Raw genomic sequence first — 57,671 nt, forward strand, 5'->3', positions numbered from 1 at the left:
CTTCCGATCTTGTAAAGGTTTTGAAGAATTTTAAGATTTCGATGGTATTCCATAGATGTTAATTCTGCACCTACACCATTGACGTCATTATCCATCCATGCCAGTACGTTAAAATATTGAAGAGCCCTTAAGCTTTCCTCTTCATTCATTTTAATCAAATGTTCATTAAGAGATAATTTCTTCCAAGAATCGTGTTCTTCAAGAAAGCCATGGAACGTAGCGGAAGCCAAAGTATTTGACTTGAAGAATTCCTCAAACTCTGGTTTTTTTAGGTTGACTTGGTTAGCATACTCCTTCCATTTACGCTCTACCATATCTGATGGCCACTGACCCAAAGCATCTGGATTAATGTAATTTATACAAATAACCCCATGTTCATTCTTTAATAAACTGGCGGTTCTTATACCAATTTGAAAAATCTCATTTTGAAGTATTGAAAGGCTTGAAGGAAAAACTTTCCGCTGATAATCCGTATAGACCTTATCCCAAAAATCTTGTGCCTCCGGAGTATTTTCAACAAAAATCTTGTCCGGTCTATAATCCGCTAACTTTTTCACCAAAGCTTTTAATTCCCGCTGCCGTTTGGGTTTTAGAATGTCATCATACTCACTGCTTTTAAAATCTGGGGTTTCTCCAAAGTGAAAGGTACCTAGTATCACAGCATCAATCTTGTTATGAGACTGAGCGTTCATGAAGTTAGGCACTGTCATTAAAAGAATAAAAATAATTCTTGTCATGGACATGAATTAACGTAAAAAAGCTGCCAAATGACAGCTTTTTTAAAATTTATGATTTGAATTTTTTAACCTACCGAACCTTCTAAAGAAATCTCAAGAAGTTTTTGAGCTTCCACAGCAAATTCCATTGGTAACTGGTTCAATACTTCTTTGGCATAACCATTGACAATTAATGCCACAGCAGCCTCTGTATCAATACCTCTTTGGTTACAGTAAAAAAGCTGGTCTTCACCAATCTTAGATGTGGTAGCCTCATGCTCTACAGATGCCGTTGAGTTTTTAACCTCAATATATGGGAAGGTATGTGCTCCACACTGATCTCCGAGCAACATAGAATCACATTGAGAGTAATTTCTAGAATTGATAGCTCGTTTTGATATTTCTACCAAACCTCTATATGAATTTTGGCTTTTTCCAGCTGATATTCCTTTAGATACAATCCTACTCTTGGTATTTTTTCCTAGGTGAATCATTTTCGTCCCAGTATCCGCTTGCTGATAATTATTGGTAACGGCTACGGAATAAAATTCTCCAATAGAGTTATCACCTTTTAATATAACAGAAGGGTATTTCCAAGTAATAGCGGAACCCGTCTCTACTTGAGTCCATGAGATTTTGGAATTATTCCCAAAACACAGCCCTCTCTTCGTTACAAAATTAAAGACACCGCCAAGACCATTTTTATCTCCAGGATACCAGTTCTGAACCGTAGAATATTTCACTTCTGCGTTCTCTCCCGTGAAAATTTCTACCACAGCTGCATGAAGCTGATTTTCGTCTCTTTGAGGAGCAGTACAGCCTTCCAGATAACTAACATAAGAATTGTCATCTGCCACTATAAGCGTTCTCTCAAACTGACCCGTTCCTGCCGCATTTATCCTAAAATAAGTAGATAGCTCCATAGGGCATCTCACACCTTTAGGTATGTAACAGAAGGAACCGTCAGAAAAAACAGCCGCATTTAAAGCTGCATAAAAATTATCTTTAACAGGAACCACAGATCCTAAGTACTTCTTTACCAATTCAGGGTGATCTTGGATCGCCTCTGACATGGAACAGAAAATAATACCTTTCTCTCCTAACTCTTTTTTGAAAGTTGTGGCTACAGAAACTGAGTCTATAACAGCATCCACCGCTACACCAGAAAGTCTCTTCTGCTCGTTTAAAGAAATCCCTAATCTTTCAAAAGTTTTTCTTAATTCAGGATCTACCTCATCCAAGCTATCAAGCGTCTTTATCTGCTTAGGAGCGGAATAGTACTTTATGGCCTGAAAATCAGGTTTTGTATAAGTTACATTAGCCCAATTAGGCTCAGTCATTTGTTTCCAAATTTCAAAGGCCTTCAAACGCCAATCTAACATCCATTCTGGCTCGTTTTTCTTCGCAGAAATAAACCTCACAATACTCTCATCAAGCCCTGGAGGAGCTTCATCTGCCTCTATATCCGTATAAAAACCGTACTTATAATCCGTGCCGGTAATCTCTTCCAGTAACTCTAAATCTTTTCTCATTCTTACTTGCTTAATGATATCACTCAGCAACTTAACATAAGCTTCGAGTAATATGTTCTCTAAATTAGAATTATTCTAACTAGAAATTTAAATTACTTGTCCAAATATCACATTGAGGTTAAATACCTCTCCTTCAAAGGTAATGGTAGTGGTTCCAGAAAAAGTTGCTTCTGTAACTTCCGTCAACACAAAAGATGGCTTATCAATAGTTCTACCTAGAAATATGAACTTATCAATCGTGATACTAGAATTATCTTGTGATAAGCTCCAAGTTGCTGCCAATATCTGATCAGGGTCACTTGGGTTACACTTTGTGGCTCCTTCCAAAAATTTATACGAAAAATCAGCCGATAAAACGATAACATTGTCCGTTATACAAGGGTTTTGGGAGGCTATAAGGTTTACTTCCAAACCATTTTGAGATTTCGCCGTCCCATCCTTTACCTTCCAAGATTTAGAACTATTATTGGTTAATAATTCAATTGTAGGTCTAGTCTCGGCAGGAACATCCGAATCTTTTTTACAACCCAAAATGAAAAGACCAACTAACAATAAAGCAAAAAATGTAGTTCTCATTATTTTAATTTAAGATATTCTAAAATATTATTGACAGCCACTTTTGAAGCATTTTCATCTCCAATAAGCAGCTTAAGTTTCTGATAATACTCCAACTGTTTTTCTTTCTTTTTAGTATCAAAAAGCAGCTCTTTTAAGTGACTTTTTATCATTCCAGAATTAAAGTTATCCTGAATTAATTCCGGCACAGCTGGCTTATCCAAAATAAGATTCACCAATGATATATACTTTATTTTTACCATCCTGCTTCCTATAAAATAAGTCAGTTTGTCAGCTTTATACACCACTATTTGAGGCACTCCAAACAATGCGGTTTCTAGTGTTGCCGTTCCAGATGTGACTATGGCAGCATCCGCATTTTGAAGAATCGAATATGTTTTATCGTAAACCAAAATTGAATTTGGGATGCAATCAAAGCATTTATAAAGCTCTTCATCAATCTCAGAAATAGCGGCCACCACAAAAAGCGTATGCTTAAACTGCCTTGCCACTTTCTTCAGTTCTGCGGATACCCTTTCAATCTCCTTTCTTCTACTCCCTGGCAAAAGTGCAACAATAGAATTATAACCTTCAGGAAGCTCATTTTTGAAATTCTCCTCAGGCACAAAAGCATTTATTCTTTCAATCAAAGGGTTTCCTACATACTTTGTATTGATTTCCCTTTCTCTAAAATAGGTCTCTTCAAATGGCAAAATCACCAAAAGCCTATCCACATATTTCTTTATAGACTTATTTCTAGAAGCATTCCAAGCCCAGGTCTTAGGAGCAATATAATATATGACTTTAAAACCTTGTTTCTTAGCCCATTTAGCTATTCTAAGATTAAATCCACTATAATCTATGAGTATCAAAACATCCGGAGAAAAATCTAATATTTGCTCTTTGCAACCCTTAAATAGATTTCTAATCCGTCCAAAATGCATTAAGAAATCAAGTCCCATATAGGCTAGTTCGGCGTAGTTTTGGGTAACCTCTACCCCGGCATCTTGCATATCTGAGCCACCCCACCCTCTTATTAAAGCAGTGGCATCCTTACGCTTAAGCTCCTTTGCCAAATTGCCGCCATGGAGGTCTCCAGATTTTTCTCCCGCAATTATGAAATATTTCATAATACTACTCGCCAAAATATTGAGCGTAGTGATTTTCTGTTTCGTGAAGCTTAACTTCAAAAAGTTTCACACCATACTTTTCTGAGAGTATGGGTTCTAATTGAGCCCAAATTTCTCTCGAAAATATTTCTGTGCTCGGCAGCTTGCCTTTTAAGAAATCGACATCCTCATTGAGATAGCTGTGATCTACCTTGTCTATAACCACTTCCCTCACAAGATCTTTTAGTTTCTTGAGATCCATTACGAAACCAGTATCTTCATCAATTTCACCAGTAACGGTTACATAAAGCGTCCAGTTATGACCATGAAGTCTACTACAAGGTCCAAAGACCTCGAAATTCTTCTCTTCCGACCACTTAGGATTAAAAAGCCTATGTGCCGCATTAAAATTCTCACGTCTTGTAATTCGAATCATTTCCACCTGAATTTCTGCAAAAGTAGCACTATTTTCCTATAACCCTTTTCACTATCGTATGTCAAAAAGACATTTTTATTCCAGCACTTGCCCATCTCCCCGGCTGTTCCACAAAACCAAACTCATAGTATTGATAATTGAGAATGTTATTTATGTCCATAAAAGCACTAAACCATTTCCTTTTATAATCAATTCTTGTATCCAAAAGATGTACTGGTTTGTAGCTCTGCACCTCTGATTTAGCATCCAAAGCAAAATCCCCCTCTCTCATTTTATAGGTATAATAAAGAGAAACATTTATGGATTTTGAAATACGATAAAAGGTACCAACTCCAAACTTATGTTTAAGAAAATTCAAGGTATAAAAAGATTGAAAGTTATCCTCTTTTCTATCCGCCACAAGATAAGCATAGTTTAATTGAACCTTCTGGAACCAGTTATTAGTATCCCCAAGCCTTTTAGCCACATTAAATTGACTTACCAATTCCAAACCGGCCATATTGATATTATCGATATTCTCCATGGTTGGCACATCTACATTTGGCCTTTTTATTTTATCAATAGCGTCCGTGGTTTTTTTATAAAAAACGGAAGCTGTCAAATTACTCCAACTATTAAACCTTTTAAATCCTAGTTCATAGTTAATCGCTTTTTCTGGAAGTAAATCTGGATCTGCTTTAACGGTAGATGTATTCAAGTAAAGCTCCGTAAACGTGGGGAAGCGTAACGATTTATTTGCCGTTCCATAAATGGAGACATTATCGAAAAGGGCGTAAGAAACATCAATTCCCGGATATATTTCAGTACCAAACTGCGAGTTGAAATTTATCAATGCACCACCCGAAACCAATAATTTATCCCAAGACTTTTGTTGCTCAAAATAACCACTGACATTTCGACGTGTCTTGGATTTAGAATAGAATATACCCGAATAATTTTTCACTTCTTTTGGGTTGGATAATTCATCGCCTAATCTATTACTTAAAATACCTTCCTCTCTCCATTCTACCCCTACTGAAGTGGCTCCAAAGTCAGACAAGTACCTCATTTTCCATTCCAAATCTATAACATTAGATTTATGAAAATTTACACTGTTTAGGGTCGTTGGGTCATCTAAATAATTATTGAAATCATATAGATCCTTCAGGTTTCTAATGGACGCTATCAATGTCCCTGCTAAATTGTTTGAGAAATTATGTGTTTTGGTCAAGGCCAAAAATTTCGTATTGGTCTCTTCATATTGATCGTAAAACTTAGGGTGATAAAAGTTAGAAGCTCCAAACTCATTACCCATTATACCACCTTGTAAGGTCAAAAACCCATATTTATCCTGAATACTCGTTTTTGCATAAAGCGTGTTTCGGTTAAAAGCGGTATTATGTATAAATCCATCCGAATGAATTTTGGAAACAGAAATGAAGCTATCCATCCTCTTGCCTGAAAACCCTAAATTAGCATCCAATTTATACAATCCATTTTCGCCTCCAGCAATACCGACGCTAGAGACATTTTTCGCTGATTCTTTGGTAATGATATTTATAAGACCAGAAAAAGCGTTGGGTCCATAAACCCTAGAAGCCCCACCTTGAACCACCTCTATTCTTTCAATCAACTCTATTGGGATTGGCAAATTAAGTGCATGATGGCCCGTTTGCGGGTCATTCATTTTAACGCCATCTATCAAAACCAAAGTTTGATCAAAGTGACCACCTCTGATACTTACATCGGACTGAACCCCAAAAGGAGACCTAGATCTTACATCTACATTAAGAGCATATTGTAGAATGCCATCTATCGTTTTCACAGGTGAATGTGATATTTCTTCAGCTGAAATGATAGAAACATTCCTAGCCGTTTTAATTATTTCAGACTGATTTATATTGGCAGAAACTTTTATTTCGGATAGATCAAGTGTTAAACTATCCTGACTAAAAGCATATTGACTCAAGAGAGTCATAAAAAGTATTTTACGAATCATAAAAATGTATTAAGTGAAATTTTAAAATCAAGAAACAACGTCTCGATTCCTTTCTTCACTACACATTTTACTCAATGCACGAAAATCAACCTTACCCGCCTCTGAATGCGGGATTTCATCCAACTCTTTAACAAAATTTGGAACCTTTGAACTTGGCAAGCATTCCCTAAGAAAAGCCGTCAATTCCTCCTCATTATTCCCTAAAGCAAATTTATTGGTCGTAAAATATAAGCTGAGCCTTCTATTTATCTCATCCTCCACCAATACCGCTCTCTCTACAGAACTAAACGATAGGGCTATATTTTCAATCTCTTGGGCATAAATATTTAGAGCCCGCCTATTGAACATTCTACCAGCTCTACCTTTTAATATTAGTCTATCTCCCTCGTCAAAATATCCTAAATCATCTACAGTACCTTTGTTTTTATATTCTCCAGATACATAAGGACTTTCTACTGTAACCTTTTCATCCTTAACGCTCACTTTCACTTGAGGAAATGGCTTACCTACCGAATGAGGATAATTATAAATATCACTACCTTGATGATAAGTAATATGACCTAACTCGGCAGCACCATAATATTCCGTCAATTTGGCATTTGGAAAAATATCTACTAGTTCCAAAGCGGTTGTAGAATTCAGTTTTTCGCCAGCGGTAACAATAGATTTTATACCATTATTTGCTCCGCTATCTTTTACCAATAGCCTGCAGTGAGAAGGAACAAGAAAACAGGAAGTAACGCCCTCATTTAAAAATTGGTTACGCCATTTTTTTGCACATTTTAACTGGCCCAAAACCAGCGTACCCCCCAACCACAAAATATGCAAAGCAGCGTTAAGATTAGCAGAATATGACAAAGCATCCAACACAAATACTTTATCTGAAGCTGATATCCCAAATACCGAACTTTGATATTCAAATGCCTTCTCCCAATTATCGTTGGTCTTCCAAACTCCTTTTGATTTACCTGTACTACCTGAAGTTAGTATTCCTATAAAGGATTTTTCGGGGATATCTTGGTCTCTAATTTCCGAAACTCTGCTTTCTGGAAAATCGTAAGGCATGACTAAAACTGGTTCATTAGAAAGGTTTTTAGCCAATACCTGAACTATCGTTTCAACTGGATTATCATTAAAAATAAAAGTGGCGTTTTCTGAGCCACTTTCATTACTCCTTCTTCTTATGGCCATCGCAAGTTCCCGATAAGACAGAGCTATCCCATTAAAGATGATCGCATCTTTTTCTGGGAATAAATCTGAAACTTTTAATACCTTGTCTACTATCACATTACATTCTCTATCAAAACTGCGGCACCGTATCCTCCGGCTATTCCAGCAGAAACTAAACCATATTTCTTTCCTGTAAGTTTCAAACTGCCTATTAAATTAATGATATTCAATGCACCTGAAGCTGCAAAAGGGTGTCCCATTGCTAAATTCCCACCCATAATATTTACTCGATTAGGATCCAAACCAAAATGGCTTATTAAAGATAATGGCTTACATGCAAAAGACTCATTAATTTCAAAGAGGTCTATATCGCTGGAACTCAAAGCATTTTCATTCATTAAATTTTCTGCCGCTAAGATACATCCTTCTGGTGCCATATTAGGATCAAGTCCTATGATATGAACGTCCATAACTTTTGCCAAAGGTTTCTTTCCTGTGCTTTGGTCTATTCCCCCTAAAAGTAATATGCCAGCCCCGTCATGATAATCTGCGGTATTTGTTCTGTCTATTAACTTATGGGTTTCCAAAGTCTTAAAAAAGGACAAATCCAATCCCTTCTTTATGGTTTGATCTATTTCCAAACATTCTTTAAAGGGAAGAACATGTGCTTTATAAAAATTTGATTCACTAAACTTAAGGCTCTTTAAATGACTCTCTACGGTCCATTTCGTCATGTCATCCTTACCAATATGGTATTTTCTCGCCAGGTTCTCAGCTGCCTTTCTAAGCCCTATTTCGTTTCTTGGAGAAAAATTAGCCGTACCTATATGCTTTTCTTCTATGAATCGAGGATCTCTATGATGATATGTTCTAAATGGCATAAGAGAATTGCTCTCTATTCCGCCCACTAAAACCATGCTATCTGAAGAACTTAACATAATCTTTCCCAAACCCTGTTTAAGGGCTTGATATGAACCGCCACATTGTAAGTCCACTGTAGAGGCTAGCACGGAGTCTGGCAACAAACTTTCCAATGCCGCGTATCTGGCCATATTACCCATGGTACCAATACTGTTCCCCAAAATCAGTTCTAATTCTATATTCCTAAGACTATTTCTTTCAATCAAGTTGTCAATTAGAAAAGCAGCCAAACTTTCACTTAAAACATTTTTATACATCCCCCCCATTTTTCCAGAGGGGACTCTTACTGCATCATAAATGAAAAAATCTCTTTGCATATTTCAAGCGAATATAGGGCATAAAAAAAGGCCGACCATTTGGTCGACCTTGATTTTCTTTAAGTACAATTAATACTTGTAAATCTTTTTAGATATTTTTTGGTCCCCCGTAAATATCACTACTTGGTAAGCACCAGGTGCAAATCCAGACACATCTAAAGTTAATTCTCCATTTTGGAAATCAACACTTTTGCTAAGGATTCTTCTGTTGCTCTGGTTATAAATAGAAACTGTTCCCTGCTTAGCGTTATCTACTCTTAAATTAATAGCGTCAACAGTAGGGTTAGGATAAACATTAACCACACCTACAGTACCACCATCAGTTGCTGCAGCTATTTTGAAAGAAGCCTTAGCTAAATCTGAGTTTCCAGCACTATTTACAGATCTTACTCCGTACCAATACGTTTTACCTGCTACCACACTAGCGTCAGTAAACATAGTTACATTCATTCCTGTCTCACCTATTTTAACCCAAGTAACACCTGCGTCTTCAGATTTTTGAACCTCAAAACCACTCTCGTTATTAGAATCATCTAACCATGTTAAATACGCTGCTCCATCTTTATTTACAGCATTTAGGTTAGAGGGTGCATTAGGTTCAGAAGTAAAACCTGGAGTTACCGTAGCAGACTCAGAATAATCAGAATCACCATAAACATTAAAAGCTTTTACTCTGAAAACATACGTTACACCAGCTTGAGTGGGCTTGTAATAAAATATAGCAATGTTTGGTTTTATTTTACCAATAATTTTATAATCACCAGCACCTACTTTCACTTCTACTATACTTCCATCTTCGTCATTAGCATACTCATTCCAAGTCACTAAGATTTCATCCAATCCTAAATGGTCTTTCTGTGCTTTAGCTCCTAAGTCTACAGGTGTAATAGGAGGTCCTAAAGTGGTTGCTGAAACTTGTCTTTCACCATAACCACGAAGCTTATGAAAATCATTATAAGCCGACAGTGTAATCGTCACTTTGGCCTTCATAGGAAGTCCAGTAATGGTGTAAGAAGTGGCATCTTTATAAGTAGCGAATATTTTATTCTCAACGGTACCGTCTCTTTTCTCGATTTGAACGAAAAGATTAATTTCATTACGAATCTTATTCAAACAAGGATAATCTTCTTGACCATTCAGCCATGACACCGTCATAGAGCTAGAAGTAATATCGTAAGGATCTGTAATATTATAAGGACCATCAGGAGCTAGATAAGCAGGTGTTCTGATGTTTAATGCCTCAGAATTTCTTATTCCAGTCTCATTTCTAGTAAGAATTACGAAACTATAATTTACGCCTGGATTTAATCCAGTTATTGTAAAAGTTCCTGTACCTGGTAATCCTGTTCTTATTATAACACCGTTCATCTTTAACTCTAATTCGTCAAATTGACTTATATCAGCAAAAGTAAAATCGACAGTCACTTTTTCAGGACAAAGATCTCTGTAAGTAAAACTTGTTGGTTGTGGCGGTAAAGCTCTATTCGTTTTAACGGTAATCGTATTACTTACTTTGTTATTATCTCCTTTATATGCTTGTACGTAAATCTGATAAAATGAATTAGCATCCAGACCTAAAATATTAACCACTTGTTCTGGAGACGACAATGTCAACGTTCTATTAAGAGTGAAAGAACTAGCTCCAACTTTTTTAATGTAAATTTTATATCCATCCTCTCCTGTTACTCCATCAACAATATTAATGGTAATAGAACCTTGAGTCTTATTTTGCTCTGAAATTGAAGTGGATCCTGTTAATGCAGTATAAGTATAAGTAGAACTCTCTGCAAATGGCGACTCTTCTAAAGTAGATATAATCTTGACCCTATACTTATAGGTAGAGCCATCAACTAAACCCGTAACAGGTAAAATATAATCCGTTTGAGGGGTTGTAGCATAAGCCACGTCAGCACCCGCTGACACCCAGCCACCTCCATTAACACTTACCTCTATAACAAATTTGGCAGTCCCTTCACTAACCAAAAAGGACGATTTACTATACACCCACATTACTTTTCCATCCACACCAGTTCCATTTGTCTGGAAACCAATCTGCGTTGGGGCATCAGCAGGTAAAAGTGGAGCGGCCAAGGCAAGTGAGCTTGACCAAGCAAAAAGAGCAAGGAAAACCAAGGTTATTCTCTTGGTTAACACGTAAGTATAATTTTTCATTTAAGAGCTTTTTATTTTATGGATATTGTAAAGATATATGTTTTAAATGGGCTTGTAAAAGCTTTTCTCACTAAAAGTACGGAAAATTATTTTACGGTTTAAACCGCAACTTCAAATCATCCACCCATCAGTAGTTTACGTGACTCTACGGCGGCTCTTACATCATGCACCCTAAGTATACTAGTACCACTTAATAACGCAACTGTATTTAGAATGGTGGTACCATTTAAGGCTTCTTCTTGAGTTATGCCTAACTTCTTCCAAATCATACTTTTTCTTGACAAGCCGATTAAAATTGGAAGTTCTAGTACTTTAAAAATATCTAATTCATCCAATAAATCATAATTCTGACGTACTGTTTTTGCAAAACCAAGGCCAGGGTCTATAATAATATCTTTAATGCCTAAACGGTTTAATTGAACGCACTTCTTTTGCAATTCTAAAAGAACCTCCTTGGTGAGGTTGTGGTATTGGGTTAAATTATTCATGGTTTGTGGGGTTCCTCTCATATGCATTAATATGTAGGGCACATTTAAAGCGACCACTGTTTCAAACATATTTTCGTCCAAGTTCCCTCCCGAAACATCATTAATAATGTGAGCACCTGCCTTGACCGCCACCTTCGCCACTTCAGCCCTAAATGTATCTATTGAGATAATAATGTTTGGGGCAACGGATCTTATGTTTTCAATAACAGGTAATACCCTATCAATTTCTTCCTGAACACTCACTTCTAAAGCTCCTGGACGAGTAGAATACCCCCCAACATCCAGCATGTCGGCCCCTTCTTCATACATTTTAGAAATTAAGTGGTCTAAAGCATCCTTAGAAGACACCCTGCTCTTTTCATAAAAAGAATCTGGCGTTGCATTTATTATCCCCATTATTTTAGGAATACTAAGGTCTATGATACGATCTCCCGCATTTATCCAGTTTTTCATTTTGATAAAGAAAATGGCTTCGCAATATTCAATTTAGAGAGATTTATTTGCCTTATTTTTATAGCTTTGCAAAGCAACAAAAAAACGCTCCAATACCAAAACATGCAAGAAACTCAGAAAGAATACAAAAGCATTATTACCAAATGCCAAGATATATTTTCAAAGAAAAACCTTGATTATGGTACTTCATGGAGAATACTCCGACTGCCTTCCATAACCGACCAGATTTTCATTAAAGCACAAAGAATTAGGACGCTTCAAGAAAATGGGTTCTCAAAAGTAGACGAAGACCAGGTTTCTGAGTTTATCGGAATCATAAACTACTGCGTTATGGCTTTAATTTTGATAGAAGAAAATGGGACTAGCTCTTCGGACTTGCCATCTGCCTATCAGAAGGAGATAGATCAAGTTATGGAGCTTTTATTTAACAAGAATCATGACTACGGCGAAGCTTGGAGAGATATGCGTGTAAGTAGTATGACCGACATCATTTTGATGAAACTTTTAAGAATAAAGCAAATTGAAGACAATGAAGGCAAAACCTTGATTTCTGAGGGCGTTAAAGCCGGCTATCAAGATATTATCAACTATGCCGTTTTCTGTTTAATACACTTACAGAACAAAACAAACAAAGCATGAAATTAATTGCAAACATTGCAAGAGTCCTTGTGGGCTTAGAATTTATATTTTCCGGATTCGTAAAGGTGGTAGACCCCTATGGCACCGGCCTTAAATTTCAAGAGTATTTTGAAGTATTTGCTGCAGATTTACCGGCATTCTCTGGTTTGTTTGAAATCTTAGCCAGTCAAAGTCAAATACTATCCCTTATTTTCTGTGCATCAGAGTTGATTCTTGGGGTTGCACTTTTATTTTCATTCAAAATGAGGAAAACAGCTTGGATAGTGTTGGCACTCATGGCATTCTTCACATTCCTTACATTCTATTCTGCTTTTTTCAATAAAGTAACCGACTGTGGTTGTTTCGGAGATTTCCTAAAACTGAAACCATGGCATTCTTTCTATAAGGATATTATAAGCTTAGTGGTTATTTTGGTTATATTTTTTAATCGTAAGCGTTATAGAACAGCACCTTTTGCCAAAACCGCTACGATAGTTGCCACAGTTGTGGCCTTTGGAATAGGACTTTATGCCAAAAGATATCTTCCGCTCTTAGATTTCCTTCCTTATGCTAAAGGCTTAAGCCTTCCTGAGCAAATGAAACCTACTGGAGTAAAACCAATCATTTCCTACAAGTTTTATGACAAGGTAAATGACGAAAAAGTGGAATCTCTTGAATATATTATGGATACCACTCGGTATAAATATGTCTCTTCTGATGTTCTTAATGAAGATCAATTGAGGCCCAAAATCACAGATTTTGGCGTTACCGATATGGATGGAAATGAGTTTACTGAAGATGCTTTTATGGGTAAAAAGCTTTTTATTATCATTAAGAAATTTGACAAAATCAGTACCGAAGAACTTAAGGAAGCCAAAATGTTGAGTGAAAAACTCAAAGAAAATGACATCCAAAGCATGCTGTTAACTTCAGCAATTATATCCGACATAAAAAGTAGCTTTAAGGAAAACCTCCTTCCTGCTAAACTTTTTAATACGGATGAGAAGGTTTTAAAAGCTATGGCCAGAACAAATTCCGTTTTGATTTTGTTGGAAGATGGCATGGTAAAAGGAAAGTGGAGCAGCCACAATATTCCTAACCAAAACAAGGTTTTAGAATTATTAAACCATTAATCAAGTACAACGACAAAGATTTAAAGAATGACCACTAATATTTATATGTTAGGAATGCCTTCGTCAGGCAAAAGTACCTTAGGAAGAAATTTAGCGAAAGAACTCGATTACGATTTTGTAGATTTAGATCGAAAGATAGAGGTAAGTGAAGGAAAACTAATTGAAGAAATCTTCAGACTAGAAAGTGAGGAGTATTTCAGAAAAAAGGAATCGGAGCAGCTAAAAAAAATTCCCCGAGATAGCAAATTAGTTATAGCCTTAGGAGGTGGCACTCCTTGTTACTTCGACAACATGGCTTATATAAAAGAAAGTGGTATAAGCATATTTCTTAATGTATCTCCTGACAAACTAGAGGAAAGAATACGTACTTCCAGAAGAAATAACAGACCCATGTTTAAGCTGGAGAATGAGAATCTTCTGGATACTTTAACAGCAACCTATAACGACCGGATAGACATCTATAAGTCTGCTTCCATCATCATAGAAGGCGATACAGATGCCCATACTATTCTCTGGATACTGGAAGCCCAGTTTCCAAGAAATCAAAACTAGATCGGGTTTCAAAAAAAGAGCCGTTTTCATTGAATGAAAACGGCTCTTTTGCTTTTATATTCTATTGAACTCACTGACGACCTTTATTTAACTCGTCTTGCCAATTTTTCAATTCATCCCATTTTCCATCCCGAGCCAAAGCTGCTTGAGCTGGCCAAGTAGTAGGATCATGCATCTGAAACCTAGAACCTGCTTCTGAAAGGATATTTCTCAAAGTATCTGACGAGGCCGCAGCCAGATCCGCAAACGTATAAATGCCTGCATTATGACACAAGCCTTCTATTTTAGGGCCAATACCTTCAACCACTTTAAGATCATCTTTCTTAGTAGGCTTAGGAGCCATTGAGGCCACTGGCGTGCTTACACCCACCGCTGCCGCGGCACCTGCCGCAACTCCAGCAGTAGCCGCTGCAATTTTAGCTTTTTTGCAGTCTGCCAAATCTGTTTCTAACTTTGCTATCGTAGTTTTATAACCATCTACATTAGCACTTCCAGAAACCTTGCTTTTCCTGCATGCTTCAAGCTCTCCTTCCAAGAAGTTTATTCTATCTTGAAGTTCTGAGGCATGTGATTTATATCTGTTTATCTGATTCTGAAGCCACCACCATAATAACAATAATGGTATTATACAAAGTAAAAATATATCCCAAGGGAAATTTGTAATTAAACATTCAATATTTTCCATCTCTTTATTCTGATTTTTAATTCGTGATTATTCTGCCAATCTGATGGTGGCTCTTCTATTTTGTGCTCTACCCTCAGGAGAATCATTAGAGGCTATTGGGCTTTTCTCTCCCATTCCAGAGGTAATGATCTGCGATGCCTTAAAGCCTTCTGAGACCAACATTGTCTTTAGTAGTTCTGCTCTTTGTACAGAAACACGTTGATTGGTTTCATCGCTACCTTCACTGTCGCTATGCCCAACAATACTCAGGCGTTTATCGGGGTAAGATGCCAAATACTTTTTAGACGTGGCTAGAAAATTATCAATTTCCGCCGTTCGAGAAATGCTTGATTTTGCAGTTTCGAAATAAACGTCTAGCGGAGTAAAAAGAAGTTTTTCTTCTTCTGCTATCTTCATCTGTACAGTATCTTCTGCCATTTGGGCAGTATCATCATCAGTCAAGCCATCGGATGATTCCATGGGAATCGCTATCGCGGTACTATGACCGTCATAATCTCCTACAGAACAATGGGGTTTACGCTGACAATTCCAAAACCAACTATACAGAAGAGCCCACAACAAAATAAGAAGTGGAATCAAGAATCTGTTCATGATTGTCAAGGGGTTTAAGGTTTTAAAAAAAAGCCAATGGTGAAAGCTTCACTATCAGGCTTATAAATATACAATTATCACGGACAAAATGACACCCACCTAAAAAAAAACAGGTCAAATTCTCGTGAATGGAGAATTCGACCTATAAATTTTATGAATAAGATAATACTTATCTATTCATTGTCAACAAAAACTCTTCGTTGCTCCTTGTTCCTCTCATTTTACCTAAGAGAAACTCCATAGCCTCCATAGCGTTCATGTCTGCAACATATTTTCTTAGCAACCAAACCTTATTCATTTCATCTTTATGCATCAGAAGGTCTTCTCTTCTAGTACCAGATGTCATAATATCAATAGATGGGAAAACACGCTTATTAGCCAATCTCCTATCTAACTGAAGCTCCATATTACCAGTACCTTTAAATTCTTCAAAGATAACTTCATCCATTTTTGACCCAGTATCTATAAGAGCCGTAGCTATAATAGTTAATGAACCTCCATTTTCAATATTTCTGGCAGCACCAAAAAATCGTTTCGGCTTGTGAAGTGCTTTAGCATCTACCCCTCCAGATAATATTTTTCCAGAAGATGGCACCACTGTATTATGGGCTCTAGCCAGTCTTGTGATAGAGTCAAGAAGAATAACCACATCATGACCTGACTCTGTCAATCTTTTGGCTTTTTCGAGCACCATTCCTGAGACTTTAACGTGCTTATCCGCAGTTTCGTCAAAAGTAGAAGAAATAACCTCCGCTCTTACGCTTCTAGCCATATCTGTTACCTCTTCAGGACGCTCATCTATTAATAAAATAATAAGATATATCTCTGGATGGTTTCTTGTTATGGCATTGGCTATCTCTTTTAAAAGTACCGTTTTACCAGTCTTAGGCTGTGCCACAATCATTCCTCTTTGTCCTTTTCCAATTGGAGCAAAAAGATCCAACACCCTCGTAGACATAATATCTGGCTTGGTGCTCAACTTAATTTGTTCCTCAGGAAACAAAGGTGTTAAATACTCAAAAGGAACTCTATCTCTTATTTCTTCAGAAGTTTTTCCGTTTACAGAAATGACTTTCAACAGAGCAAAATACTTCTCACCATCTTTCGGAGGTCTTACGGTTCCATTAATGGTGTCTCCAGTTTTAAGGCCAAACAATTTTATCTGAGATGGAGAGACATAAATATCATCTGGGCTAGCCAAATAATCGTAGTCTGGAGATCTTAAGAAACCGTAGCTCCCTTCAGACATTATTTCTAATACCCCTTCATTATCTATAAGACCGTCAAATTCTTTAATAAGATTATTGAACTGACGTTTTATTCCTTTAGAATAGTCATCTCTCTTTTTCTTTTCTACAGGATCTATTTCTTCCTCTTCCTCATCGTCGTTAGATAACCCTAGATCCTCATCTGTAATATCTGGAATTTCTTCCTCTAAATCCGAAAGGTCTATATCATCATAATCATCGTTAGAGCTCGAGTTAGAAATATCAGACTGGTGGTCTCTTGAGTCTTTCTCTGAGGGAGCAGAAACAGGAGCTTTTCTATCCGAAACGGGTCTATCTGAAACAGGATTCTTATCTGGGGTTGGCCCATCACTCCCCCCTCTCTGAATTCTTTTTCTAGTTCGTGGCCTCTTTTCAGATGTAGCTTCTTCACTAGATCCATCGTTAGACGCTGGAGTAGCTTTTGAATCCGAGGAATTGCTTTCTAGAATTTTATCAACTAAACTTTTTTTATTTAAGCCCTTGATATCTATTTTCAACTCCGTGGCAATAGTCTTAAGCTCTGGCAAAAGCTTCACCTTTAATTCCGATTCTTGGTACATGTAAATGATTTTAAAATAAGACGGGATGGTATATCAGTACAAACTGACCCAAACACATTCTTTGAAACTTAAGTTAAATTTGATTTCAAATTAATTTGATGATATCGGTTATTGCTGAAATTGATTTTAAGAAAAAATAGCAACTCCCTAATTCTTGAGACGAAACCTCCGAGGTCTTTTGGATTCCGTTGCAATGTTAAAACGAAAAAAAATAGAAGTCAATATATTTCTATAAAGATTTTCATTAATATCCATAAAAATCATAAAATTCCCTCAAAAACTCTTTTTGCAGGACCTTTTAAGAAAATCTCACTGAAGCTCTCATCATCATTAATGCTAAAAGATACATTTAGCTCCCCTCCTAGAGTAAGGATATTAATAGGTGAAGAACACCCATCTTTCACATATCTGTCTAACGCACATGCCGTAACTCCAGTACCGCAGGAGTAAGTTTCTGCCTCTACTCCTCTTTCGTATGTACGTACTTTGATACTATTCTCGTCCAGCACTTCCACAAAATTCACGTTAGTGCCTCCTTCCGAAGTCCAAAAAGTATTATTCCTTATGGCCGCACCTTCCATGTCTACATTATAAGCATCTAGCTGGTCTATATATTTTACGACATGCGGAGAGCCGGTATTATAAAAACGAAGTCCATCCTTTAAAGTAACCTTCATGGTATCGGTCATTTTTAATGATACCACTTCCTCCTCCACAGAAGCTTCATGCACACCATCCACTGCCATAAAAGTAGTTTGTTCCTCAAAAACACCTAAATCATGAGCAAATTTAACAATGCACCTTCCGCCATTACCACACATACTTCCTTCTCCTCCATCTGCATTATAATAGACCATTTTGAAGTCATAGCCTTCTTGGCTCTGTAACAAAATCAAACCGTCTGCTCCAATACCGAACCTTCTATGGCAAAACTTTTCAATTTCCGCTTTAGAGAAGTTAAATGTCTGCTCTCTATCATCTATTAAAATGAAGTCATTTCCAGTACCCTGATATTTATAAAATTTCATAATGCTAAATTACGATTCTCCCCTAAATAAATTACAAAAAAAGCCGCCTTATCAAGGCGGCATTTTCCAACACAAATTATGAAAAAGCTATTACTTATATTCTTAAATATTTTATTTCTGTTCTCTAATTTTAGCCGCTTTACCATGCTTACCTCTTAGGTAATAAAGCTTAGCTCTTCTCACTTTACCTCTTCTTAGTACCTCAACTTTCTCGATACTAGGTGACAAGATAGGGAAAATTCTTTCAACACCAATGCCGTTAGAAATTTTTCTAACAGTAAAAGTTTCACCATTTGTTCCGTAATTCTTTCTCTGAATTACAGCACCTTGGAATACCTGAATACGCTCCTTGTTACCTTCTGTGATACGTACGTGAACATTAACTGTATCTCCTGCTTTGAATTTTGGGTGCTCAGTTTGTTCTCCGGCGAGCTCCTGCTCAACCATTTTAATTAAATCGCTCATTGTAATCTTTTATTATTAAATTTTTACATCTAAAGAAAGAGGCTGTTGATCAGGAATAATTACAGCGTAACTAGAAATAGGCTGCAAAGGTAATCTTATTTTCGATATTTTCAAACGCCTAACTCAAAGAATATTAAGCTTTTCACGATGAACAAGGGAAGAATTACTTCAATTATCTAATAACATCAAACTATCCTTAATTTTACGGCTTCATAAACCATAAAGTATGATAAGTTTCCCGAATGCCAAAATCAACATCGGACTGCATATAACCGAAAAAAGAGATGATGGCTTTCATAATATTGAATCTATTTTTTATCCTATCGACTGGCAAGACGCCCTAGAGGCCACTCCTGCCCCAAGTATAAAACTTGACAGTTCAGGTTTAGCTATTCCCGGAGCTGAAGAAAACAACCTTATCATCAAGGCTTTTCATATACTAAAACCATTGATAAAGACGGGTGCCGAGGTTCACTTTCATCTGCACAAGGTCATTCCTATGGGGGCTGGCCTAGGTGGTGGTTCGGCCGATGGAGCATTCGCTTTGAAGTTATTAAATAACATTTTTGAATTAGGTCTAAGCGTTGAAGAGCTAGAGCATAAAGCAAGTCTATTGGGCAGCGACTGCCCATTTTTCATAAAAAACAAACCTGTTTATTGCTACGACCGGGGTATAAAATTCAAAGACATTGATCTTAAACTTTCCGATTACCACATTTACGTAATCAACCCAAACATACATATTAGTACTGCCGAAGCCTATAGCTGCATCACCCCTTCTAAGCCTAAACATCATTTGATGGATACCATAAACCTACCCGTATTGGAGTGGAAGCATATCATTCAAAATGACTTTGAAATCCCATTGGCGAAAAAATATCCTAAAATAAAGGATATAAAAAAAGAACTTTACGAGATGGGAGCTGCTTATGCCGCTATGACCGGGAGTGGTTCTACCGTTTATGGGATTTTCAAAAACGAAATAATAGCCAACTCTTCTTTCAAAAACTTTAATACCTGGCAGGGTAAAATGCTCTAATGCTTCATAAAACCAAAGGTATTGTTATAGGTTATATTCCTTATCGGGAGACCTCCATCATTGTCAAGCTTTATACAGAACTGTTTGGTATACAGAGCTATATTGAAAACGGTGTAAGAACCGCAAAGGGAAAAAACAAGGTAGCCTTATTTCAACCCATGACTTTGCTAGACTTGGTGGTTTACCATAACGACAAAAAAGACCTTCATAGAATTTCTGAAATCAAATGCCACACCCCCTTACTCTCCATCCCATATGACATCAGGAAGTCCAGTATTGCTATATTTTTGAATGAAGTGCTGCATAAAACACTCAAAGAACATATTGACAATGAGTCTATGTTCTTCTTCTTGTATCAGGCCATTTTAACACTAGATTCCCTTGAAAAAGGCATAGATTCCTTTCACCTCACTTTCTTAGCAAAGTACTCGTATCATTTAGGGTTTGCTCCGCAAGATTCCGCCGAAATAGAAAGGCAGTTTAAAGAGTTTGATATTCACATTCCGGTGGAAACGGAGACAAAAAAGTATTTGAATCAGCTTTTCAAGTCCGAATTAACTGACCCTATTTTTGTCAATAAAGCATTTAGAAACCATCTATTAGATGTGCTTTTGGCATTCTACAGGATTCACCAAGAGGAATTTGGAGAACTTAAATCACTCCAAGTTTTAAGGCAACTGGTAAGTTAAAGCCTTTGTTTTAAAAGAAGAGAAACGTATTTCTTGGTATTTCTTACCTTTTCACCTGACTCGTAAAAGGAAATATACCCTGAGCCAGCTTCCTTCAAACACCCCACTTGCTCTAATACTCTTTTTACCTGACTTGCTGTTCCTTTATTCCCGTCAATCGTTTTGAGGTACCCAAACATCTTTTCAATGAGGCTCTCATAAAAAGTAAAATGGGTACAACCCAAAACCATGAAATGAAATTCTGGTGTATTAAAAGGACCTATCTTCTCCTTTAGATAAGCTTCTACCTCCACCCCTTCGAAAACGCCACGCTCGGCAAATTCTACAAGCTTTGGAAGAGCTACATTAGTTATCCTGTCTCCAATCCCCAATTGATTAATCAGCCTTTTATATCTATCGGCTGCTAAAGTTATGGGGGTGGCTGCCGCCAAAATTCGTTTTGTATTTTCACTGAAATCAGCAGCCACTTTCACAGCAGGCTGGATGGCCACTATTGGGAAATCATATTTTTCTCTAAGATATTCCACAGCCACATTGGTAGCGGTATTGCAAGCCAAAACTATCATTTTGGCTCCTTTTTCCCTTAAAAAGAGTACGGCATTTTCTACAAAAACTAGGATTTCCTCAGGCGTTTTATACGAATAAGGCACATTTTTAACATCTGCATAATATGCAAAATCTTCATTGGGCAACTTTTTAGTCAGCTCATGAAGTAATGTTAATCCGCCAATTCCTGAATCAAAAACACCTATCAATTTTTATGGGTTTAGACAATTTTAAAATGATATGAATCGGCTCAAAAATAAACCATCAATTTTCATCTTCCAATTGATGGCTTAAATTTGAAAAAAATTATCCCATTTTAGCCAAGGCTTCTTCTAAGGCTTTAATCTTAGATTCGGCATCTGCCAATTTATCCCTTTCTCTTTGAACCACGTCTGCTTGGGCATTATTCACAAATCGCTCATTGCTCAATTTCTTTTCTACTGACATTTTGAAACCACGGGCATATTCCAGCTCTTTAAGCATGTTTTCCTTCTCCGCTTCTTCGTCTAGGTTATCTCCTAGGTCTAAACCATACTCATCTGCCTTTAGCACCATGGTTAGTCCTGTGGCTTCTGTGACGTAACTAATCTCTGAAAGGTTACCCAACTTTATCAAAAGGCCTGCTAACAATTCAAATTTTGCTTTGTCTTCCGTTTTAATATTTAAATCCAAAACTTCTTTAGGCGATATCTGCTTCGATTGGCGGGTGTTTCTAATCCAAGAAACCACTTCAAAAAGTTCTTCAAATTGACCCAACAAAGTTTGGTTTACATCGCCACCTTCTGGGAAGCTCGCTAAACATATTGATTCCTTTTCTCCCCTTTCCTGTAAGTTCTGCCAAATTTCCTCTGAAATAAAAGGCGTCCAAGGGTGAACCAAACGCATCAATTCATCAAAGAAAGTAATGGTAGCCTCAAAGGTACCTTTGTCTATTGGCAAGCTTTTACCATCTACATATGCTGGCTTAGCCATCTCTAGATACTGCGAACAGAAGTCGTTCCAGATAAGATTATAAGTACTTAAAAGAGCATCAGACATACGATATTTATCGTAATGGTCTTTCACTTCAGCGACAGTTTGATTGAGTTTTGACCTAAACCATTTAATAGCTGGATTTTCAACTGCTGTAGCAGTATCTGTCACCTCCCAACCCTTCACCAACCTAAATGCATTCCACATTTTGTTAGAGAAATTACGGCCTTGTTCACAAAGTTTTTCGTCAAATGGTAAATCGTTTCCGGCTGGCGAACTGAAAAGCATTCCTGTTCTTACGCCATCGGCACCATATTTTTCCATCAACTCAATAGGGTCTGGAGAGTTCCCTAAAGATTTTGACATTTTACGCCCTTGCTTATCTCTTACAATACCTGTCAAATAAACATTCTCAAAGGGTTTGTCTCCTCTATATTCATAACCTGCTATAATCATTCTAGCTACCCAAAAGAATAATATTTCAGGGGCTGTAACCAGATCATTGGTTGGATAATAGTAATTAACGTCTTCATTTTCTGGGTTTCTAATGCCGTCAAAAACGCTGATAGGCCATAGCCAAGAGCTAAACCATGTATCTAAAACATCCTCGTCTTGCGTCAAATCTTTCTCGCTAAGAGCAAACAGCTGATACTTATCTCTGGCTATCCTTAAAGCTTCTGTTTTGGTTTTGGCTACAATACACGTTCCATCTTCCATGTAGAAAGCTGGGATTCGGTGTCCCCACCAAAGCTGGCGACTGATACACCAGTCACGCACATTCTCCATCCAGTGACTGTAAGTGTTTTTAAACTTACCAGGAATAAGTTTGATGGTATCGTCCATCACGTTTTTCAAAGCAGGGTCACTTAATCGCTCCATTTTCAGGAACCATTGAAGAGATATTTTAGGTTCTATCACCGCACCCGTTCTTTCAGAAGTACCCACATTAGAAGTGTATTCTTCTACTTTTACCAAATGCCCAGATTCCTCAAGCATCTTCATGATCTTCTTTCTCGCCACAAACCTATCCTCCCCTACTAAAATCTGAGCATTCTCATTGAGTTTAGCGTCATCCGTCAGTAAGTCTATAACTTCTAAGTCATGCTTTTTCCCTAGTTCAAAATCATTTTGATCATGAGCTGGCGTTACTTTTAAGCAACCCGTTCCAAACTCCATCTCTACGTATTCGTCGGCTATTACTTTTATCTCTCTATTGATAAGCGGAATCTTAACCGTTTTCCCAATCAGTTTTTGGTAACGTTCATCTTCAGGATGAACACAGATAGCAGCATCTGCCATGATGGTTTCTGGTCTTGTGGTTGCTATTACCACATCGCCATCAGCACCTTCATATCTAATATAGACCAGCTTCTGCGGTTTTTCTACCGTGATTACCTCCTCGTCCGAAACCGTAGTTTGAGCTTGTGGGTCCCAGTTTACCATTCGGTAGCCTCTGTAAATATCTCCTTTTTGATGAAGGTCCACGAAAACGTCCATCACAGACTCATACAGAGCCTCTTCCATGGTGAAACGGGTTCTATCCCAGTCGCATGAAGCTCCTAGTTTTCTCAACTGACTAAGAATGATTCCGCCATATTTCTCGGTCCACTCCCAACAATACCCTATAAACTCTTCTCTGCTAAGGTCTGCTTTGTTTATGCCTTTTTCTTTAAGCATGGCCACCACTTTGGCTTCTGTAGCTATAGAGGCATGGTCTGTTCCAGGTACCCAGCAGGCTTCTTTCCCTTCCATTCTGGCCTTACGAATAAGCACATCTTGAATGGTGTTATTCAGCATATGTCCCATATGAAGCACTCCTGTGACGTTTGGCGGAGGAATTACAATGCTGTAAGGTTCCTTGTCCGGATTAGGTTTTGAAGAGAAAAACTTGTTTTCAATCCAATACTCATACCACTTGTCCTCAATTTCTTTGGGATTATACGTCTTTGAAATTTCCATTCCTGCTGCTTATTTATAAGACCGATTAAAGGGTCGTTAAATGAAGCCGCAAAATTAGGGAATTTGGATTGCTTAGGAAGCAGAATTTTCAATGTGTATGAATTTTTCTACTTTTGGTGTATAGATTATCATATTATGAGAACCAACATAGAAATAGACGAGAAAAAAATAGATGCCTTGAGAGAGCTCACCCATTTAAAAACAAAGAAAGAGATTGTTGACGTCGCTTTGGAATCCTATATCGCCAAAATGTCAAAAATGGCTTTATTAGACATGAAAGGAAAGATAGATTGGGAAGGAGACCTAGCGGAATGGCGAACGCCAAAACAAGAACGAGAGCTAAATGACTGAGCCAATTTTAGTAGACACATCTGTTTGGATAAATTTCTTCCAGGGTAAAGAAAATGCATCCACCAAGACGCTGGAACATTATTTAGCCCATGATGGTGTAATATGCTACTGCCCTACTACACTTCAAGAAATACTACAAGGCTGTAAAAACCAGAAACAAATGGCAGCTATTTATGAACAATTCGTGAGATTAACTTGTCTTGAATGCCGCCATTATGAAGCTAGCGTGGGAGCTGCTCAAATGTACTTTAAGCTAAAGAAAAAAGGAATTAGCATTAGAAAACCAAACGACTGCCTGATAGCGTGGTATGCCATTAAAAACAATGTCACCTTAATTCATAACGACAAAGACTTTGAGATGATTAAGCGAGAAGAACCTTTGAAAACGTCAATTGGAATAAAATAATCATTTGTCACAATTTCGGTTTCAATGGCCAAAATCTCACAAATGCACCCATGACACTACTTCTGTTTCACTAATTCTACCAATATTTCGTCCCAAAAGGGACTTTTCTTAATGGAAATAGCCAAAAAACTTTTTCAACCCACTTCCACAGCCCAGTTTCTTTCAAAATTTTGGCCTGCTGCTAATTCATTTATGCCCTCTTTATCGGAAAGCTCTTGGTTATGGCTCACGCTGTCTGCAATACCGCACCATGGTTCCAAGCAAACGAATTTGGCATTCTTTGCCGCCCAAATACCAAAGAAAGGGAAATCGCTAAAAGTAAACCTAAGGTAATGCTCCGACCTGTCGGATTTTAGCAGAATGGCCTCCGATTTAAGATTTTTAAAAACCAAAGCGTCTTCATTAAAAAGCTCTTTAGTGAGCGGCAGTTTGTTGTCCTCAAGCGGTAAATTTGCAGGTTCTGTTTTTATTAAACCCTCAGGGCTCAGTGGCCAGCGTTTCAAATCTTCTTGCGTATCAAATTGCAGTGCGTAATTTTGATAAGACTCTCCCTCTATAAACGGAACCGCAAAAGCCGGATGAGCCCCTAATGAAAATAGCATCTTCTTTTCTCCCTTATTTGACACCTTATAATTAACGCTTAAAGACGCTCCTTTTAAAACGTAGGTGATGAAGAAATCAAAATGAAAAGGATATACCGCTAAAGTATCTGCCGATGAAGAAAACCTAAAAGTAACCTTCTCCTTATCTTTACTTACCGCCTCAAACATATAATCTCTAGCAAAACCATGCCGTGGCAAAGTGTAAGACGTTCCCTCATATAGATAGGTATTATCCTTTAAACCACCCACTATCGGAAAAAGAACAGGAGAACTTTTTGCCCAGTAGGCTGGGTCCGAATCCCACATATGATCAATCCCTGTTTTTTTATTAACAAGACTTTTCAACTCTGCACCTTTAGGTTTTATCCAAACTTTGAGGTAGTCGTTTTCTAGTGAAATCATCTTTGGGATTTTATTTTGACTCGAAATAACCTGATAATTGTTCATTTAACCATAACAATTTTTGCTTTTCATCATCATAATATCAAAACTTCAAAGAGTCACATTGTTTAATTATAATTTTAGAAGTACTTTTGCAGCCCAATTATACCGAGCTGGAGTGAATGGTTCTTTCGGCGGCGGCATTTGTAACAAACAAAAAAGCAGAACCTGATGGCACAAAAAATCAGAATTAAACTTAAGTCATTCGACCACAATTTGTTGGACGGATCGGCTGAGAAGATTGTAAAGGCAGTTAAATCAACTGGAGCAGTTGTTAGCGGTCCTATTCCTTTACCAACACGTAAAGAAAAATTCACAGTACTTCGTTCTCCACACGTTTCTAAGAAATCTAGAGAGCAGTTCCAATTATGTACTTACAAGAGATTGATTGATATCTTCTCTGCAAGTCCAAAAACTGTAGATGCTCTAATGAAACTTGAACTTCCTTCTGGAGTTGATGTTGAGATCAAAGTATAATCTTCTTTAAGAAAGATATTGAAAAGCCTTTTAGAGAAATCTGAAAGGCTTTTTCATTTTATACCTTTTTACTTTCCACCAATTCTCTAAACGATTTCTTATACGAATCGCTTATTGGAAAATACTGATCTTGAATTTTTACTTTATCTCGCTCTATTTCTTCTATCGCATCAAAAGCAATGATGGTAGAGTTATGGATTCTTATAAACATATTGGAGGGTAAAGACTCCTCCAAAGACTTCATGGTTTGAAGACTCACTATCTGTTTAGTATCCGTTTTTATTTTGACGTAGTCTTTTAAGCTCTGGATATATAGAATATCCTTTAATCTAAGTTTCAGCAGCTTGGTTCCGTCTTTTATGAAAATAAACTCATTAACAGGAGGAACTGGAGCTTGCTCTATTTTCGTCGTTATTATTTGTTCTTTTTCTTTAAATCGCTGACTCACCTTTTCTACCGCCTTTAAAAAACGTTCAAACGTGATGGGTTTTAGCAGATAGTCTGTTACATCTAAATCAAAACCCTCTAAAGCATACTCCGAATAAGCCGTAGTAAGCACTACCATCGGTTTTACTTGTAGAAGTTTTAGAAGCGTTAATCCGGTAATTTCTTTCATCTGAATATCAGAAAAGAGCAAATCCACTTTTTCTTCCCTCAGAAACTCCAAAGCCAAAAGAGGGTTACCAAAAGATTTTAGCAACTGAAGAGATGGCGTACTACTCACGTAATCTTCCATTAACTTTCTAGCAAGAGGCTCATCCTCTACAATGACGCATTTGATTTTCATAAATCAATCTCTAGTTTGACTTGATAGGTATTATCATCTTCCAAAATATCTAAACTATGTTGATTTTCATAACTAAGACTTAATCTCCTCCTAGTATTTCTAAGTCCAATACCAGATTTCTCGTTGTCTATCAACTTATCGCTCTTACTATTGGTCACTTCATAATAACAATGGTTACCCTCAAATTTAAAAACAACCTTCACCCAAGACTTATCAACGGAATGATTGGTGCCATGCTTAAATGCATTCTCTAGGAAAGTTATGAAAATAAGAGGGGCAATCTGTAGCCTGCTATAATCCCCTTCAATGCTTATTTCTAAAGGGAAATTATCTTCTAATCTTAATTTTTCTAAATCTATATAATTTTGAATGTATTCAATTTCCTTCTCAACAGGAACTTTCTCATGATTGGCTTCATAAATCATGTACCGCATCATTTGTGACAGTTTGGCTATCACCTCTTTGGTATTGGGCGAATTACTATGAGCCAAGTAATACAGATTATTAAGGGTATTAAAAAGAAAATGTGGGTTAATCTGTTCTTTCAAAAACCTGAGCTCGGTGGTCAGTTTTTCATTCTCAATTTCCTTCCTTTTCGCTTCCAGCTCAAACCAATCTTTAAGAAAACGCAATAAAGACACGAAGGAAACAATAACCAAGGTGCTGAAAATATGCTGAATGATAAACCTATTGGATTGTAAGAATGAATAGCTTTTTTCGTAGCTGTCTTTGTAAATTGCTCTTTTAAACAAGATTTGAATAGATACAACTAGGGCCAAACTTAAAACCAATGCCAGAATATATCTCGTTACTTTTTTCTCCTTTAGCAATCGCGGTAAAAGGATAAAATAATTAAAATAACTAATAATGGCCATGGTAGACACCTGCATGATGGCATCTATAAAAGCTCTGGCATAGTTAGGCTCAGTTCCCCTTTTAGGCCAGGAAATAACATAAAAAAAGAAAGAAAAATATACACACCAAAACACTAAGTGTAATAGGAATAATCTGTTCTTTCTGAATACTTGCCCTGTCATAGTCTATTAATATTAGAATGCAATGTAAACTAGTTTTTAAATACCAAACCCCTTAACTCTACTTCTCCTTTCTAATTAACGATAGATCCCTACATATTTTCGATAAGTGCAATAAGTTCATAAAATGCCCGATTGTCGATTTTTTAAGCCTAAGTATATAATTAAAAATATGAAGTGATAAATGTGCTATTGTTTTGTATAGTCAAAAACAAATAAAACATGAAACAGCAAGTATTACTTTTGAGTTTTTTAACGCTATTAGGTTTGAATAGTGCTTATGCACAGTTTTCGGGTGGTAGGCCACAGGGAGACGGTAATGGTAGAGCCTCGCGAACCACAGAGCAAACACAATCTTTCGACCTAGAAGACGGTCCAAAGGGAAATTCAAAAATCTTTGGTTACGTGATAGACTCCACGGTAACACTGGCTGTAGAATATGCTAACATCGCTCTTATAAATGAGCTTACTTCAAAAGTAGTAGATGGCACCATGGCGGACGAAAACGGCAAATTCCAATTCAATAAAATTGCCCCTGGTACATACTCGCTTAAAGTTAGTTTCATCGGTTATACTGAAAGCTTGATTGAAAAAGTTAAAGTAAAAAAAGGCGATGATGTCGATTTAGGTATTATTAAGCTGGCCATTTCTTCAAAAGTACTTGATGAGGTTACCGTTACAGGTTTAAAATCACTCATTGAAGAAAAGGTTGATAGATTGATTTATAACGCAGAAAATGACCTTACTTCAAAAGGTGGTGACGGTGCAGATATTCTAAGAAAAGTACCAATGCTTTCAGTTGACCTTGACGGAAACGTATCTTTAAGAGGAAGTACGAATATCAAAGTTTTGATTAACAATAGACCTTCTACGATTGTCGCTAGTTCTGTAGCTGATGCCCTGAAGATGATTCCAGCAGAACTCATAAAAAGTGTAGAAGTTATTACTTCTCCCTCTGCCAAATACGATGCGGAAGGGACTTCTGGAATTATAAACATTATTACCAAAAAATCTAGTATTCAAGGATTCAACTTAAGCTTAAACTCTGGCGTAGGTGTTAGAGGTTCTAACCTAGGTTTGAACGGAAACTTACGTGTTGGTAAAGTAGGGTTTTCTCTTGGTGGTTTTGGAAGATCATTTTATAACAAAGCAAGTAACACGCTAGACCAAACTACAATTGCGGGCCTAAATACCTTTAAAACAACGCAAACAGGTGACTCTAAAGACTTCGGAATGTTTGGAAGGTATAATTTAGGTATGGATGTAGAATTGAGCAAATCTGAGTTCCTTAATGGTTCTGTGTCCTTTGGTACAAGGAATTTCAACAAAGATCAAGATATGATTATCTCTTCGTTTCAAAATTCTAGTTTAATTTCTGAACAGAATAGATTAGTAAACACCATTGACAGATCAAACAACGTGGATGTAAACCTTGACTATATCAAGATATTTAAACCAAGCCATGAATTATCTGTTTCTACCCAGTACTCTCAAAACAACTTGACCAATAACTTTGATGCCGACATTTATTCATCTTTAAATGAAATCATTAATGGTCAAAAAAACATAAACGAAAACGTTAATAGAGAAGTCACTTTACAAACCGACTACATGGTTCCTATTAGTACCAACCAGCTTTTTGAGGTTGGTGTAAAGGGTATCTTTAGAGCAGTTAATAGCGATTATCAGTACCTATTCGGAACATCTGGAAATTTAGCTGAAAGTGCCAATCAGCCATCTGGATTTCTTAACTACGACCAAAACATAAAAGCAGGTTACCTTTCTTATACCTACTCTACCAAGAGCAAGTGGTCTGTTAAAGCTGGTGTAAGATATGAGCATACCAGTATAGATGCCATTGACAATAATTTACCACTAGAAATCTCTAGTTACCAGAATTTTGTTCCAAGTATAAACATCTCCAAAATATTAGGAAATGGTTTAACCATGAAGGTGGCTTATAATAATAGAATTCAGCGTCCTGGGTTGCAACAGCTTAACCCAAATTATAATGCTGCTAACCCTCAAAGTATTACCATTGGTAACCCTAACTTAGAGCCAGAGGTTTCCAATAATGTAGAATTCAGCTTAAGTAAAGCTATCAAAAAGAGTTATGTAAACGTTTCGTTCTTTGCCAGACAGACCAATAATTCTATCTTGAAATTAACTTCGCCTTCTGACACCGTTGCAGGTGCCTTGATTACGACTTATCAGAATATTGGTAAGCAGCAGGTTTCTGGAATAAACTTCTTTGGAAATCTTTTCCTAACACAGAAATGGAGCTTGAATGGTGGATTTGATGCCTATCTTAATTACCTAGAAGGTCAGGTTCAGACCACAGAAGGTTTTGCCTTGACAAGCAATAGTGGTATAGTAATAGGTGGTAGAATGATGTCACAATTATCTCTAAACAAAGGTTGGGGCTTACAAGCTTTCGCTGGTTTTAGAGGAAACGACGTTTCTTTACAAGGAAACACCTCGGGCATGGGCTTCTACTCTTTGGGTGTTAAGAAAGACATCAATGACAAAAAAGGTAGTGTAGGTATCGCCTTTGACAACTTCGTAAACGGGATGACCAGAACGTCTACAACCAGCTCTGAGCTCTTCAACCAAAGAAGTGTAAACTATATCTACAATCAGAACGTCAAATTGACCTTCTCTTATAAATTAGGAAACATGAGGTTGGTAGAGAAAAAGAAAACGAAATCTGTCAATAACACGGACCAAAAAAGTGGTGGTGGAGACGCTCAACAAACGGGATTTAATTAAGAACTGAATGAAGAAAAAAGCAAAAGGAACCCAAATGCGAATTATCCATAGGTATTTGGGTTTCTTCTTAGCTGGAATAATGGCCATGTACGCTTTAAGCGGCGTGGTACTTATTTTTAGAAATACAGACTTCCTGAAAAAGGAAACGAAGGTGGAAGCCGTTATAAAGCCAGGTCTATCTGAAGATGCCCTTGGGAAGGAATTGCATATAAAAGGTCTAAAAGTAACATCCACAGAAGGTGCTGTTTTGAGCTTTAAAGAAGGAACCTACGACTCGGTAAGTGGAAAAACGTCGTATACCAAGACAGACCTTCCAATGATTATAGGCAAAATGACTAAGATACATAAAGCAACCTCCAATGACCCGCTGTATTTCTTAAATATTTTCTTTGGCGTATCGCTTTTGTTTTTTGTCATTTCCACTTTTTGGATGTTTAGACCCGAAACCAAAACCTTTAAAAAGGGCTTATATTTTACTTTGGCCGGTCTTGTTCTTACTTTCTTATTACTATTTATTTAACAACTAAATTTCTAAAAAAATGACTTTTAAAATAGCTTCGATTGCTCTTTTGTTTTTTGCTTCTTTCGCCAGCTTTGCACAATCAGGGTCTCCGGAAAGAATGGGTGCTGGAATGGCAGAAAGACCATCACCAGAACAAAAGGCAAAGTTTGATACCAAGAAGATGACTAAAAAGCTTGAATTGGATAAAAATCAAGCCACGGCATTTTATGAAATCACACTAGAATATGCTCTTCAACAAGAAGAACTGATAAAAAAAATGCCTCAAGGTCAATTTCCCCCTTCCCAAGAAACCAGAAAGATGATGAAAGACGGGATGACCAATATCAACGTGAATAAAGATAAAGAAATGAAGGCCCTATTGTCTGAAAGTCAATTTCAGATTTATGCCGACATCAGAAAAAAAGAAATGGAAGAATTTAGAGGTCGAAGAGCTAGGGAATAAGCCCCACTTTTTAAAAATACAATAAGTTAATGGTTTAACTAAGTTTGAGACCTCTCTGAAATTTCAGGGAGGTTCTTTTTTTGGTAAATATCGGAAAAGCTATTCCTAATTTATACCAGATCTATAGGACACAAATAACCAACGTCCATGAATGAAGCGTTTCGCACGATTTTGGTGCAAAATCATACGAAACAAATTTCTGTGCTGCGTCATTTGCCAGATGGCTTCTATTAACATGTCGCTCCGTTGGAGCTGGGAAGACCGTTCTTATACCCATTAGTCCTACAAATAATCCTCGATAACCAACCTCCATCAACGAAGCGTTTCGCACGATTTTGGTGTAAAATCTCGCCAAACAAATTTTTATTCTGTGTCGTCTGAGATGGTTTTTCTATGCACATATCGCTCCTCTGGAGCTGGTAAGACCGTTCTTATTTTACAATCTAAATCCTTTAAGCATTTAGAGATACCTTCAAAATGCCTTGCTTAAACAAGCATTATAATGCTCAAATACATCATTAGAATTAAAAAAAATGGCCGTGGCTTCACGTTTTAGAGCTATTACTTAAATAATGTTAAAAACCTTATTTCTTAAGCCGCGTTTGCATCACGCCTAGCGTACAGAAAAGTAAAGAAATATAACGTAAATAATGCAAAACAAACTTTCAATTTTATCTCTACTTCTACTTTCCATTTTTGGCTTACAAAGCTGCGACACCTCCGATGTGGATGCTGCAAACGGCGACTGGTTTAAGCTTTCTGATCTTGACGGCTTAGCACGTTATTCTGCAGTAGGTTTCTCTATAGGTGAGTATGGGTATTTAGGCATGGGAGCAGATGAAGACAACTACAAACTAAGCGACTTTTGGAAATTCGATCCTATTAAAAACACTTGGACACAGGTGGCAGACTTTCCTGGAGCAGCTAGAACTGCGGCGGTAGGACTAAACATTGGTTCTAAAGGTTACATAGGAACGGGTTTAGATATAGAAGACAATAAACTGAACGACTTCTGGGCTTATGACCCTGCTTCTAACACATGGGAACAAAAAACAGATTTCCCAGGCTCGGCAAGAAGAAACGCGGTGGCTTTTACACTTGCAGACAAAGGATATCTAGGTACTGGACACGACGGAAGCTATACCAAAGACTTTTATGCTTATGACCCATCAAACGATTCTTGGTCGAAAATCACAAGTATTGGAGGTTCTAAAAGAGTGGGAGCTGCTTCTTTCGTTATTAATAACAAAGCATACGTAGGCACCGGAAACAATAACGGTCTTAACCTCTCTGACCTTTGGGAATATGACCCTGCGGGAGATATCTGGACAGAAATGTTGGATTTTGACGAAACCACCGTGGCAAGGTCTTATGGATTTGGCTTTTCGCTAAAAAACAAAGGTTATTTTTTCGGTGGCTCCTCTAGCAATACCGTTTGGGAGTTTACTACAGGTGGTGAGGATGGCATTGGCGAATGGAACGAAGTAACGAGTTTTGAAGGAAGTGCTAGAAACTATCCAGTGGCATGGTCTATAAACGACGAAGGTTATATAGCCACAGGCTCAAATGGCCTATCAAGATACGATGACCTTTGGAAGTTTACCCCAGATATTGTTCAGAATGAAGACTAAAACATTTATCAACAGCTTAAAAATCCTACTTCTTGGAGTAGGATTTTTAAGCTGTAAAACGCCTTCTTCAACATACACCTACGATGTGTTTGAACCCACTGAAACACAGTTTGGGTTTAGAATATTAAAAGACGGAAATGCTCTTATAGAACAGACATTTATCCCTGGCGTAGCCGGGAACAAAAGCTTTTCAAGTCCAGAGCAAGCTAAAATGACAGCGGAGATAATGGTCAGTAAACTAGAAAAAGGGATTTTCCCACCTACCGTTTCTCAACAAGAACTGAGTTTAGACCAGTTATCTGGCGAACAATAATAGACACAAAAAATGAAAAAAGTAATTGCCATATTAATGGCTCTCGGAGCTATAACTATGTCTTGTACAGAGGGTAGTATGGACATAGGTTTAGACCTAAGCGGTGCTATAAATCAGGGTACCGTTATGGTGGATACCCTGCGGTTAGATACCTACACCGTTAAAGAAGACAGCACCATAACCTCTTTATCAAACGAGCTTCAAGTGGGTGCTTACCGCATGAACAATATGCTTAACATTAGCTCTGAAGCCTATTTTCAGGTAACACTACCCAGCATAAATTACGGGGCTTATAACATTACGCAGAGCATCGTTTTAGACTCGGCAAAACTAGAGTTAAGACTGTCGGACTATATTGGAGACACCACAGACTATCAAACCATTACATTGCACGAAATGCTGACCGAGCTTCCGACCAATGATGATCAGTCTAGCAGTTTTTATTACCCTTATCAAGAAAACAGCATAGCAGAGAAAACATGGAAATTAAGACCCAACAAAGATTCATTAATAGAGCTAAGTCTTAACCAGGATCTAGCGGCTCGTTTATGGGAATATTATAAAATAAGCTATAGAACCGACAACCCAAACCTCTTAAAAGTACTGAAAGGATTAGTGCTAAAAGGAGGGGCAAATAACAAAGCCATTGCTATTTTCAATTCTGCCAACAGTAATATTAGGTTATATACCCATTTAGAAAACACGTATACTCAATACAGTTTCAGCTTTCCTTTATCCATTAACAAAGCACAGTTTAACCATTATACCCACAGCTCTATTTATGAGGGTATAAATAATCTCACCACTGCTGGACAGCAAATAAAGGCAACGGAGACAGGGAACGAATTTGTTTTAAACAACGCTCTCGGCTTGTCGGGAAAAGTGATTATCCCGGGTATAGCCAACTTGAAAGAAATATCCGATTTAACGGGCATACACAAAGTAGAAATGATACTTTTTTCTACCCGTAAAAACTTAAAGCAAATACCCATCCCGCCTAGTTCTCTGGGTCTTTTTGTGATTAATAGAAATAACGAAATAGAATCAGCACTCACAGATCTATATGGAACGCAAGTATCGGGCGTCTATTCTTACCACCCCGAAGACCTTGTTTTTAATAGCTATTATAGCTTTGACCTGACTGCCTATTTCAAAAATATCCTTTTTAGTAGTTCCGAAAATAAAGGTTTCAAAATTATCCCAACGGATGATGGCACCGCCAATGGCTCTTTTGGTGGGGTAAATTTAGGCAATTACGACAACAGCTCTTTCAAAGCCATTTTACGCGTTTACTACGGCAAATAATATAATTCCCATTGGGTCCCCTAAAAGGCTTAATGGGATTCGCTTTTCTCAAGCTTGAAAAGTCAATTGATTAATTTATTTACCCTAAGAATATACATCCAACCATGCTATTAAAACTTAAGCTTCTTATATTGCTTTCGCTTTTTTAGTCAACGCTCATTTTTTATCATTTAGCTCCATGTATATTCTTGCCGAAACCAGTTCTGTTGCCAATAACTTCTTAGCTCAAATAAGAGATGTCAATATTCAGAAAGACCGACAGAAATTCAGACGAAACATAGAACGCATAGGAGAAATATTGGCCTATGAAATTTCAAAGAATCTACATTTTGAAAACAATAAAATTACTACACCTTTAGGGGTAAAAGAAACCAAAACCTTAAAAGACCAACCTGTTTTGGTCACCATATTAAGAGCAGGTTTGCCACTACATAATGGCATGTTAAACTATTTTGACGAAGCCGACAATGCTTTCATTGGAGCCTACAGGGGCGTTCATAATGCCAAAGATGATTTTGATATTGAAATGGATTATATCACCAGTCCTGATATACAAGGCCGTACTTTAATTATTTGTGACCCCATGATAGCCACTGGGAAATCTATAGAAAAAGCTTACCACGCCATGTTACGTTACGGCATCCCGAAAAAAACCTATATAGTAGCCGCCATAGCTTCTGACAGAGGAGCCAGATTTGTACAAGCCAGAATGCCAGAATGCAGGCTCTACTTGGGCGATTTGGACAAAGACATGAACAGTAAATCTTATATAATCCCAGGTTTAGGAGATGCAGGAGATTTAGCCTATGGCGATAAAAGCTAATAGATAAATTATCTATTTTTATGCCCAAATAAACCATAACCCTATTTTATGTTTCTAAAACTATCTGCCGCCGACTGGAAAAAGCTATTCAGTCTGCCAGTAATTGTAGCTGCCCTTGGGTATTTTGTCGATATCTATGACATGCAGCTTTTTGGTATTGTGAGAATACCCAGTTTGCAAAGTTTGGGGCTTTCAGAAGAAGAAGTTTCCTCCGTCGGTAGCTCCATTTTGAGTTATCAGATGTACGGCCTACTTCTTGGTGGCATTTTATGGGGTGTTTTGGGCGATAAAAAAGGAAGGCTATCCGTTTTATTTGGTTCTATTATCACGTATTCATTGGCAAACATAGCCTGTGGACTAATTCCTCAAATCGAATTTATGAATCAAGCCGAAGCTTATAAATGGCTAAGGTTTATAGCGGGTGTGGGGCTTGCAGGTGAACTAGGTGCTGGCATAACACTAGTATCAGAAAGTTTACCAACAAGGCTGAGAGCCATAGGTACCTCATTGGTAGCAGGTATAGGCCTGATGGGTGCTGTAGTAGGTAATTTCACTGTTCGTCTTTCTGGCGACTGGACCATCGCCTACTTTATAGGCGGAGCCATGGGATTTGCCCTTTTGCTACTGAGGGTAGGTGTCATAGAATCTGGGATGTACACCAATATAACCACAGACAAAAAAATAATCAAAGGAGATTTCTTCTCTTTTTTCACCAACAAAGAACGGTTTATCAAATATTTAAAATGCATTGGAATAGGTATACCAACCTGGTTTTGTATAGGAATTTTGGCCTATTTCAGCAATGAATTTGGAGTGGCATTAGGCATAACAGAAAAAGTGGAACCAGGTATGGCCATCATGTGGGCCTATGTCGGAATTTCGGCAGGTGACTTTTTAAGCGGGTTTTTAAGTCACAAATTAGCTTCCAGAAAGAAAGCGATTTTCTATATGATGCTGTTTTCTTTGGTAGGTGTAATTCTTTTCCTTTTTGCAGGCATAAAATCTGCAAACGGCATCTATGCGGTTTCCTGCATGTTGGGGCTTGGAACAGGCTACTGGGCCATGTTTGTCACCGTTGGTGCAGAGCAGTTTGGCACAAATTTACGTGCCACAGCGGCCACCACCATTCCGAATATGGTAAGAGGTGCATTGCCAGGAATGATATTGATTTTTTCTTATTTCAAATCTTCCGAAGGCGTTATTTGGGCAGGTGCCATAACGGCGGTCATTGCTTATGCCATTGGCTTTTATTCTACCCTTACCATTCCAGAAACGCACGGTAAAGACCTAGACTATTTGGAGGAATAAAAACCATTTAATAATATTTGATAAGCCCTTGATATCAAATCTATTAAAAATCTCTAAATTTGATATAAGTTTAAAGCCTTGAAGATTTCACAAAAAAGCCTTCCCTGATAAGAAGGTTTTTTTTATGCCCTTGGCTTAACTCCACCACCACAAAATAGGCCGTCACTAGGGTGGAAAGAAAAAAGTAAGCCAATACCGCATAATTCAAAATGCTATTTACAGCAGAAAGTCCAAACCAGTCTCCTTGACGGAGCAACAAGAAAAGTCCAAAGCCATTTTTTAAAAGCTCCTGCCAAAAAGACAATGGATTTTTATCCATCAACTCTGTATAAGCATATACCGATAGAAAGATGAACAATCCATATAAGGCCATTCCTGAGACCGACATGCTGTCTATGGCCGAGAAGAAATACATGAGGAAAAAGAAGGTCATAAAGAACTGCACCCAAGCCCATGCTGCTAGTCCTTTAGATACTTTGGGATAATACTTTTCAAAATGATACGGGTCTTCAATTTTATCCAGTGGGTATTTCTCCTCCATATCCGCCGGCCTCCAACCTGTAGGCATAATCCAAATTCTGAGACTATCTAGCCAGCTGTTCGTTCTTACCGCATCTTTCACCAGTAGCCAAAAATGTTGGAAATTTATTTTTATAGGATTCCAAGTTCTCACAGGAACGGTAATGCCATATACAGGAGGAACGTCATCTAGCTCTTCTTGGAAAGTGCCAAACCACATATCCCAGAAGATGAAAATCTGCCCCATGTTTTTATCTAAGTACACCGGATTAATGGCATGGTGAACCCGATGGTGCGAAGGCGTCACAATGATCTTTTCTAAGAAACCCAATTTCCCAATATACTCGGTGTGATACCAAAACTGAGCAAATAAATGAATGGGAGCTATGATAGCGATTATCTTAAAATCAACGCCTATAATGGCCGCTGGCAATAGAAAAATAGTAAAAAAACCTATGAGCGAAGATATGCTTTGACGCAAGGCACAGGCTAAATTAAACTCTTCTGATGAATGATGAATGAGATGCTGATTCCAGAAAAAATTCACCGAATGATTTATCCTATGTCCGATATATCCCGACAAATCTAAAACCAGGAAGGCTATCAGCACATTTAACCAAGTATATTCTATTTTCATAAGAGCCCAGTGCTGCACCATCCACGTATAGCTTAATAAAGAAACACCTATTCCCAAAACATCTTTTAGGATGTTGGTATACCCAGAACTTAAGCTAGAAATAACGTCCATGGATTTAAAGGCATCACCTTTTGCGAAGTAACCGTAAATTTTCTCTGCCAAAACAAAAAGAAAAAATACCGGTGAAGCTATCGAAAGTATTTGAGCGTAAGTGTTCATAGGTTAGTATGCTTGCAGCGTATTATCAAATATAATACAATAAGCTATTTAGAAAAAAACAATAATTTCTTAAAACTCAATTATTGACCTTTTGGCTTAAATTTTGCTAATTGAAACCACTGAAAACTAAAAAAATCCGCATGTTAAAAAAACTACTATTCCAGCTAGTGTTGGTCTTACTGAGTTTCAACCTCTTAGCTCAAAAAGATAACGTAAAATTTGGAGATGTCAAGGCCTCCGACTTTCAAGACACCTACACCGATTTAGCCACAGACCCTCACGCCGTTGTACTGTACGACAGAGGCGATGTTACATTCCAGTATAGAACCGGAAGAGGTTTTGAGATTCAAACCGTATATCATATGCGGACACATATTTTAAATAAATCTCAACTAGATAAAGGAAATATTTCTATCAGATACTTTTCTGAGAAAAGCAGCAATGCTGATCAAATCTATGCCATAAAGGCCGTAACACATAACCTTGAAAACGGAAAAGTAGTAAGCTCGGAAATGGACAAAAAAAGCATTTTTAGAGAACAATTAAATGATGACTATTCTTCCAATACTTTCTCTCTGCCCAATGTTAAGGTAGGCTCAATAATAGAATATACCTACACCAAAAAGTCTGCCATGAGCCATACCAATAAACCTGGTGGTTGGCGATTTCAGGGTGAAAATCCGGTAAGGTGGAGCGAAATAAACGTAGAAATCCCCAATTATTTTTATTATCAAATAATGATGGGCGGTTATCTTCCCTTAGCCATTAATGAATCCAATACCACATCATTTTCTGTATCTGGACTGAACTTAAGAACCTCTGCCACGGTATACCGCTTTGCCGTTCAAAACGCCCCAGCTTTTAAAGATGAACCCTTCATCACCACCGAGAAGGATTATATTTCTAGGGTAGAGTTTGAGCTTTCCTCTGTAGACTTCCCAAATCAGCCCGCAAAGAATTATAATACGACCTGGAGTGAACTAGACGCCACACTTTTGAAATCAAACTCATGGGATGACTTCCTTAACGGGAGAGCAGACTTCGACAAACTGGCCGCTCCTTTTAAATCTATCGTGAATAAAAGAGAAAGAGCAGAGGCTATCTACAACTACATGATTAAAAACTTCTCTTGGAATAACTATGTAGGTGTCTTTACCGGAGATAAATTAAAAAAGGTTTTAGATGATAAAATTGGCTCTGTTACGGCATTGAACCTTATTACGTTTAGGCTAATGAAAGAAGCAGACTTAGAAGTCTATCCGGTTATTATGAGTACCCGAACCAATGGGAAAGTCAATAACATATATCCGCTTCTCGACAAATTCAACTACACCATTCTTAGTTTATATTTAGATGATGAAAAGCTATTTATTGACGTAACAGACCCCCTTTTGCCCATGGGGGTTTTGCCCAATAGAGCTCTATCCAATGAAGGCAGAGAAATATCCAATGGAATCGGCATGTTTGTTCCTCTTACTTCTACGGGGTCTTATTCGGAACTGGAAGAAATCTCTGTGGCATTTGACCTTGAAAATGGTCAGATAAAGGGGTCCATAAAAAGTATGAGTGACGGCTACCCCGCCAAAGACCTGAGAGAATCTATCAAAAAAATGGGAGAGGCCGACTTCAAAAAAGGCTTTCATGCAACATTCGCAGATTGGGAAATCTCCGAAATAAATATTGAAAACACAGAGCATACCGCTAGACCCATCACCACCTCGTTTAACTTCACTAAAGATGATGTAGGTGTTATGGTCGACATGATTTACCTCAATCCACTTCTTGTTGGCAAAATAAACGAGTCTCCTTTCAAAACTAAAAAAAGAGACTTCCCTATTGATTTTGCTCATAAGACCAACCAAACGGTCATGGCTAAATTTGAAATCCCTGAAGGTTTTGAAGTAGAAGAAATGCCAAAACCATTACACTTAGCCCTCCCAGATAATGGCGGAAAGTTCTTGTATCATACCGCTGTTTCTGGAAAAACCATCACGGTGGTATCTAGAATATCGGTCATGAAATCTTACTTTTTTGCCGACCAATATCCTTATCTCAAAGAGTTTTATGATATGATAGTGGAAAAACATGCGGAACAAATTGTCTTATCTAAAATTGAAAACTAAAATGAGCTATTCAAAAACAGTCCTTTCAATTTTAACATTTATCCTTTTAACCCATTTTGGAAGGGCTCAAAATTTGGCAGTATCAGAAATCCCAGAGGAACTCTTGGTGGGTGCGAACGCCGTGGTAAGGTTTGATAAAACCATTTTTGAAATAGAAAGCCCCAGTTCTTCCTACATTAGGAAACATTGGGCTATCACTATTTTAAATGATAGATCTACAGAAGAACATGCCTCATTCAGAGCCTTTTACGACAAATTCTCAAAAGTCAAGAAAATAGAAGGTATTCTTTATGATTCTAACGGCGAGGTCATCAAGAAACTGCATTCAAAAGATATGCAGGATTACAGCATGAGTGCGTTTTCTAATGGCGTCTTTGATAATAGAGTGATTTTGGCTCAGTTCTCCACAGAAAACATAAGCTATCCGTTCACGGTAGAATTCAGTTTTGAAAAACAAGATAAAAACATGATGTTTTTTCCCAGCTGGTCTCCTATCTCTGAAGAAAACTTGGCAGTGATGGCGTCCACCTTTGAAGTAAACGCAAACAATATCCCTTTTAGAGTTTTAGAACAAGGCATTGACAGGCCAGAAATTAAAAAGTCTGTAACGCACCCTTTCAAAAAAAGCTGGTCTGCTCAAAATCTAAAACGAGAAACCTTTGAAAAATACTCTCACTTTGAAAACCTCCCCTTGGTACTAACGGCTCCAACGGTATTTGAAATTGAAAAATACCAAGGTCAAATGAACAGCTGGAGTGATATTTCCAGTTTCTATGCAAAACTCAATGAGCACAGAGACCAACTTCCAGAAGACACCAAGAAACAACTCGCCAGCCTTATAAAGCCAGGCATGACGCAAAGCGAAAAGGTGAAAATCACCTATGAGTTCATGCAATCTCACACCCGATACATGAGTATTCAGTTGGGCATAGGTGGTTGGCAAACCATGGAAGCCTCTGAAGTAGCCAAAGGCGGCTATGGGGACTGTAAGGCATTGACCAATTACACCATAGCCCTATTAAAATCCATTGACATTCAGGCTTTTCCAGTACTCATCATGGCCGGAAAAAGCCACGCCAAAAACAGAGAGAACTTTCCAAACATGAGTTTTAATCATGTGATAGCCTGCGTACCTTCAGAAAAAGATACCATTTGGCTAGAATGCACCAGTCAAACAGAGCCCATGGGTTTTTTAGGCAGTTTCACGGGCAACCGTAAAGGTCTTCTTATTAAGCCTGAGGGTGGGCATTTAGTAAACACAAAATCCTATTTGGCTCCAGAAAATTTCCAAAAACGTACGGCAGAAGTTTGGCTAGAGCAAGACGGAAATGCAAATGTCACTATTCGCTCCAGCTACGGAGGCATTCAACAAATGACCAGAACCGGTATGGTTCTTAACGGAACGGAAGACGAGAAAAAGGAATATTTAAATAATAATATCAAAATATCGAGCTTTGAACTGGGCGAATTCGATTACAAAATTCACAAAAAAGTCCTTCCAGAAATAGAGGAGAACATTAGTCTGAAGGCCAGAAAATTGGCTTCCGCCAGTGGGACACGGCTATTTTTCAAAGCAAATATTTTAAGCGGATTTTATAGTACACCTATAGAGAAAGAAGAAAGAACCACAGCACTGTTCCTTAATCCGAATGTCTATACCGTAGAAGACTCGGACGAAATCCTTTTTCATATTCCTGAAGGTTATAAAACAGAGAAATCTCCCAATGAGATCTTACTGGAAAGCCCATTTGGAACTTATGTTTCTAGGGTGAGCAGAGCAGATAACAATATCAATTATTACAGAAAAGTCACACTCACGGGTGGCACTTATGACAAGGCACTCTATACAGAGTGGGTTAACTTTATCAAATCCATCAATAAAGCCGATAATCAGCGGATAGTTTTGGTCAAGGGCGGCACTTGATAAAAAAAGACACACCCTAGGACGCTGTTCAAATGGGTAGCGTGGTGTGTACTGTTGATACAAAATCAACAAATTTCTTCCTTAGTGTAATTGTTATAAAGTGGTAATTCAATTTTAGGAAAAGCTCATTTCCAAAACGCCTCTTTTTGCCAATTTTGAGGGAATCCCATTTCCTTTTCTTGTAATAAAGGACAGCCTTTCATTAATGTGAGCAAGTTCTGTTTAAAGCTATGATTCGGACTTATAATATTCAAAATAAACACCATATTGCAGATATAGGCGTAAATCTTATTTGCATGAAAATTTCTATCTCTTACGTACGCCCCAGAGGTTTTTCTTGGAATCACAGTTTTCATTAATCTACGGTTCCATATTCGCCCATGATGTGCACATATATTCCTCAAAACACTAAAACAATACATCCAATTTTCTAAGATTCCCGCACTTGGGAGTCCAAAATGTTTAGATACATCCGATTTACATTTATCCTTTCTCAAATTGGCAAACATTTTTGAAAGCAAACCCATACTACTTACTTCCAAGCTCATCCAACTGGGTGGATATTTCGGAGTTGTATATTTTGATTTATAATGTTTTATAAAAGTTTCATTGCTTCTATCCACTTCTTTGTGAAGCGATGCTATCTGCTCAGCAAAAAACACGGAATTATAAAATAAACTAGGATTTAAGTGCCAGTGGCTTCCGTATTGCAACGCATAATTATAAATTATTTGCGTTCTGAGGGCAATCTCAATCTTCTCAATAGCATTGAAAATCAATAACCTTAATTGCCTATCAAAAACATAAAGCTGAATGATTTCTTCGAAATTTACTGTCCTATAAAAAGGATGATTCTCAGAGCTATTATCTTGAAAAGGATATGTATAAGCCCTTAATCTATAATAACTTATATTTGACAAATAATGAGCGGCTTTCTTTTCATCACCTATCTTCAAACCTCTTTCCTTAAGCACCTCAATCTGCTTTTGTATGCTAAATGGTAATTTAGTGTATTTCATCTGTGTAGCATTGTAAGGTTTGAGAACCCTATAAAATCGAAAACCTGCCGAAGTGAGCATCGTAGAGAGGCCTGGCAGGTATTATTGGTTACAAAACAACTATTTAAAGTATCAAGTTCCTAATTTCAGTTTGGTAATTTTCTTAGCATCTTGAATGAAATAAGCTTCTATGTTCTTGTTAAGTGATAAGCGAGCTGACTTTTCGCTAAAAAAAATAAATCTAAATAAGAAATGAAATTTGGTTCTAAACAACATTAAGGCCAAAGCCCTTCCACAAAAAAGCCGCTGAGAATTATCCCTCAGCGGCTTAAATATTCAAAAACCGTCAATTAAAGTCTAGTCACTTTAAGGTTCTTCCACTCCACTTTGATTCCTCCACCATCATGGATTTGAAGAGCTATAGCACCTTCTGCTGCTCCTATTTTATCGTCGGTTAGGGTAATCATTTCATGACCATTTAACCAAGTAGTAATGGTAGGACCTACTACTTTCACTTTCATGGTATTCCACTCGCCCATTTTAAGATACTTATCTTTTGCTGGATCTGGCTTAATCAACCAACCTCTTCCGTAAGACTCGTAAACACCACCCGTATCATGTCCTGGAGGGGCTACTTCTGCCTGCCATCCAGAAACCTTAGTACCATCTATAGACGAGCGAATAAAAATACCGCTGTTTCCATTCGCTTGCTGACGAAAATCTACCGTTACTTCAAAGTCTTTGAAGCTTTCGTTGGTTCCTAAATAACCATAGCCTTTATCTGGGCCACTTTCACATACTAAAAGTCCATCTTCCACAAACCATTTTTCAGTACCATAAATGGTCCAACCCGTCAGGTCTTTACCATTAAAGAGAGATGTCTTTTTTCCTTTTTGAGCCATGCCTTCAAAGCTCATCAAAAAACAAAAAGAGGCTATAAGAATAAGCGACTTCTTCATAATTTATTATTTCGATTTGGTTTTGTTTAATTAAATCCTGTGACCAATATAATTCAATAATATTACTCTTCCGTTTCTGAACTCCAAATTTGGCTAGAAAGTCGACTATCTGCCTAAGTAACCTTAAATATGTATACATTGAGAGTCTGTTTGTTCTCTGAAAATTCTGTTTTCGAAAATGAAACTCTTTGACTAATTTCAGAAATGTGTCTAAATTGTAATAAAAACAATCTTATGAAAATATTAACCGTCCTTATTTCCATCCTATCGTTTGCAGCATCAGCTCAAACCAGTCAGCAAATAAAAGATGCCCTATTGCCCTTAGATGAAAGTGACCGTGAAAACGCCACCGTAATGGCCTATAATTCGAAAAATGTCCTTGAAGTAGCAAAAAAAGGAAGCAATAGCCTTATATGTTTGGCAGACGACCCTTCTGCTGATGGCTTTTCAGTGGCTTGCTATCACCAAAACCTTGACCCATTTATGGCTAGAGGCCGAGCTTTGAAAGCAGAAGGTAGAAGCCGTGATGAAATAGAGCAAATAAGAGAAAAAGAAGCTGCCGCTGGCCAACTAAAAATGCCAGAAAAAGCCTCTACCCTATATGTATTAAGTGGAAAAACCAAAGAAGATGCCAATCTGAGATGGGTGGTTTACATTCCTTGGGCTACCGCCGAAAGCACAGGACTTCCTATAAAACCATTATCTGCAGGTGCTCCATGGATTATGTTTCCTGGAAGTTATAGAGCACATATCATGATCACACCAGCTCCTTAAAAATCTTACCCTTACAAAACCCTATTCAATGACCCTGACATTAAAAAAACAATCTATTCTTAGTCTGCTCGTCTTTTTACTCTTTTCTAATTTCATGAGCCATGCTCAAAGTCTCGTAAAAGAAGGGGCGACACTCCAGTTGGTTTCCGACCAATTTGCTTTTACGGAAGGTCCTGCCGTGGATAAGAAAGGAAACATTTTCTTTACCGATCAGCCCAACGACAAAATTTGGAAATATTCCAATAAAGGTGTTTTGAGTCTGTATATGGACAAATCTGGCCGAGCAAACGGTTTATTTTTCGATAAGCAAGGGAATCTCATTGCCTGTGCCGATGGCGATAACGAACTCTGGAAAATAGATAAGAAAAAAAACGTCACGGTTTTAACTAAAAACTGGGAAGGTAAAAGGTTAAACGGGCCCAATGACCTCTGGATTGATGAAAAAGGAGGTATGTATTTCTCCGACCCTTTTTACAAAAGAGACTATTGGAAACATACCGAAAGCGAGCAAGAGGAACAACGCGTCTTTTACAGAAGCCCAGCCGGAAAGGTGACTATTGCAGCAGATGGATTTGTGAGACCAAACGGACTTGTTGGTGATAAAAAAAACAAGAAGATCTATTTGACAGATATTGGCGACAAGAAAACCTATGTTTATGATATTGCTACAGATGGCACTTTGAGCCAAAAGTCGCTTTTCTGCGAGCAAGGTTCAGACGGTATGACGCTAGACGAACATGGCAATGTCTATTTGGTGGGCAAAGGCGTCACCATCTATAATCCAAAAGGGGAAATTATAGAAAAGATAGATGTACCGGAAGGCTGGACGGCCAATATCACCTTTGGTGGTAAAGACAGACAAACGCTTTTTATCACCGCCTCGAAATCTGTTTACACCATCGCAATGAATGTAAAAGGAGCTCAATAATATAACAAAAAACAAAATCACTTAAATGACCCATTTTAGAAATCTTAAAATTGCCGCTGCCTTTTTTGCCAGCTTAACCCTAATACAGTGCAGCCCAAAAGCAGATGCGGAGTCTACCGAAGAAACAGACACTGTCACTGAGAGTATAGCCTTAGGCGTGGGAGCCACAGCCATAGAAGGTGCAGAAATGTACATGGATGGCACCAAAGAAATTCTTTTCGATAAATGGGAATACTGGAAGGGCCCAGGCTTCTTGGCCGCGGACCCTATAAAATGGTTGCCCGTAGAAAACCAAGAGACCGGAAAGTTTGCCATTAGCAGTAATGACCCCGCCAGTAAAGGTGGAAAATACGGCTCTAGTGATATTGTAACCAAAAAGAAGTTCAACGACTTTAGAGCACACGTAGAGTTTTTTATTGCCACAGAAGGTGGAAACTCAGGTGTTTACCTTCAAAACAGATATGAAATACAGGTTTTAGATGGCGACACCACGTCTCATGGTATGGCCGCCGTTATCAACGAATCAGAATCTCCATACCATTTATATAAAGGTGTGGGCACATGGAACGCCTACGATATACAATTTAGAGCCGCAAGGTTTGATGCCGATGGCAAGCTTACCGAAAAACCAGTGGTCACTTTATATTTCAACGGAGAAAAAGCTCATGAAAATGTGACGATTAACCAAGTTTGGGGCGGAGAGAAATCTGGTTTAGACGGTGGAAATGATGGTGGTAAAGGCATTACGAATGTGCCTGGAGGATTGAAGCTTCAAGCCGAAGGCCATGATGTACTTTACAGAAACATCTGGATTAAAGAGATGAACTTTGAAAATGCAGATACGAACTTCTAGCTTCGGCAAGTTCAGCTACCGGTTCTTCACACTTCAAGAAGCTCAGCGTTAACATCGATGGACACATTGTAAACGCTCCGTGAAGACCATGCTGTTCATTTCTAATGGACACTCACTTTATAATATGAGGTGATTTGGAGGAAACTTTTGTTGGGCACTTTTAAATACTATTTTTCGGCTAAGTGAATGGATGCTGCTTACTTAGCCCTACTTATTTTAAACATTAATAATGAACAGGAGAGATATTATAAAATCTACTTTAGCCACGGGTGCCGCTTTGGCTTTGGGTAGTCAGCAGGACTTAATGGCCGCCAGTGGACCAAAGAAAAAACACAATTTCAGTTTCTGCTTGAATACAAGCACCATCATGAAACAGAATCTTGGCCTGATGGCGGAAATTGAAACCGCTGCCAAAGCTGGTTTTGATGGCATTGAAATATGGATGAGAACTTTAGAAGCCTATGTTAAAGCAGGCGGAAAACTGTCTGACGTTAAAAAGAAAGCTTCCGATCTGGGCATCGTGATTGAAGATTCCATAGGCTTTGCCGAATGGGTGGTGGATAATGATGAGAAAAGAAATAAAGCCATAGAGCAAACCAAAAGAGAGATGGACATGTTGGCTCAGATTGGTTGCAAAAGAATTGCAGCACCGCCCTTTGGTGCCACCAAAGAGCCGGGCTTAGACCTTAAAAAAGCCGCGGAACGCTTTAACGTTATCTGTGATTTAGGAGATGAAATGGGTGTTTTGCCGCAACTAGAACTTTGGGGTTTCTCTCAAAATCTTCACCTTTTCGGAGAAACACTTTTTGTAGCGGCGGAGTCTGGACACCCTCGTGCGGTTATACTGCCAGATGTTTATCACCTCAGAAGAGGCGGATCGCCATTTCAAGCCCTAGAAATGATCAATGGCAGTAAAATACAGATGTTTCATATGAACGACTACCCTGGAAACATCGAAAAGAATTTGTTGACAGATGCCATGAGGGTCATGCCTGGCGATGGAGATGCTCCGTTTAAAGAGATTTTGGGTATCTTAAATGCCAAAAATGTGCCTATTGCTCTCTCTCTAGAGATCTTTAATGAAGACGTTTGGAAAATGGATGCCTTAGAAGCCAGTAAACTGGGACTCGCCAAGATGAAAGCGGTGGTGGCTCAAGCGATTTCTTAAACCCAATTAAAAAACCTCATAAAAGTAAAAATTAACATCACCTAACCAATCACTATAAGAGGTGCGATGACCTCACCACATAAGACAATAGTTTGCCCTCTTTGAGGGCAAACTAGCTCTTAGCGAACATTTTATTTGGATTCATGTAGAGGAGAAAGGCTATAAAGGACCGACTTTCTTGACTATAAAATTGACCGTAAACTAAGAATAACATAAAATATCATTCCATTTGATAACACTATGATTAGTTTCCGTTTCTGTGTTTCAAAGATGGGCATTTAAGAAAACAACTATATACCCTACCCTAGGGTGAAAAGTATTTGATATGGCAAAAAAAAGTTTTGAAGAGGAATTTATTGATATCCAAAAGTTTGTAAAAGAGCTTTATGGTGACTTAGATAGCCACGAGGGCATCATCCCTGAAAGTCAACAAAATGAAGAGCTGGAGAAACTAAAAATTGGTAGAAGACAAGAGACCTTTTACTTTGTGGTGGACTTTTTAAAACTAGAACTGACAGGAATTAACGGATTGGAAGAACTAGGCTTTTCCGAAAACCAATTTACCTATAAAGACTACCTCCGTTTACTTCCAGAAGGCTCCATGAGGCAGCTCATTTTTTTGCTGGGCAAGCAAACCTTTAGAATGGCAGATAAAACTTTTATCAGCTTTATGAAGCCTAAATTTGTGGCATTGGTACCCATCCGAAATAAAGATGGAGAAACACTACTCTGTAAAAGAACCATTTCCGTTTGGCAGATGTCGAAGGAAGGGAAAATCCTTTCTTATTTGTCGGAGTTTGTGATTGTAAAGCCTTTTGAAAACGAAGCTCCAAATCCTAGGTTTTATGATGTAGACTTAGGCCTAAGAGAAATCTTTGATGGATTGGTCAAAAGTATCTTTAACAACCTCCCGCAAAAAGAAAATCCCTTTACCACAAGGGAACTGTTATTGCTCAATTTATATGTGAAGGCTTCTGGAAAACCCATGACCGCCAAAGACGTTGCAGAAAAGGAAAACCTTTCTATTCAGACGGTACACAGTTATAATAAAAACATTCTGAACAAAGCCAGACTTTTTTTTAATGACACCCAATTTAAATCGGCTGCCGATGTGGCTGTTTTTATGAAAAAAACGGGTTTATTGACATAAGGCTCACAACTTAAAAACATATTTCTTCACACCCGTTTTAAAAACATTATACCACAGCGTACTTAATTTACAGTAGTACAACTCTAGCATTTCCATTTCCGAATTGGCATTTAAGCCTGCATGGATAATGGGGCCATGGAAAAGCGTATAACGCATCACATCGTTTTGCACCCACTTTATCTTATTGGTGATTGACCCTCCGAGTAAATAAGGTTTTTCAAACTTTCTGGCCAACTTATAGGCACTCCAAAACATATACCCATAGTACATCATCTCTAATGTGGCAGACTTTTCTGTCTTATAATTGCAGGTAATCTCCATAATTTGAGCCTCCGTTATGCGGTGTTCGTTATGGTCTAGAATCCTTTGCTTTACGGGCTCCTCAAAAAAATGAAAATACCGGAGTGGAGACAGCTCTACCATATTCAGCACAAAACCCGCTACCGGTTTTTCGGCATGGTAAAACTGAAACACATAGGCTTTTTCCAAGCAGGCTAAATCCACTTCAAAACCAGAGGCATTGAAATAATTATGGCTGAAATTTAGAAGTTCGTCGGGTGCGGTAACCCGACGAAAAGTATAAGGTGATAGTTTCATGGTATGAAGTGGTGGTTTATACTTATAAAAGTAACAAAACCAAACCATAAAACTATCTAACGGCTACAAAAGTCTATTGGCCAAGTTCGCCAATTCAGAACGCTCCCCTTTCGCCAATTTTATATGAGAAAAAAGATGATTCCCTTTCAGTTTATCTATCAGATAGGTCAGTCCATTAGACTGCTCATCCATATAGGGCGTGTCTATCTGGGCAATATCTCCCGTAAAAACAATTTTGGTTCCCTCCCCTGCCCTGGTAATAATGGTTTTGACCTCATGCGGCGTTAAGTTTTGAGCTTCGTCAATAATAAACATGACATTAGAAAGGCTACGCCCTCTTATAAAAGCCAATGCCGTGATAGACAATTTGCCGTTTTCCTGCATTTCATCAATGGCCTTGCTCTTCTTCTCCGTTTCCTTAAACTGCCCTTTAATAAACTTCAGGTTGTCAAAAAGTGGCTGCATATAAGGAGACACCTTTTCTTCCGCACCTCCTGGTAAGAAACCAATTTCTCTATTGCTCAATGGAACAATAGGTCTCGCCAAAATAATCTGATGGTATTTATTTCTTTGCTCCAAAGCCGCCGCTAAGGCCAACAGCGTTTTCCCTGTACCCGCCACGCCTTCTATGGCCACCAGTTTTATTTCATCGTTTAGTAAGGAGTCTAAAGCAAAAATCTGCTCGGTATTTTTGGGTTTTATACCATAAGCATAACTGCTTTCTACCCGATGAAGCATGTCGGTATTTAAATCATATCGTGCCAAAGCCGACTCCGTTCCATTCTTTAAGGTGAAATAGGCATTGGCCGATTTAGATTTACCTAGCATTCCGTTTTCTTTCACCACACCTTTCACATAAAGGTTATGTATAAACTCAGAATCGAGTTTTTCAAAAGCCTGATAACCCTCCGATAGGTTGGCCATATCTTTGACCTTACCCGTGAGGTAATCCTCCGAACGCAGCCCTATGGCCCTGGCCTTTATTCTTAAATTAATGTCTTTGGTGACCAAAATGACATTCTCCTCAGGAGAATTAACCTTTAAAGACAAGGCCGCATTGATGATGCGGTGATCATTCTTGTCACTTCCAAAAACCTCTGAAGCATCAACCTTCAGCTTCTCCGACTTCATTAAGATTTTCAACCTGCCCTTACTTTTGCCTAAGGCCACCCAGTTGTCAATCCCAGAAATGGTAGAAAGCTTATCTAAAAACCTGATAACTGCCCTGGCTTCAAAGTTGTTGGTATCGTTGCCCAGCTTAAAATTATCAAGCTCTTCTAAAACCGTAATGGGAATGGCGACGTCGTTGTCTTCGAAATTGCGGATGGCGTTGTGGTCAAATAATAAAACAGATGTATCTAATACAAATATTTTTTTTGATGATTTTTCTCCCATATTGACTCGTTTAGAAAGCGTTGGATCCGAAGAGTGTATCCTTATAAAAGTTTAAATGACCATAAATCCAGCACTTAAATTCGACAAGCATAGCATCGCTATGTTTAAAGTGACTTATTTAAAGGTCTTTAGAATTTATAATAGGTTTTCTAATGCACTTTTCGGGTTAATAATACATCAATATAGGGTGAAGCATAAGGACCAGACAAGTAAATGCCTCAGTTTATATTATCATAACACCGTATCATGGGTTATTTCATTAAAATTGTGCATCACAGGAGTAAAATCATCTTATTTAAGATGAAACATCGCGTTTCAAAAAACACAATTAGCCGAACTATTTCACCAGCTCTTTCGGTTTATAGGAGCATATGAGTACAACTATGCTTAAGGGAATTGCTGGCCTGTTTTTATTGACCTTATTTTCCTGTAATCCGGAAGAGAACAAAACAGAAGTAAAATACTTCTTCGATTTGGAAAGCATCATCCAGCAGGAAATAGCTTGGCTAGATACGCATAAACCAGAAGTTCAGAAGTTTGTCAAAATAAACGACAAAACGGAAGCGTTTCAAACCAAGGACATCGACTGGAAAAAGGAGCTGGAAATAATACTGCAGTCTGACATCAACAAGGCCGCCTACCGCTTAAGTTATGATACCAAAGAGACCGAGAATGAAATTAGCTACTACCTCAAAGAGGGTGAAAACCTACCGGTAAATTCATTGACTATTTTAAAGAACGAAAAAGGTGAGGTGATTAAAGTCATTTCAGAACATACCTCAGACAATTACCTGTACAGTTCTCACAAAAATATTATTGCACTATTCCAAGATGGACATCTTTCTTATTATGACATTAAAGGCTACCAAATGCTTTTTGTGGGCGGTAAGAAAAACTTTGAAATTAACGGAAAACTGTGATGCCCATACCAAGAAATAAAGCCCTTTAGTATAGCACTTATTATTGCTTTTTCCTATCTCCTCTTAAGCACTTCTCCCCTAAAAAAACTTTCGTCCGTATCAACACCCCCTTTAGCATATCCATATCCGATAATCAGCGTATGACCCGAGGGAAAACCTTTAAAATAATTTAACATCAAGGCTTTTGGGCTCTAGGAGAATGATACTTTGGTCAAAAGTATAGACCACCATACAAAATTTCGATACTTAGAGAACCGTTTTTGATTTTTCTGATATAAAGTTATACTATCAGACGAACCTTTGACCGAATAATAAAAAACCGGTCTATATTTTTTTGTTCGTAATCTCAAAATCCCATTCTTGCCGCCACTTAAGAGAGCAGCGAATATATTTTTTTCAGGTACTCGTTTCTCCTTAGATTGAAAACTAAAAAAATACGAATGAAAAAGGCACTGATAACCGGTATAACCGGTCAAGATGGGGCGTACCTTGCCGAGTTTTTACTGAACAAAGGCTATGAGGTACATGGTATAAAAAGAAGATCTTCTCTTTTTAACACTGCCAGAATAGACCACCTCTATCAAGACCTTCATGAAGCACACGTAAGATTTGTTTTACATTACGGTGACTTAAGTGATTCTACGAACCTCATCAGAATTATACAGGAAGTTCAGCCAGACGAAATTTACAACCTAGGAGCCATGTCTCATGTTAAAGTAAGTTTTGACCAACCAGAATATGTAGCCAATGTAGACGGCATAGGTACTCTACGTATCCTAGAAGCCATTAGAATCTTAGGCTTAATAGAGAAAACTAAAATTTATCAGGCTTCTACTTCAGAGTTATATGGTTTGGTTCAAGAAGTACCACAATCAGAAACGACACCATTTTACCCTCGTTCTCCATATGCGGTAGCCAAAATGTATGCCTATTGGATTACCGTGAATTACAGAGAGGCTTATAATATGTTTGCCTGTAATGGTATTCTATTCAACCATGAGTCTCCACTTAGGGGAGAAACCTTTGTAACCAGGAAAATCACGAGGGGCCTGGCACAAATGGTCATGGGATTGTCTGATTGCCTATATATGGGAAATCTGGATTCTAAAAGAGACTGGGGCCATGCCAAAGATTATATAGAAGCCATGTGGCTTATCCTTCAGCAGGAAAAAGCAGAAGACTTTGTGATAGCCACGGGTATCACCACCACCATTAGAGATTTCATCAAAATGGCTTTTGCAGAACTGGGCATTACTTTAAGCTTTACAGGTGAAGGTTTAGAAGAAATAGGAACGGTAGCATCTTGCTCTAATCCAGAATACCAGATTGCCATAGGACAGAAAGTAGTCGCCGTAGATCCTAAATACTTTAGACCAACAGAGGTGGATTTACTGATTGGTGACCCTTCCAAATGTAAAAAGAAATTAAACTGGACTCCAAAATACGATTTGCCAGCTCTGGTAAAAGACATGGTATGGTCTGATGTTAAATTATTTAAAGACAGGGGTGTTGCAGACCCTGTAGAGATGTACTAAAGTTCTCATCGTATTCAAGGCATTTTATAAAGTTTCAGCACCCTTCATAAGGTGCTGAAACAAGGTTTTAGAAATAAATATAGAGCGGGCAACTTATAGTATACTGCTCAGGTCAAATAATTTTAGGTTCCAACACCATGGGACTGAAAGGGCGGAGCCGTCTTGTAGGGCGTATTCCTGAAATAAAAAACACACAACATAGAAATAAAGCTAAAGCCGGCCCTAAGGACAATTCATAAAGTTTTCATCTTTATTTTTGCCCTTCAACATAAACCCCATAAAATGAAGACTTTCTCAAAACTATTCTTTTTAGGCCTGGTGGCCCTGACTACGAGCTGTGTCAATACCAGCAAGTTTGTTTATTTCCAAGGCGGTGTCACGGCAGCAAACCCGACCTATTTAGAAACCATAGTGGCACCCGTTTCTAAAATAAGCCAAGGAGACATTCTGGCCATCACTGTGAGCAGTTTAAACGAGGAATCCAACGAAATCCTCAATTTCCTAAACATCAACACCCTACAAATGTCAACCTTTCCAGGTCAAAGTGGCGGAGCTGTAGGTTCTAGACAACCCTTAGGATATAGGGTGGATTCTTCAGGGAATGTTGTTATCCCTTTTATTGGCAAACAATATTTGAAAGACCTCACACTTATGCAGGCCAGCGACAAAGTAAAACTAGAAATTGAGCAGTATCTAAAAAACCCTGCGGTCAACGTTCGTTTCTTAAATCATAAATTCTCCGTCTTGGGTGAAGTTTCCAAAGTAGGTACTTTCAATTTATTAGACGACAAAACCACCTTACCGGAAGCCTTGGCCATGGCCGGCGACTTATCTATCTATGGTAAAAGAGATAGCATTACCATCATTAGAGATGCCCATGGCATCAGAGAAATAGGGACCGTCAACTTGCTGAACCGGGAAGTTTTTAAAAGCCCTTACTATTATATTAAAAATGGTGATGTGATATATGTACAGCCTATAAAAGGTAAGGTGACCAGTACAGAGCAGCGTGTACAATTGGTACCTATTTATACAGGGATAGCCACTACACTTGCCGTATTGCTCAACATATTCCTGAGATAAATCTTCTCTTTTCAACGAGAAACATTAATAAAAACCCCTTACAGCTAATGAATACGGACCAAAACATCTGGCAAGACCAAGAAGACGATTTTGATTTGAGATCTTTTGTCTTTAAATATTTACGCTACTGGTATTGGTTTGCCATATCTACCTTTATTTGTCTTACAGCGGCTTTTCTGTATCTCAGATACAGTACCCCCATTTATGAAGTATCCGCTACTCTTTTGGTTAAGGATGAAGAAAAAGGAATGTCTTCGGGCATGGAAATGATGTCAGAACTCGATATTATGGGAGGAAGTAAACTCGTAGAAAACGAAATTGAAGTTTTACGCTCCCGTGCACTGATAGAAAAAGTAATAGACGACTTGAATCTTACCGTTAGTTATTGGAATGAAGGTAGTGTAAGAGATGTAGAGCTCTACAAGAGCTCTCCTATTAAAATTAATGCGACGGAACTCACAGGGTATGCCTTTAAGAATCCCTTATACATCAAAATATTAGATAGTTCTAGATATGCCCTATTGGATGAAAGCAAGGCTTTAATGGGGGAGTTCCTGTATTCTGATAGGGTAGACAGCCCTTATGGCTCCATAAGAGTATTTCAGGCGGATACTACAAAAAACTCTTCCAAAACATATAATTTCAATAATGAACTTATCAAAGTAAACTTTTCCAATAGAGATGCACTGGTATCTAATATGATAGCTGGCCTGGGTACCGAACTCATTAACCAGAAAAGTACGGTGATTAAACTGAGCTCAGAAAATGCCTTACCCCAAAAAGGAAAGGACATTATGCGTAAACTTTTAGATGAATACGCCTTTGCTTCTTTAGAAGATAAAAACAGAGAAGCCACGAGTACCCTCAACTTTATAGAGGATAGACTAAAACTCATCACCTCTGAGCTTGGGGATGTGGAACAGGATGTGGAACAATATCGACGCTCTGCGGGCATCACAGATTTAAGTACAGAGGCCAATCTTTTCTTGGAAAAAGTAAAAGATAATGATACCAAGCTGAATGAAGTTAATATACAGCTGAAGGTGATGGAAGGTGTGGAAAGATATCTTTCTTCCAACCAAATCGGAAACATCTCTCCATCTACCTTGATGGTGAGCGATCCGGTATTAACTTCATATATCTCCCAATTGTCCAATTTGGAAATGGAACGAGAGAAGCTCGCCAGAAGTACTACGGCTTCCAACCCCTTCTTGGAAACGGTCAATACCCAAATGACGAATATCAAACAGGCCATCAAGGAAAATCTCAGAAACCAAAAGTCTGGGCTACAAGTGACCCAAAATAGCTTGCAAGCTCTAAATGCAAGACTGGAAGGAGCTATAAGCACCATTCCTAGAAAAGAAAGAGAGTATGTAGAAATCAAAAGACAGGCCAGTATCAAAGAAAATCTATACTTGTTACTCCTAAAGAAACGTGAAGAGACAGCCCTTTCCTATGCCAGTACGGTGACAGATAGTAGAGTGGTAGATTTCCCCTACACTTCTAATGAACCCATCAAACCTAAAAAGAAAATAGTGGCTCTTTTAGGACTTTTACTTGGACTAATAGTCCCTGCTGGTATAATTAACATTAAAGACCTCCTAACCAATACCGTTCAATCTAAAAAGGAAATTGAAGATAAAACAGGTCTAAGCGTTTTTGGTGAAGTAGGCCGAAAATCTAAAGATGAAGAGGGAGAAGTATTAGATGTGAACAGTCGTTCCTTTATCTCTGAACAAGTCAGAATGATACGTTCCAACATGCAATACCTCTTTGCTGGTGAAAAAGATAATGAATGCAAGACTGTGCTCATTACTTCATCAACTGGTGGCGAAGGAAAAAGCTTTATCACTACCAATGTGGCTGCATCCTTAGGTTTGTTAGACAAGAAGGTCATTATCCTTGGATTGGATTTAAGAAAACCTAAGATAAACGAATATTTGGATGTATTAAACCATAAAGGCATATCCACTTACTTGATTGGTAAAGCGAAGGAGGCTGAACTCATACAGGCAACCATGATAAAGAACGTATATATTATACCGTCAGGTCCTATACCTCCGAATCCTTCCGAGCTCATAGCCAACGGGAAATTGGATGAATTGATAGCCATTCTAAAGCCTTCCTTTGACTTTATTCTTATAGATACTCCTCCTACCACGCTTGTAACTGACGCTGAGTTAATGGCACCTTTGGCGGATGCCTGCTTTTATCTGGTTCGACATGAAAGTACACCAAAAGCTTATTTACAACATATCAAAACCATTAAGGCAAAAAATGTTTTCAAGTCTCTTAATATTATTTTCAATGCCGTTAACTACAAGAATTCTGCAGATTATGGCTACGGATACGGGTATGGGTACGGCGGATATTATGGAGAAACAAAAAGTAGCGGAGATTATATTACTAGAAAATGGCTAAAAATAAAGACTAACTATCTAAAATGAAAATTGCAATTACTTGGGCTAACCCTTATAATAAAAACTTAGGTGTTGGTGCTCTAGCATATAGTGCACTTACTCTTCTAACTGATGTTTTTGAAGAACTTCAAATAAAACCAGAAATCACCTTTTTTGGAAGCTCTAAGATGAGTTCAGATACACTTGAGATTAATAAAAAAATATATCAATTCGATAATATAATCGGGCTGGATCTTGGAAACTGGAAAGCATCTGTAAAAATGATTTTTTTGCAGAAAAGATATCGCTTAAATGAATTATCAAAT

The 57,671-nt window shown here is 38.0% G+C and carries 53 protein-coding genes (1 of these 53 running past the window's edge); 28 read left to right on the forward strand and 25 right to left on the reverse strand.

The window, feature by feature from the left end; translation table 11 throughout:
• The 10 genes from ACTBZY_RS03340 to folP all read right to left on the reverse strand — a co-directional run.
• Window positions 1-737: DUF5694 domain-containing protein (locus ACTBZY_RS03340; RefSeq protein ID WP_463044914.1), on the reverse strand; the 737-nt coding region annotated here is incomplete at its 3' end.
• Window positions 738-802: 65 nt separating this feature from the next.
• Entirely contained in the window at window positions 803-2,248 is a 1,446-nt protein-coding gene (gene sufB, locus ACTBZY_RS03345) for a Fe-S cluster assembly protein SufB (protein WP_463044915.1), read from the reverse strand.
• A gap of 87 nt (window positions 2,249-2,335) precedes the next feature.
• On the reverse strand, window positions 2,336-2,824 hold the full coding sequence (locus ACTBZY_RS03350; RefSeq protein WP_463044916.1) for a hypothetical protein: 489 nt from the start codon (window positions 2,822-2,824) through the stop codon (window positions 2,336-2,338).
• Window positions 2,824-3,933 (reverse strand): lipid-A-disaccharide synthase, encoded by a 1,110-nt coding sequence (gene lpxB / locus ACTBZY_RS03355; protein WP_463044917.1) that lies wholly within the window; start codon window positions 3,931-3,933, stop codon window positions 2,824-2,826. Before lpxB ends, ACTBZY_RS03350 begins: the two co-directional genes overlap by 1 nt.
• Window positions 3,934-3,937: 4 nt before the next feature.
• Complete coding sequence (locus ACTBZY_RS03360; protein ID WP_463044918.1) at window positions 3,938-4,348, reverse strand: 6-pyruvoyl trahydropterin synthase family protein; 411 nt, start codon at window positions 4,346-4,348, stop codon at window positions 3,938-3,940.
• A 61-nt stretch (window positions 4,349-4,409) separates the two neighbouring features.
• Window positions 4,410-6,326, reverse strand: coding sequence for a TonB-dependent receptor plug domain-containing protein (locus tag ACTBZY_RS03365; protein ID WP_463044919.1), 1,917 nt, complete (start codon window positions 6,324-6,326; stop codon window positions 4,410-4,412).
• A gap of 27 nt (window positions 6,327-6,353) precedes the next feature.
• Complete coding sequence (locus ACTBZY_RS03370; RefSeq protein WP_463044920.1) at window positions 6,354-7,613, reverse strand: AMP-binding protein; 1,260 nt, start codon at window positions 7,611-7,613, stop codon at window positions 6,354-6,356.
• The gene (locus ACTBZY_RS03375; RefSeq protein ID WP_463044921.1) at window positions 7,610-8,734 is read right to left on the reverse strand and encodes a thiolase family protein; all 1,125 of its coding nucleotides are present in this window, start codon (window positions 8,732-8,734) and stop codon (window positions 7,610-7,612) included. Before ACTBZY_RS03375 ends, ACTBZY_RS03370 begins: the two co-directional genes overlap by 4 nt.
• A gap of 69 nt (window positions 8,735-8,803) precedes the next feature.
• A complete protein-coding gene (locus tag ACTBZY_RS03380) occupies window positions 8,804-10,906 on the reverse strand; it encodes a T9SS type A sorting domain-containing protein (protein WP_463044922.1) in 2,103 nt (700 codons plus the stop codon).
• Window positions 10,907-11,022: 116 nt separating this feature from the next.
• Window positions 11,023-11,847 (reverse strand): dihydropteroate synthase, encoded by an 825-nt coding sequence (folP, locus tag ACTBZY_RS03385; protein WP_463044923.1) that lies wholly within the window; start codon window positions 11,845-11,847, stop codon window positions 11,023-11,025.
• Between the two features lie 102 nt (window positions 11,848-11,949).
• Between folP and ACTBZY_RS03390 the strand changes: the two genes are divergently transcribed.
• From ACTBZY_RS03390 to ACTBZY_RS03400, 3 genes are read left to right on the forward strand one after another with little or no spacing between them, the layout of a single operon-like run.
• A complete protein-coding gene (locus ACTBZY_RS03390; protein ID WP_463044924.1) occupies window positions 11,950-12,486 on the forward strand; it encodes a DUF1599 domain-containing protein in 537 nt (178 codons plus the stop codon).
• Window positions 12,483-13,598 (forward strand): BT_3928 family protein, encoded by a 1,116-nt coding sequence (locus ACTBZY_RS03395; protein ID WP_463044925.1) that lies wholly within the window; start codon window positions 12,483-12,485, stop codon window positions 13,596-13,598. Before ACTBZY_RS03390 ends, ACTBZY_RS03395 begins: the two co-directional genes overlap by 4 nt.
• Before the next feature lie 27 nt (window positions 13,599-13,625).
• Entirely contained in the window at window positions 13,626-14,150 is a 525-nt protein-coding gene (locus ACTBZY_RS03400; RefSeq protein ID WP_463044926.1) for a shikimate kinase, read from the forward strand.
• Between the two features lie 70 nt (window positions 14,151-14,220).
• Here the strand turns inward: ACTBZY_RS03400 and ACTBZY_RS03405 are convergent, their stop codons facing one another.
• The 5 genes from ACTBZY_RS03405 to rplS all read right to left on the reverse strand — a co-directional run bounded on the left by ACTBZY_RS03405 (window position 14,221) and on the right by rplS (window position 18,747).
• Entirely contained in the window at window positions 14,221-14,835 is a 615-nt protein-coding gene (locus ACTBZY_RS03405) for a hypothetical protein (RefSeq protein ID WP_463044927.1), read from the reverse strand.
• A gap of 27 nt (window positions 14,836-14,862) precedes the next feature.
• Complete coding sequence (locus tag ACTBZY_RS03410; RefSeq protein WP_463044928.1) at window positions 14,863-15,426, reverse strand: OmpA family protein; 564 nt, start codon at window positions 15,424-15,426, stop codon at window positions 14,863-14,865.
• Window positions 15,427-15,595: 169 nt separating this feature from the next.
• The gene (rho, locus tag ACTBZY_RS03415) at window positions 15,596-17,254 is read right to left on the reverse strand and encodes a transcription termination factor Rho (RefSeq protein ID WP_463044929.1); all 1,659 of its coding nucleotides are present in this window, start codon (window positions 17,252-17,254) and stop codon (window positions 15,596-15,598) included.
• 260 nt (window positions 17,255-17,514) lie between these two features.
• On the reverse strand, window positions 17,515-18,282 hold the full coding sequence (dapF, locus tag ACTBZY_RS03420) for a diaminopimelate epimerase (RefSeq protein ID WP_463044930.1): 768 nt from the start codon (window positions 18,280-18,282) through the stop codon (window positions 17,515-17,517).
• 111 nt (window positions 18,283-18,393) lie between these two features.
• Window positions 18,394-18,747 (reverse strand): 50S ribosomal protein L19, encoded by a 354-nt coding sequence (gene rplS, locus ACTBZY_RS03425; protein ID WP_463044931.1) that lies wholly within the window; start codon window positions 18,745-18,747, stop codon window positions 18,394-18,396.
• 226 nt (window positions 18,748-18,973) lie between these two features.
• Here rplS and ispE point away from each other — a divergent pair, with 226 nt between their 5' ends.
• A complete protein-coding gene (gene ispE, locus ACTBZY_RS03430; RefSeq protein ID WP_463044932.1) occupies window positions 18,974-19,786 on the forward strand; it encodes a 4-(cytidine 5'-diphospho)-2-C-methyl-D-erythritol kinase in 813 nt (270 codons plus the stop codon).
• A complete protein-coding gene (recO, locus tag ACTBZY_RS03435; RefSeq protein WP_463044933.1) occupies window positions 19,786-20,475 on the forward strand; it encodes a DNA repair protein RecO in 690 nt (229 codons plus the stop codon). The genes ispE and recO overlap by 1 nt, the downstream gene beginning before the upstream one ends.
• Here the strand turns inward: recO and murI are convergent.
• Window positions 20,472-21,230 carry a glutamate racemase gene (gene murI / locus ACTBZY_RS03440; protein WP_463044934.1) on the reverse strand — a complete coding sequence of 253 codons (759 nt, stop codon included), beginning with the start codon at window positions 21,228-21,230 and terminating at the stop codon, window positions 20,472-20,474. The two genes, recO and murI, sit on opposite strands and share 4 nt — an antisense overlap.
• A 97-nt stretch (window positions 21,231-21,327) precedes the next feature.
• Window positions 21,328-23,952, reverse strand: a complete 2,625-nt coding sequence (locus ACTBZY_RS03445) for a valine--tRNA ligase (protein WP_463044935.1) — start codon at window positions 23,950-23,952, stop codon at window positions 21,328-21,330.
• 135 nt (window positions 23,953-24,087) lie between these two features.
• On the opposite strand from ACTBZY_RS03445, the gene ACTBZY_RS03450 reads away from it, so the two are divergent.
• Together ACTBZY_RS03450 and vapC are read left to right on the forward strand one after the other, a co-directional pair.
• Complete coding sequence (locus ACTBZY_RS03450; protein ID WP_463044936.1) at window positions 24,088-24,303, forward strand: type II toxin-antitoxin system VapB family antitoxin; 216 nt, start codon at window positions 24,088-24,090, stop codon at window positions 24,301-24,303.
• The gene (vapC, locus tag ACTBZY_RS03455) at window positions 24,296-24,709 is read left to right on the forward strand and encodes a type II toxin-antitoxin system VapC family toxin (RefSeq protein ID WP_463044937.1); all 414 of its coding nucleotides are present in this window, start codon (window positions 24,296-24,298) and stop codon (window positions 24,707-24,709) included. The genes ACTBZY_RS03450 and vapC overlap by 8 nt, the downstream gene beginning before the upstream one ends.
• A 134-nt stretch (window positions 24,710-24,843) precedes the next feature.
• On the opposite strand, the gene ACTBZY_RS03460 is transcribed toward vapC, so the two are convergent.
• Window positions 24,844-25,713, reverse strand: coding sequence for an aldose 1-epimerase family protein (locus ACTBZY_RS03460; RefSeq protein WP_463044938.1), 870 nt, complete (start codon window positions 25,711-25,713; stop codon window positions 24,844-24,846).
• Window positions 25,714-25,923: 210 nt separating this feature from the next.
• On the opposite strand from ACTBZY_RS03460, the gene rpsJ reads away from it, so the two are divergent.
• On the forward strand, window positions 25,924-26,229 hold the full coding sequence (gene rpsJ / locus ACTBZY_RS03465) for a 30S ribosomal protein S10 (RefSeq protein ID WP_111371182.1): 306 nt from the start codon (window positions 25,924-25,926) through the stop codon (window positions 26,227-26,229).
• 58 nt (window positions 26,230-26,287) lie between these two features.
• Here rpsJ and ACTBZY_RS03470 read toward each other — a convergent pair whose 3' ends face one another.
• Complete coding sequence (locus ACTBZY_RS03470; protein ID WP_463044939.1) at window positions 26,288-27,016, reverse strand: LytR/AlgR family response regulator transcription factor; 729 nt, start codon at window positions 27,014-27,016, stop codon at window positions 26,288-26,290.
• Window positions 27,013-28,053, reverse strand: a complete 1,041-nt coding sequence (locus ACTBZY_RS03475) for a sensor histidine kinase (protein ID WP_463044940.1) — start codon at window positions 28,051-28,053, stop codon at window positions 27,013-27,015. Before ACTBZY_RS03475 ends, ACTBZY_RS03470 begins: the two co-directional genes overlap by 4 nt.
• A gap of 219 nt (window positions 28,054-28,272) precedes the next feature.
• Between ACTBZY_RS03475 and ACTBZY_RS03480 the strand changes: the two genes are divergently transcribed.
• From ACTBZY_RS03480 to ACTBZY_RS03515, 8 genes are all read left to right on the forward strand, one after another.
• Window positions 28,273-30,819: a TonB-dependent receptor gene (locus ACTBZY_RS03480; RefSeq protein WP_463044941.1), complete on the forward strand. Its 2,547-nt coding sequence runs from the start codon at window positions 28,273-28,275 to the stop codon at window positions 30,817-30,819.
• Between the two features lie 7 nt (window positions 30,820-30,826).
• On the forward strand, window positions 30,827-31,339 hold the full coding sequence (locus tag ACTBZY_RS03485) for a hypothetical protein (RefSeq protein WP_463044942.1): 513 nt from the start codon (window positions 30,827-30,829) through the stop codon (window positions 31,337-31,339).
• Window positions 31,340-31,358: 19 nt separating this feature from the next.
• Window positions 31,359-31,784 (forward strand): hypothetical protein, encoded by a 426-nt coding sequence (locus ACTBZY_RS03490; protein ID WP_463044943.1) that lies wholly within the window; start codon window positions 31,359-31,361, stop codon window positions 31,782-31,784.
• A gap of 650 nt (window positions 31,785-32,434) precedes the next feature.
• Window positions 32,435-33,415 (forward strand): Kelch repeat-containing protein, encoded by a 981-nt coding sequence (locus ACTBZY_RS03495; RefSeq protein WP_463044944.1) that lies wholly within the window; start codon window positions 32,435-32,437, stop codon window positions 33,413-33,415.
• Window positions 33,405-33,728 (forward strand): DUF4907 domain-containing protein, encoded by a 324-nt coding sequence (locus ACTBZY_RS03500; RefSeq protein ID WP_463044945.1) that lies wholly within the window; start codon window positions 33,405-33,407, stop codon window positions 33,726-33,728. The genes ACTBZY_RS03495 and ACTBZY_RS03500 overlap by 11 nt, the downstream gene beginning before the upstream one ends.
• Window positions 33,729-33,740: 12 nt before the next feature.
• A complete protein-coding gene (locus ACTBZY_RS03505; RefSeq protein ID WP_463044946.1) occupies window positions 33,741-35,033 on the forward strand; it encodes a DUF4270 family protein in 1,293 nt (430 codons plus the stop codon).
• 178 nt (window positions 35,034-35,211) lie between these two features.
• On the forward strand, window positions 35,212-35,856 hold the full coding sequence (gene upp / locus ACTBZY_RS03510) for a uracil phosphoribosyltransferase (protein WP_463044947.1): 645 nt from the start codon (window positions 35,212-35,214) through the stop codon (window positions 35,854-35,856).
• A gap of 48 nt (window positions 35,857-35,904) precedes the next feature.
• Window positions 35,905-37,164, forward strand: a complete 1,260-nt coding sequence (locus tag ACTBZY_RS03515) for an MFS transporter (protein ID WP_463044948.1) — start codon at window positions 35,905-35,907, stop codon at window positions 37,162-37,164.
• Window positions 37,165-37,234: 70 nt separating this feature from the next.
• Here the strand turns inward: ACTBZY_RS03515 and ACTBZY_RS03520 are convergent, their stop codons facing one another.
• Window positions 37,235-38,539, reverse strand: coding sequence for a sterol desaturase family protein (locus tag ACTBZY_RS03520; protein ID WP_463044949.1), 1,305 nt, complete (start codon window positions 38,537-38,539; stop codon window positions 37,235-37,237).
• 140 nt (window positions 38,540-38,679) lie between these two features.
• Between ACTBZY_RS03520 and ACTBZY_RS03525 the strand changes: the two genes are divergently transcribed.
• Both ACTBZY_RS03525 and ACTBZY_RS03530 read left to right on the forward strand, forming a co-directional pair.
• Window positions 38,680-40,662 carry a DUF3857 domain-containing protein gene (locus ACTBZY_RS03525; RefSeq protein WP_463044950.1) on the forward strand — a complete coding sequence of 661 codons (1,983 nt, stop codon included), beginning with the start codon at window positions 38,680-38,682 and terminating at the stop codon, window positions 40,660-40,662.
• A gap of 1 nt (window position 40,663) precedes the next feature.
• Entirely contained in the window at window positions 40,664-42,586 is a 1,923-nt protein-coding gene (locus tag ACTBZY_RS03530; RefSeq protein WP_463044951.1) for a DUF3857 domain-containing protein, read from the forward strand.
• Between the two features lie 125 nt (window positions 42,587-42,711).
• Here ACTBZY_RS03530 and ACTBZY_RS03535 read toward each other — a convergent pair whose 3' ends face one another.
• Entirely contained in the window at window positions 42,712-43,605 is an 894-nt protein-coding gene (locus ACTBZY_RS03535; protein WP_463044952.1) for an Abi family protein, read from the reverse strand.
• A 329-nt stretch (window positions 43,606-43,934) separates the two neighbouring features.
• Window positions 43,935-44,543: a 3-keto-disaccharide hydrolase gene (locus tag ACTBZY_RS03540; RefSeq protein WP_463044953.1), complete on the reverse strand. Its 609-nt coding sequence runs from the start codon at window positions 44,541-44,543 to the stop codon at window positions 43,935-43,937.
• 234 nt (window positions 44,544-44,777) lie between these two features.
• Between ACTBZY_RS03540 and ACTBZY_RS03545 the strand changes: the two genes are divergently transcribed.
• The 5 genes from ACTBZY_RS03545 to ACTBZY_RS03565 all read left to right on the forward strand — a co-directional run bounded on the left by ACTBZY_RS03545 (window position 44,778) and on the right by ACTBZY_RS03565 (window position 49,416).
• Window positions 44,778-45,317 carry a hypothetical protein gene (locus tag ACTBZY_RS03545; RefSeq protein WP_463044954.1) on the forward strand — a complete coding sequence of 180 codons (540 nt, stop codon included), beginning with the start codon at window positions 44,778-44,780 and terminating at the stop codon, window positions 45,315-45,317.
• Between the two features lie 28 nt (window positions 45,318-45,345).
• Complete coding sequence (locus tag ACTBZY_RS03550; protein ID WP_463044955.1) at window positions 45,346-46,245, forward strand: SMP-30/gluconolactonase/LRE family protein; 900 nt, start codon at window positions 45,346-45,348, stop codon at window positions 46,243-46,245.
• 25 nt (window positions 46,246-46,270) lie between these two features.
• Window positions 46,271-47,098 (forward strand): 3-keto-disaccharide hydrolase, encoded by an 828-nt coding sequence (locus ACTBZY_RS03555; RefSeq protein ID WP_463044956.1) that lies wholly within the window; start codon window positions 46,271-46,273, stop codon window positions 47,096-47,098.
• A 229-nt stretch (window positions 47,099-47,327) separates the two neighbouring features.
• Complete coding sequence (locus ACTBZY_RS03560; RefSeq protein WP_463044957.1) at window positions 47,328-48,266, forward strand: TIM barrel protein; 939 nt, start codon at window positions 47,328-47,330, stop codon at window positions 48,264-48,266.
• Between the two features lie 325 nt (window positions 48,267-48,591).
• On the forward strand, window positions 48,592-49,416 hold the full coding sequence (locus ACTBZY_RS03565; RefSeq protein ID WP_463044958.1) for a helix-turn-helix domain-containing protein: 825 nt from the start codon (window positions 48,592-48,594) through the stop codon (window positions 49,414-49,416).
• A 3-nt stretch (window positions 49,417-49,419) separates the two neighbouring features.
• Here ACTBZY_RS03565 and ACTBZY_RS03570 read toward each other — a convergent pair whose 3' ends face one another.
• Both ACTBZY_RS03570 and ACTBZY_RS03575 read right to left on the reverse strand, forming a co-directional pair.
• Window positions 49,420-50,013, reverse strand: coding sequence for a hypothetical protein (locus ACTBZY_RS03570; protein WP_463044959.1), 594 nt, complete (start codon window positions 50,011-50,013; stop codon window positions 49,420-49,422).
• A 63-nt stretch (window positions 50,014-50,076) separates the two neighbouring features.
• Complete coding sequence (locus ACTBZY_RS03575) at window positions 50,077-51,408, reverse strand: PhoH family protein (RefSeq protein ID WP_463044960.1); 1,332 nt, start codon at window positions 51,406-51,408, stop codon at window positions 50,077-50,079.
• A 383-nt stretch (window positions 51,409-51,791) separates the two neighbouring features.
• On the opposite strand from ACTBZY_RS03575, the gene ACTBZY_RS03580 reads away from it, so the two are divergent.
• The 5 genes from ACTBZY_RS03580 to ACTBZY_RS03600 form a co-directional block, all read left to right on the forward strand.
• Window positions 51,792-52,328 (forward strand): hypothetical protein, encoded by a 537-nt coding sequence (locus ACTBZY_RS03580; RefSeq protein ID WP_463044961.1) that lies wholly within the window; start codon window positions 51,792-51,794, stop codon window positions 52,326-52,328.
• 440 nt (window positions 52,329-52,768) lie between these two features.
• Window positions 52,769-53,863, forward strand: a complete 1,095-nt coding sequence (gene gmd / locus ACTBZY_RS03585) for a GDP-mannose 4,6-dehydratase (RefSeq protein ID WP_463044962.1) — start codon at window positions 52,769-52,771, stop codon at window positions 53,861-53,863.
• 282 nt (window positions 53,864-54,145) lie between these two features.
• Window positions 54,146-54,946 carry a polysaccharide biosynthesis/export family protein gene (locus ACTBZY_RS03590; protein WP_463044963.1) on the forward strand — a complete coding sequence of 267 codons (801 nt, stop codon included), beginning with the start codon at window positions 54,146-54,148 and terminating at the stop codon, window positions 54,944-54,946.
• 47 nt (window positions 54,947-54,993) lie between these two features.
• Window positions 54,994-57,393 carry a GumC family protein gene (locus ACTBZY_RS03595; RefSeq protein WP_463044964.1) on the forward strand — a complete coding sequence of 800 codons (2,400 nt, stop codon included), beginning with the start codon at window positions 54,994-54,996 and terminating at the stop codon, window positions 57,391-57,393.
• Window positions 57,390-57,671, forward strand: the 5' portion of a protein-coding gene (locus ACTBZY_RS03600) for a polysaccharide pyruvyl transferase family protein (RefSeq protein WP_463044965.1). Its footprint extends 921 nt past the window's final position; the window shows 282 of its 1,203 coding nt (coding positions 1-282); the start codon lies at window positions 57,390-57,392; its stop codon lies off the right edge, out of view. Before ACTBZY_RS03595 ends, ACTBZY_RS03600 begins: the two co-directional genes overlap by 4 nt.

The sequence above is a fragment of the Arcticibacterium sp. genome, from assembly GCF_055134445.1.

Coding starts and splice junctions, on each gene's coding strand:
- sufB (WP_463044915.1), bottom strand. CDS start 2,248: ATGAGAAAAGATTTAGAGTTACTGGAAGAGATTACCGGCACGGATTAT.
- ACTBZY_RS03350 (WP_463044916.1), bottom strand. CDS start 2,824: ATGAGAACTACATTTTTTGCTTTATTGTTAGTTGGTCTTTTCATTTTG.
- lpxB (WP_463044917.1), bottom strand. CDS start 3,933: ATGAAATATTTCATAATTGCGGGAGAAAAATCTGGAGACCTCCATGGC.
- ACTBZY_RS03360 (WP_463044918.1), bottom strand. CDS start 4,348: ATGATTCGAATTACAAGACGTGAGAATTTTAATGCGGCACATAGGCTT.
- ACTBZY_RS03365 (WP_463044919.1), bottom strand. CDS start 6,326: ATGATTCGTAAAATACTTTTTATGACTCTCTTGAGTCAATATGCTTTT.
- ACTBZY_RS03375 (WP_463044921.1), bottom strand. CDS start 8,734: ATGCAAAGAGATTTTTTCATTTATGATGCAGTAAGAGTCCCCTCTGGA.
- ACTBZY_RS03380 (WP_463044922.1), bottom strand. CDS start 10,906: ATGAAAAATTATACTTACGTGTTAACCAAGAGAATAACCTTGGTTTTC.
- folP (WP_463044923.1), bottom strand. CDS start 11,847: ATGAAAAACTGGATAAATGCGGGAGATCGTATCATAGACCTTAGTATT.
- ACTBZY_RS03390 (WP_463044924.1), top strand. CDS start 11,950: ATGCAAGAAACTCAGAAAGAATACAAAAGCATTATTACCAAATGCCAA.
- ACTBZY_RS03395 (WP_463044925.1), top strand. CDS start 12,483: ATGAAATTAATTGCAAACATTGCAAGAGTCCTTGTGGGCTTAGAATTT.
- ACTBZY_RS03400 (WP_463044926.1), top strand. CDS start 13,626: ATGACCACTAATATTTATATGTTAGGAATGCCTTCGTCAGGCAAAAGT.
- ACTBZY_RS03405 (WP_463044927.1), bottom strand. CDS start 14,835: ATGGAAAATATTGAATGTTTAATTACAAATTTCCCTTGGGATATATTT.
- ACTBZY_RS03410 (WP_463044928.1), bottom strand. CDS start 15,426: ATGAACAGATTCTTGATTCCACTTCTTATTTTGTTGTGGGCTCTTCTG.
- rho (WP_463044929.1), bottom strand. CDS start 17,254: ATGTACCAAGAATCGGAATTAAAGGTGAAGCTTTTGCCAGAGCTTAAG.
- dapF (WP_463044930.1), bottom strand. CDS start 18,282: ATGAAATTTTATAAATATCAGGGTACTGGAAATGACTTCATTTTAATA.
- rplS (WP_463044931.1), bottom strand. CDS start 18,747: ATGAGCGATTTAATTAAAATGGTTGAGCAGGAGCTCGCCGGAGAACAA.
- ispE (WP_463044932.1), top strand. CDS start 18,974: ATGATAAGTTTCCCGAATGCCAAAATCAACATCGGACTGCATATAACC.
- recO (WP_463044933.1), top strand. CDS start 19,786: ATGCTTCATAAAACCAAAGGTATTGTTATAGGTTATATTCCTTATCGG.
- ACTBZY_RS03445 (WP_463044935.1), bottom strand. CDS start 23,952: ATGGAAATTTCAAAGACGTATAATCCCAAAGAAATTGAGGACAAGTGG.
- ACTBZY_RS03450 (WP_463044936.1), top strand. CDS start 24,088: ATGAGAACCAACATAGAAATAGACGAGAAAAAAATAGATGCCTTGAGA.
- vapC (WP_463044937.1), top strand. CDS start 24,296: ATGACTGAGCCAATTTTAGTAGACACATCTGTTTGGATAAATTTCTTC.
- ACTBZY_RS03460 (WP_463044938.1), bottom strand. CDS start 25,713: ATGATTTCACTAGAAAACGACTACCTCAAAGTTTGGATAAAACCTAAA.
- rpsJ (WP_111371182.1), top strand. CDS start 25,924: ATGGCACAAAAAATCAGAATTAAACTTAAGTCATTCGACCACAATTTG.
- ACTBZY_RS03470 (WP_463044939.1), bottom strand. CDS start 27,016: ATGAAAATCAAATGCGTCATTGTAGAGGATGAGCCTCTTGCTAGAAAG.
- ACTBZY_RS03475 (WP_463044940.1), bottom strand. CDS start 28,053: ATGACAGGGCAAGTATTCAGAAAGAACAGATTATTCCTATTACACTTA.
- ACTBZY_RS03480 (WP_463044941.1), top strand. CDS start 28,273: ATGAAACAGCAAGTATTACTTTTGAGTTTTTTAACGCTATTAGGTTTG.
- ACTBZY_RS03485 (WP_463044942.1), top strand. CDS start 30,827: ATGAAGAAAAAAGCAAAAGGAACCCAAATGCGAATTATCCATAGGTAT.
- ACTBZY_RS03490 (WP_463044943.1), top strand. CDS start 31,359: ATGACTTTTAAAATAGCTTCGATTGCTCTTTTGTTTTTTGCTTCTTTC.
- ACTBZY_RS03495 (WP_463044944.1), top strand. CDS start 32,435: ATGCAAAACAAACTTTCAATTTTATCTCTACTTCTACTTTCCATTTTT.
- ACTBZY_RS03500 (WP_463044945.1), top strand. CDS start 33,405: ATGAAGACTAAAACATTTATCAACAGCTTAAAAATCCTACTTCTTGGA.
- ACTBZY_RS03505 (WP_463044946.1), top strand. CDS start 33,741: ATGAAAAAAGTAATTGCCATATTAATGGCTCTCGGAGCTATAACTATG.
- upp (WP_463044947.1), top strand. CDS start 35,212: ATGTATATTCTTGCCGAAACCAGTTCTGTTGCCAATAACTTCTTAGCT.
- ACTBZY_RS03515 (WP_463044948.1), top strand. CDS start 35,905: ATGTTTCTAAAACTATCTGCCGCCGACTGGAAAAAGCTATTCAGTCTG.
- ACTBZY_RS03520 (WP_463044949.1), bottom strand. CDS start 38,539: ATGAACACTTACGCTCAAATACTTTCGATAGCTTCACCGGTATTTTTT.
- ACTBZY_RS03525 (WP_463044950.1), top strand. CDS start 38,680: ATGTTAAAAAAACTACTATTCCAGCTAGTGTTGGTCTTACTGAGTTTC.
- ACTBZY_RS03530 (WP_463044951.1), top strand. CDS start 40,664: ATGAGCTATTCAAAAACAGTCCTTTCAATTTTAACATTTATCCTTTTA.
- ACTBZY_RS03535 (WP_463044952.1), bottom strand. CDS start 43,605: ATGAAATACACTAAATTACCATTTAGCATACAAAAGCAGATTGAGGTG.
- ACTBZY_RS03540 (WP_463044953.1), bottom strand. CDS start 44,543: ATGAAGAAGTCGCTTATTCTTATAGCCTCTTTTTGTTTTTTGATGAGC.
- ACTBZY_RS03545 (WP_463044954.1), top strand. CDS start 44,778: ATGAAAATATTAACCGTCCTTATTTCCATCCTATCGTTTGCAGCATCA.
- ACTBZY_RS03550 (WP_463044955.1), top strand. CDS start 45,346: ATGACCCTGACATTAAAAAAACAATCTATTCTTAGTCTGCTCGTCTTT.
- ACTBZY_RS03555 (WP_463044956.1), top strand. CDS start 46,271: ATGACCCATTTTAGAAATCTTAAAATTGCCGCTGCCTTTTTTGCCAGC.
- ACTBZY_RS03560 (WP_463044957.1), top strand. CDS start 47,328: ATGAACAGGAGAGATATTATAAAATCTACTTTAGCCACGGGTGCCGCT.
- ACTBZY_RS03565 (WP_463044958.1), top strand. CDS start 48,592: ATGGCAAAAAAAAGTTTTGAAGAGGAATTTATTGATATCCAAAAGTTT.
- ACTBZY_RS03570 (WP_463044959.1), bottom strand. CDS start 50,013: ATGAAACTATCACCTTATACTTTTCGTCGGGTTACCGCACCCGACGAA.
- ACTBZY_RS03575 (WP_463044960.1), bottom strand. CDS start 51,408: ATGGGAGAAAAATCATCAAAAAAAATATTTGTATTAGATACATCTGTT.
- ACTBZY_RS03580 (WP_463044961.1), top strand. CDS start 51,792: ATGCTTAAGGGAATTGCTGGCCTGTTTTTATTGACCTTATTTTCCTGT.
- gmd (WP_463044962.1), top strand. CDS start 52,769: ATGAAAAAGGCACTGATAACCGGTATAACCGGTCAAGATGGGGCGTAC.
- ACTBZY_RS03590 (WP_463044963.1), top strand. CDS start 54,146: ATGAAGACTTTCTCAAAACTATTCTTTTTAGGCCTGGTGGCCCTGACT.
- ACTBZY_RS03595 (WP_463044964.1), top strand. CDS start 54,994: ATGAATACGGACCAAAACATCTGGCAAGACCAAGAAGACGATTTTGAT.